Raw genomic sequence first — 57,671 nt, 5'->3', positions numbered from 1 at the left:
TAGTAAAGAAGATAAAAGAGAAAAATTCCTTACATTAACTGAGCAAGGTCAAAATCAATTCGATGAAATTCATCATAGAATTGGTGTATTTCAAGAAAAATGTCTGCAAGCAGTTGGTGTCGATGAAGCAGAACTTAATAAGGCACAAGAGATTTTAGAGAATTTGAGAACTTATTTAATAGAGGAGGAAACAGAGTAATGGACGACCAAATTAAGAAACCGATTTGGACAAAAGATTTTATATTTAATTTTGTTATTAGCTTTTTTATATTTTTATCAATGTACTTACTATTAGTAACAGTAGGTGGTTATAGTAAGGAAACATTTGGCGTTTCAGACAGTATGGCTGGTCTAGCATCAGGTTTATTCATAGTTGGATCATTAGTAGGTAGATTTTTAACAGGTAAATATATCAACATAGTAGGTAGTAAGAAAGTATTAGTCATCGGTGGGATTTTATTAGTTATCACAAACGGTTTATATCTCGTGACGGCATCATCATTCGCATTGTTATTAATCGTACGTATTCTAAATGGTGTTGCAAGTGGGGTAGCAAGTACATCTACAGGAACAATCGCAGCATTTATCACACCAGCACAACGTCGTAGTGAAGGTATTAGTATGTATAGTTTAAGTATGGTACTCGGTACAGCAATCGGACCATTTATAGGCTTATTACTATATCAACACATTCCAATGTCTGGACTTTTTACAATTTGTACGATACTTATTGTTGTAGCATTTGTTATGTCACTATTCATGAAAGTTGAAACACCTGTTATGGCGAGTGTCAAAACAGAAGAGAAAAAAGGATTTAAAATTACTGATTTCTTCTCAGTACATGCCTTACCAATTGCAATCGTAGTTGTGATTGTTAGTATTGCATACTCATCAGTATTGTCATTTATTCAATTCTTCGCACAAGAAAATCATTTAGTAGATGCAGCAAGTTTCTTCTTTGTTGTATATGCAGTAGCAGTCTTAATTACAAGACCATTTACAGGTAGAATTATGGACCAACGCGGTGAGAATATCGTTACAATACCAGCATTTATATGTTTAATTCTTGGTTTATTCCTAATTAGTATTGCAAGCAATGGTGCGATCTTATTAATCGCAGGTGCATTTATAGGATTAGGATTTGGTAACTTACAATCTATATTCCAAGCATTAGTCGTTAAAGTATCGCCAGTAGAAGCGATGGGATTAGCAACATCAACATATTTCATCGGTTTAGACTTCGGATTAGGATTCGGACCATATGTATTAGGTAACTTCACACATTCGATTGGATATTCAGGATTATATCTAGCAATGTCTATCGTAGCTTTATTAGGATTAGTCGCATTCTATTTCTTACACATGATTAAAGCTAAAAAAGTAAGTCAATTATAATAAGTGGAGGATATGAAGGGACAGAATTCCGAGAAATGTCCCTTACTGAGTACCCTCTAATTAACAGAATTCGAAATAATGGAAGTTAGCGATACTCAATTACTAAACTTCATAATAATGTAGTCTGAGACACTGAGATGTCTCAGACACTATATAAAAAAAATAGCGTATAGGACATTTGTTGTCCTATACGCTATTTATATATTATCCTTCTAAATCAACTGAGTTGATATCAATGCCTAATGCGTCTGCTACACCTTTACCATAGTCTGGATCTGCTTTGTAACAGTTACGGATGTGACGGTGTTTTACTTCGTCAGTAGTGCCTTGCATTTCGTTAGCTGTATTTTGGAAAATACGTTGTTGTTGTTCTGGTGATTGTAGACGGAATAATTTACCTGGTTGTTCATAGTAATTATCGTCATCTTCACGGAAGTCGTGTTCGTATAATTCACCTTCAAGTTCTAAACCTGGTTTTTTGTATTCTGGTTGTGATTGATGAGCTTCATAACTATTTGGATAGTAGTTAATGCCGCCACCAAGGTTACCATCTACTCTCATTTGTCCATCTCTTGAGAATGGGCAAACATTTGTTGCAGCTTTTGGTGAGTTTACTGGGATTTGCCAGTGGTTAACACCTAAGCGGTAACGTTGTGCATCTCCGTAAGAGAATAAACGACCTTGTAACATTTTATCTGGAGAGAAGTCTATACCAGGGATGATGTTTGTTGGTGCAAATGCAGCTTGTTCAACATCTTGGAAATAGTTCTCTGGGTTACGATTTAATTCGAATTCACCAACTGGAATTAATGGGTATTCGTCTTTAAACCAAACTTTAGTTAAGTCGAATGGGTTATCTTTATGATTTCTTGCTTGTTCTTCAGTCATAACTTGAATGTACATTTTCCATTTAGGGAAATTGCCTTCTTCAATCGCGTTGAATAAGTCTCTTTGACTTGATTCGCGGTCTTTAGCAATTACTTGTTCAGCTTCTTCTGCTGTGTAATTTTCGATACCTTGTTGAGTTCTGAAGTGGAATTTAACCCATACACGTTCACCTGCATCGTTGTACATTGAGTAAGTGTGTGAACCGAAACCGTGCATGTTACGGAATCCTTTTGGAATACCTCTGTCTGTCATTAAAATTGTAACTTGGTGTAAAGCTTCAGGTAATAATGTCCAGAAGTCCCAGTTTGATTGTGGGTTATGCATGTTTGTTTTAGGGTCACGTTTAACAACATGGTTTAAACTTGCAAATAATTTAGGATCACGGAAGAAGAATACAGGTGTGTTGTTACCAACTAAGTCCCAGTTACCTTCTTCAGTATAGAATTTAAGTGCGAAACCACGAATGTCACGTTCAGCTTCTGCAGCACCACGTTCACCAGCAACTGTAGAGAAACGTGCAAACATTTCAGTTTGTTTACCAATTTCAGAGAATATTTTAGCATTTGTATATTGTGTTATATCATGTGTAACAGTAAAAGTACCGAACGCACCAGAACCTTTAGCATGCATACGACGCTCTGGAATCACTTCTCTGTCGAAATGTGCCATTTGTTCTAAGAAATAAATATCTTGCATAGCAAGTGGTCCGCGTTTACCAGCAGTTAATGAATTTTCACGATCTGATACTGGTGCACCAAAAAGTCCTGTAAGTTTTGATTTATTACTCATATCATAATCCTCCTCAAGAATTCTTAATTATAATAATTCTAATTTCATACTAATTATAATTTAAAGTAAGCAAAGTGACAAGTAAAAGAATAAATAATACAGAAAGAATTACGGTACTACTTTGTTATATATTTAGATATAATAACCTAAAAGTGTAAAAACTAAACATTATATAGGGCTTTTTGACTAAATTTTACGGTTTGTACACAAATTGTTAATAGAATAAATTTTATTTAAAATGAGAATTGGACAGATTAATTGATTATAAGAACTAAAAAAAAAAGAACGCGCTTTTTCGCGTTCTTAATAGAAATAAATATTATTTAGGTAAATCCCTGTCTATAAATAGTGGCTGAACATCTACTCTTCTCAATATGATTTCTTTTGCTTTTTGAGGTAGAAGTTTAATTTCAGGAATTTCTGAGACTTTTAATGATACATATTTAATTTTTTGATCGAATGGAATGGTCAAGTCTTCTAAAGATTCATTAATTGTAACATGGTAAATAAATAATATTTCGTGATAAGACGTACTTTCATATTCAAAGAAGTTTTGAACAGTTGTTAAAAAGTAAATATCATCACATTCTATATTGAGTTCTTCTTTGATTTCACGTTTAATAGCAGAATCTGAGCTTTCGAAATATTTAACTCTCCCACCAATTAATGCATAATAATCATGTTTTTTATCATAGTGAAAACAATAACCATGCTTATCTTTGATGATTGCGCCAACTCTAATATTTAACATACCATCGCCTGATTTAAGTGAAAGATCCATCACAACGACCTCCTTAGTATTAAATTAGAATAATTTAAGAATGACAATGCCGACAAAGACTAATATCGCACCAATTAATCGTCTCGTTGTAATTTTAAATTTTGGTGTATTAAATAAACCAAAATGATCAATTAAAAGTCCCATTAACATTTGTCCAAATATAACGACCATTAATGTAAGTGCTGCACCGAGTTCAGGCATAAGTGATATGTTCGTCGTAACAAATACAACACCTAATGCACCACCAATAAAGTAAATCGGTTTAATCGTACCTTGTTCAGGTTGATGGAAGCTAAAACGAATTCTACGAACAAGAATAAGTGAAAGCATAAATAATGCGATTGTCCCAACAGCGAATGATATAAGTGCTGAAAAATAAAATGAATCTACTTCATATCTAAGTGCACTATTAATAGCTGTTTGTATTGGGGGAAGACAACCTGTCATAATACCGAGAATCATCCAATAATTTGTATGATTAGATTGTGTTGTAATGACACGTGATGATTTCTTTTTATAATTCATTAATAATATACCCAGTAACATCAGAATTACGCCAGAAATTCTTCCGATATTAATTGTATGAATGTCAGCATCAAATAATCCAAATTGGTCGATGATCAGTCCCATTATAATTTGACCAGAAACTGTCATCACGACTGTTAATGCTGCGCCAATTCTTGGAAGTAATAATAAATTTCCTGTTAAAAAGACGACGCCTAATAAACCACCTGTAAACCAAACGTAAGAAAAGTCTTGATTCATTATAAATGATGGTGTTAATTTTTGTGGATTCATAATAGTATTCACAATGATTAACACAATTGTTCCTATCAAGAATGAATAAAATGATGCAAGTATAGGTGATTTTGTGTAACTACCAAGTTTCGTATTAATAGATGTTTGTAGTGGTACACATAACCCTGCTAAAATGCCTAGAATAATTAATAAAATCAATCTTCATAACCCTTTTTTTCTATATCTACAGATTCTTGGTAATAAATCTTTTGTTCATTTTCTGGTACCATGTTACCGCCTGTTGACCAAACGAGGTGCGTGGCATTTTCGGAATCATAATTTAAGTCATGAATATATTTTAAACCTTGGAAACCTGAAGTAGCAGAAGGTTCTATAAAGATATTTTCATGATCTTTTAATGTTTTTAAATAAAGATAAAGTTGATGGTCATTTACTGTACATGAACCAAACAATAATGAAGTCATAATGTTGCCGACTAATTTCGAAGGACGACTGACTGCTAAACCATCTGCAATTGTTTTTCCTGATAAACCTATATCTTGAACGGAAATTTGATCATGTAGCTGTGTAATCATGCCTAAAGTCATACAAGGAGCTTCAGTAGGTTCGATAAAGATAGGATGTACATGATCACCATAAATGAGTTTTAATCCAAATGCGACACCACCAGGACCACCGCCTACGCCACATGGTAAATAGACGTATAACGGATGCGCTTTATCTACATGAATATTTAAGTCTTTCAATTGTTGTTTAAGTCTTAACGCGCTAACAGCATATCCTAAAAATAAATCTTTAGATGCTTCATCATCAATAAAGTGGCAATAAGGATCATCTGCTGCAGCTTTACGACCTTCTTTTACAGCATAACCGTAATCTTGAACATGCTCTACGACTTCGACTCCTTTAGAACGGAGAAGGTCCTTTTTCCATGCTTTAGCATCTTGAGACATATGAACCGTTACTTTGAAACCTAATTTGGCACTCATAATACCGATGCTTAATCCTAAATTACCAGTAGAACCAACAGCAATTCTGTATTTAGAGAAAATAGATTGATATTGTTCAGTAGCAAGTAGGCGATAATCACTATTAATCGTAAAATCAGTTTCTTTCATTGCCGTTTCTTCAGCAAACTTTAGCACTTCATAAATGCCACCACGTGCTTTAATAGAACCAGAAATAGGTAAAGCATGGTCACCTTTAAGTAATAAACGTCCCTTTAAATGACTGAATCGTGTATTTTTAAAATGATCTAATGTGAAAATTTGAGATTCAATTTTTCCATTGTTTAGTTTCGTTTCAGGAAAGACTTCTTCAATATACGGTGCAAAACGAGCTAATCGTTGTTCAGCATCTAATACATCATCCATTGAAAATGGTAAATCAGTAGTCACTAAATAGTCAGGATTTTTCCAAAATACTTCTTCTCCATTTTTAATATTAGAAATAATAGGATACTTATCTTCTAATGATTTTATGTCTATAGACATGAATAATCTCTCCTTTTTAAAATATAATGTAATACAATAGTACAACTGTTTGGATATTATAGATAGATTGTGAGAATAAAAAATATATGATTATTTGTAATCTTTAACAATAATAGAAGGTTTAGAAAGTATAGAAGTAATGAGTATTTCGAGATTGATATGTATGTAGTGGGTCTGTTAATTACAAAATCCTACAGAATTGTAACTAAGAACCCCGCTATCTTCACATAACACACAACATACTCATAAAAAAGACTTCCGATGTAATATCGGAAGTCTCCATTTTTATGATGTATATAAATCTCTTGTAGGTGTTGGGATTCTGCTTGGGTCTGCATGTTTAATAATTGCACGTACATATAGTGAAGCGACAATTAGAAATACGATTGAACCACCAATTACAGATGTTTGATATGGTAATGATAATCCTTCAGGTGCATATAATACATATACACTAATTGCAGCTGTCATGAATAATGCTGGTATTCCTGCTACTAAATGTTTCTTGCCATATCTTAATAAGTAACTTACACTAACCCACAACATAACGGTTGCGACGATTTGATTTGAGAATCCAACATATCTCCATAAGAATGAATAATCAATTGTTGATAGTAAGAAAGCAGGTAATCCTACAGCAAAGCTTGCTGCAATCATTAATACTTTTGGTTTAATTTTTACTTTATCTCTCATGAAATCTTCTATAATCATTCTTGAACTTCTAAGTGCAGTATCACCAGTTGTAATAGGTAGGATGATGACACCAAGTAGTGCAAGGATGCTACCGAATGGTCCTAATAATTCCATTGATATTTGGTCAACGACACCTGCTGGACCGATTGATTGTAATTTTGCTGCTAATCCTTCAGTACCACCGAAGAATGTCATACCAGCTGCTGCCCAAATTAATGCAATAATACCTTCTGAGATCATTGCGCCATAAAAAACTTTTCTACCTTCTGATTCATTTTTAACTGTTCTTGAAATGATTGGACTTTGCGTACAATGGAAACCTGAAATTGCACCGCAAGATATTGTCACCATAAGTAATGGCCAAACAGGTAGTTCTTTAGGATGCATATTATGAATTGTAATTTCAGGAATATGTTTACCACTGAATATTAAAGCAACGGCTACACTAACGGCCATAACGATTAAGATAACACCGAATATTGGATAAATACGTCCAATGATTTTATTGATAGGAAGAATAGCTGCTAGTATAAAGTATGTAAAAATGATAACTAATGCTACGAAGAATGAAATAGGTGTCTTGCTTGATAATAATTGAGCTGGCCCAGCAACAAATGCAGCTGCAACAAGCACCATCAAGACGACAGACACAACATCTGTGAACACTCTAATAATCTTACCTAAATAATGTTGTACAAGCATAGGGAACTGTGCACCACCATGTCTCAAACTTAGCATGCCTGAGAAGTAATCATGTACACCTCCAGCAACGATACACCCTACAACAATCCAGATAAATGCTACAGGTCCATATAAAGCACCAGCTACTGCACCAAATATCGGACCCAATCCAGCTATGTTAAGCAGCTGAATCATCCATCCTTTCCAAGCAGGCATAGGTACAAAATCCATATTATCTTGTTTACTATACGCTGGTGTTTGTTTATCCGGATGTATCTCGAATACGCGTTCAACGTATTTACCGTAAAAGATATACCCCAAAATTAAAATAATAATACTAGAAATAAATGTAACCATTGTAAAACCTTCTTTCAAACTAAGAATATTCATAGATTAGCAAAAATTTTACATTGTATCAATAATATTTTTGAAATTTCTGAAAATTTATCGATATAGTAAACATAACAATTATTTGCAATTGTAAAATTACAAAATTATAATCAAAAGTAAGCCTTTTCATTTGAAAATGATTATATTTGGCTTTTTTGGGCATAATTTCATAGAGGGGGTAATCAATATGCAAGAACATCAGGTTATAACAATTGATGGTAAAGATTTTCTTGTAGAAGAGGGCATGAGGCTATTGGACTTTATTAAAGCTGAAAAGTTAACCTTCGTTCCGTCTATATGCTACAACGAATCTTTAGGACCAATTGAAACGTGTGACTCATGTGTCGTCGAAGTTAATGGGCAACTTCAACGTGCATGTAGTACGATGATTGAGAATGGCATGGTTGTGAATACACAACTTGAATCCGTGAAATCAGCTCAGAAACAAGCATTGGACAGAGTGCTTGAACATCATGAATTATATTGTACAGTTTGTGATTATAATAATGGCAATTGCGAAATTCATAATACAATGGGTGAATTTGGTTTAGAACATCAATCTAATCCATTTCAATCTAAAGGTTATGAAAAAGATTTTGGGGCATTTTACAGATATGATCCGGATCAATGTATTCTATGTGGTAGATGTGTAGAAGTATGTCAAGATGTACAAGTGAACGAAACATTGACAATTGATTGGGAAAGAAAACAACCTAGAGTTATATGGGACAATGATCGTGCGATTGATGAATCAAGCTGTGTGAACTGTGGACAATGTGTAACAGTATGTCCTTGTAATGCTTTGATGGAAAATAACATGCTAGGTAACGCAGGGTATATGACTGATCAAGAACCTGGCTTATTACGTTCGATGATTGAACTCACTAAAAAAGCTGAAACTGGATATGGACCACTGTTTGCGATTTCTGATTCAGAAGCGGCGATGCGAGAAGATGTTATTAAGAAGACGAAGACAGTATGTACATACTGTGGAGTAGGTTGTTCATTTGATGTTTGGACAAAAGATAGAGAAATATTAAGAGTGTTACCGCATGAAGATTCTCCAGCAAATCATATTTCTACGTGTGTTAAAGGGAAATTTGCATGGGACTATGTGAATTCTGAAGATAGATTAACGAAACCTTTAGTTAGAAAAGAAGGCTATTTCCAAGAAGTTGAATGGGATGAAGCTTTAAGAGTGATCAGTACTCGATTTTCTCAAATTAAAAATCAATATGGTAAAGACGCATTAGCGTTTATTTCATCTTCTAAATGTACAAATGAAGAATCATATTTAATGCAGAAATTAGCGAGACAAGTTATCGGAACGCATAATGTCGATAATTGTTCTAGATATTGTCAATCACCCGCTACTCAAGGATTGTTTAGAACAGTAGGTTACGGTGGCGATTCCGGTTCAATTGAAGATTTAGAAAAAGCTAAAATGGTCATTACTATCGGTACAAACACAGCTGAAGCACATCCAGTTATTGCGAGTAGAATTAAACGTGCACATAAATTATTAGGACAAAAATTATATGTATTTGATATTAGAAAACATGAGATGGCTGAACGTGCAGATAAATTTTATCAACCAAATCCTGGTACAGATTTAGTTTGGCTATCAGCTGTTACAAAATATATTATCGACCAAAATTGGCACGATGAGGCTTTTATCAATAAATGGGTTAATGATTTTGATAGTTATTATGAAAGTCTTAATACATTTACGTTAGAGTATGCAGAAAGTCTCACGGGCATTAGTCAAACAGAACTTAAACATATTGCCAAACAAGTTGCAGAAACTGAATCTCTATCCATCTGTTGGGCAATGGGTGTAACGCAACATCGTATCGGTAGTGATACAAGTACAGCTATTTCTAACTTATTATTAGTAACAGGGAATTATATGAGACCTGGCACAGGTGCTTATCCTTTAAGAGGCCACAACAATGTTCAAGGATGTAGTGATATGGGCAGTATGCCTAACACATTCCCAGGATATCAAGATGTCTCTGATGATGAAGTGAGACATAAATTTGAACAAGCTTGGCAAGTTTCGCTCGATTCAGAAAGAGGTTTGGACAACCATCAAATGATAGATAGTATACATGAAGGGACATTACACTCACTTTATATTAAAGGTGAAGATACAGGTGTTGTAGACGCTAATATCAATTATGTCAGATCAGCATTTGAGAAAATTGATTTCTTAGTCGTTCAAGATTTATTTTTATCAAAAACAGCCGAATTTGCAGATGTTGTCTTACCAGCATCTCCTTCATTAGAAAAAGATGGTACATTTACAAACACTGAAAGACGTGTTCAAAGAATCAATAAAGCATTAGACACGCTTGGAGATTCTAAACCAGACTGGGAAATCATTCAATTAATTGCACAGTCACTAGGCGCAGATTGGGATTATCAACATCCTAGTGAAATATGGTATGAAGCACAATCACTCATGCCTTTAGTTAAAGGAATTACGTATGATCGTCTAGAAGGATTTGATAGTTTACAATGGCCAATGAATGATGATGGCACTGATACACCATTATTATATACAGAAAGATTTAATTTCCCTGATGGCAAAGCTAGACTTTATCCATTGTCATTTAATGTTGAATCTAAAAAGACAAAAGAAATGTCATTACACGTTAACAATGGTCGAGTGTTAGAACATTTCCATGAAGGTAATATGACTTATCAAGTACCTGGTTTAAAATATAAATTACCTAGAAACTTCTGTGAAATTTCTAAAGAACTCGCTGAAGAACACGGTATCGAAAATGGTGCGAGAGTTAAAATAACTTCTAAAGTAGGTACAGTAGAAGTGAATGTGCAAGTAACAGACAGAGTAGCAGGTAATAATATTTATATTCCATTAAATGATCAGAATGAAGGTGCACCTAACTTTGTAATAGATAGTGATGTTGATAAAGATACAAATACACCAGCATATAAAGATAATTATGCGAAGTTAGAAGTTGTCACTAAAAAAGGGCAATCACCTATACCTAAACATAATTCACGTTTTGGTAATAGACAGCCTCAGATTAGTGTGAGAGTACAAGATAAGTGGGCGAAATCAAGTTATACATTCCCTAGTAAAGGTGGCGATTTATAATGGGTGAAAGAGTTAAAGTGATTAAGAAAATTCATAAAAGTAGAGAATATATAATTGAAGAAAATATGAATGACATTAAATCACGATTATCAGATCGAAAAATTGCCATTGAAAAAGGGATTGATATACTCGATGCACTGGAAGAAGCGGAAGCGTTGGATGCTTTTCACGCAGCCATTGTGCAACGTAAAATCATTACGAAAAATATCGTCAATGAACTAAATAAAGAACAATATGAAGGTATTTTAGGAAATCTTGGACAAGTTCTATTTTTATTAGGAGAGCTAGATATAGAAGAAACATCGACTTTCGTGAGAAGAATTAATAACGGTATGAAAGTAGCAAATAGGGCTAATCCTTATAAGAAGACTTCTGTAACAGATTTATTAGGTGCACTTAAAGATCCAGAAATTAATCAAAGTGTAACGCTATTATTGAACTTTTTAAAAGGTATGAGTAGAGAAGAGTGAGACAGATTTCTGTCTCGCTCTTATTTTTTGAAAACATTTCGTTGAAATTTAAGAAAATATAAGATAAGTTAAAACAGTAACAATGCTTATACAAATAGAAGAGGTGTGAATATTATTAACTTTTTGAGAGAAAGGTTTTCTTTAATTTTAGGGCTCACAATTATTATTATATTTATTGTTTTATTATTTATTTTTGAGTCTCCTTTTTTTAAAAATCATCAAACGCATACTTATGAAGAAGCGCTTGAAATTCAAACGCAAAGTGATGCACCAGCTGTTACACAAAAGGACAATAAATTCGTGTATGCTGATAAAAAAGATATCGATAAATTTATGGATATCGACAAAAGTCAGACAGACTTTCAATTCATAGATATATCTAAAAAAGTAGATGTATCAGAAAAACAAGTTAAAGAAATTTTAAAAGATAAAGGCATATTAAAAGGTAAAGAAAAAGCTTTTATAGATGCTCAAGAAAAATATGATGTCAATGTCATATACTTGATGAGCCATGCTTTTATCGAAACTGGCAACGGTAATTCTGAATTGGCTAGTGGTGTCAAAATGTCCAACGGTAAAACATTCTATAATTTTTATGGAATCGGGGCATTTGATCAAGATGCTGTAGAAACAGGTAGTAGTTATGCGCGTAAAAAAGGTTGGACTTCTCCAGAAAAAGCTATAAATGGAGGCGCTGAATTTATTAAAAAGGATTATCTTAACAATGGGCAAGACACATTATATAAAATGAGATGGAACCCTTATAATCCTGGTCAACACCTATATGCAACAGATGTGAATTGGGCAACAAGTATCGGTAAAATTATGGAAGGTTATTATGATGACCATAATTTGAAAAAATCAAAAGTCCATAAAGACTATTACAAATAAAGGTTACCCCTAGTTCAATATGAACTGGGGGTAAAGATATGTAAGGATTCATGTTAAAATAAAGCTTATAATCAAATTTTTATTTCAAAGAAAGTAGTGAACAAAATGAAAATTGCTGTAATTGGGGCAGGCATCGGTGGGTTAACGACTGCTGGATTACTAACTCAAACGGGACATGAAGTTTATGTATATGAACAACGTGGAAATTTAGACCAAGATGGTGCCGGTTTAGGTATTGGAAGTAATGTCCTTAAAGCATTGAAACAATATAAAATGGCATATGCAATTGAGCAAGAAGGCCAGCCATTAAGAAAAATAGAAATTAGATCTGATTTAGATGAATTTTTAAATTCATTAATGATGAATCAAGATGAACATAAAAATATTACGATTCATAGAAAAGTGTTACATGAAATCTTAAAAACACATGTACCAACAGATAATATTTATTTAAATCATGAAGTCAAAACATTTAAGCAAACAGCTGACGATGTACGGCTTTATTTTACAAATGGTTTAGAAGAACAATTTGATTTAGTAATTGCAGCAGATGGTATACATTCAAAAGTAAGAACACAACTTTATCCGAAATCAGCACCTAAGTATGCTGGATACACTTGTTTCAGAGGTGTAGTAAACGAGAAGTTAAATATCGAACAAGATGTTACTTTAGAATATTGGGGACATAAAGGAAGATTTGGCATTGTACCTTTAAAAGACAACGAATTATACTGGTTCTGTACAATGAATGCTAAAGAAAATGATTTGCAATTTAAGTCATTTGAGAAACCACATCTTCAAGCATACTTCAATCAATTCCCTAATGAAGTAAGAACTGTATTAGATGCACAAGAAGAAACAGGCATATTACATCATGATATGTACGACCTCGTACCATTGAAATCTTTCGTTTCAAATAGAGTAGTTCTGTTGGGAGACGCAGCACATGCAACAACACCGAACATGGGACAAGGTGCAGGACAAGCAATAGAAGATGCCGTAACATTAGTGAATTTAATTAACGATCGAGATATAGAATCAGCCTTAAAACGATATGATAAATTAAGAACGAAACATACTAAAAAAGTCATCTTAAAATCAAGAAAAATCGGTAAAGCAGCACAATCATCAAGTACTTTAAAAATTAAAATAAGAAATAAAATGCTCAAACAAAAATCTTCAAAATCACTTAGCAAAAAAGTGAAGTTCTTACAAAAAGCAAAATTAAAATAGGGAAAAACCGCTTAGACACGATGGAAGTCTAAGCGGTTTTTGACATTTAATACGTTAGTAAGTTGTTCTAATTACCAGAATTCTGAGAAATGGAAGTTAGGATCGTCTAATTAAGGACATTATTTGGAATTGTGTCCCTAACACGGCCCGTTACGGACATTACTCAGAATTGTGTCCCTAAATACTTCCACAATACTATCGAATTTTTAATGTGTTATATCTGAAGTTGATATACCAGTTGCAGATTTAACTTGGACTTCTTGGAATTTATCATGTGATTCTGATTTACCTAGGAATGTTCCTAAAAATGCACCAATAAAGCCTGCTGGTACTGATATGATTGCAGGGTTTGATAATGGGAATATTGGCGACATTGTTATAAATGCTGTTCCTGCTGGATTCATGACATTTGGACTTAAAATAACGAGTATAAGTGACACCATTAAGCCGACAGCGATTCCTGTGATGGCACCGTGTGTGTTAAATCTCTTCCAAAATATCGTAAATACAATGACAGGTAAGTTAGCACTTGCTGCGACACAAAATGCTAATGATACTAAGAATGCTACGTTTAAATTTTGAGCAAATAAGGCTAATATAATGGATACAACTGAAACGGTTAATGAAGCTAATTTTGCTGCTTTCATCTGTTCACGTTCGCTTATTTTACCTTTTTTAATAACTTGCCCGTAAATATCATGTGCGAATGCAGACGCGCCTGTTAATACTAAACCTGCTACTACTGCTAAAATCGTCGCAAATGCTACGGCAGAAACGAATGACATTAAGAAATCTCCACCTAATTTTGCTGCTAATAATGGAGCTGCCATATTACCTGCAGGGTTAGCTGCAATAATTTCTTCACGTGTTAATAATGCTGCTGCACCAAATCCAAGGAAGATTGTTAAAATGTAGAAGATACCGATAATCCATGTTGCCCACATTACAGAAGATCTTGCTGTTTTAGCATCTTTAACTGTAAAGAATCGCATCAATATGTGTGGTAACCCAGCTGTACCAAACAGTAACGCAATAATTAATGAGATGTTATCTAACGGTGGTTTACCTTGTGAACCTGGATTAATAAATTCACCTTTGAAATCAGATGACTTAATGTTATGCATTTCACCAAACATCGTAGAAAGATTGAAGTCAAAATGTAATAACACTAAAAATGAAATAATTACAGTACCAATCATAAGTAATACAGCTTTAACCATTTGTACCCAGCTTGTTGCTGTCATACCACCAAATAATACGTAAATAGTCATCATTATACCAACTAGAATAACAGCGAGCGTATAAGGTATACCAAATAGTAATTGAATAAGTGCACCTGCACCAACGAGTTGTGCAAGCATATAGAATATAACTATTGTAATAGAAGAAACTGCAGCCATAGCTCTTACTTTTTTTAATTCAAATCGTGCTGCAATCATATCTGCTAAAGTATATTTACCAAGGTTTCTTAACGGCTCAGCTACGATGTATAACACAATAAGATAAGCTGTTAAATAACCAATACTATAGAAGAAACCATCAAACCCCCATAATGCGATGGCACCTGCTATACCTAAAAATGAAGCGGCTGATAAATAATCACCTGCAATTGCCAAACCATTTTGCCAACCTGTTAAGCCACCACCAGCAGTGTAGAAGTCATTTGCTGATTGTGTTCTTTTAGATGCAAAATATGTAATAAACAATGTGATCCCGACAAATATTAAAAACATAACGACGACGATGACATTCATAAGTTTTGCTCCTCTCTATATGCTTTTAATAGTTCCTCAGCATCTTTATCAAAAGATTTTGCTTTTCGCATGTACAAAGTGACAAGTGTCCAAACCATAATGAATAATAATAAAGCGTAAATCCATGCCCATGAGATATTCCAAAATGCAATATTATTCAAGATGTTTGTATAACCAGTCAACACTGGGAATAGGAGTGTTGCCAAAATAAAGAATATAGAGATAGGAAATATAAAATTATTTCTTTTTTTCAGAAGTTCTTTAAACTTTGGATCTGCTGCTAAACGCTTGAAATCATGCTCTGCCATACTCATAACCCCCTTATTTATAGATGTAAAAATACATCTTAATTCTCATTTTATTTGTTGTTCACAAAATTGTCAATAATTTATTGATAGCGCTTACATTAATAAAAATTCATTAAGAAAATGTTAATCAATCATTAAAGAGAAAAAATACAATCCAGATAAATGAATATTTAGAAAAATTTGATTATAAGTATTGACGATAAATGGAAACACCCATATAATTCTTATCGTATTAATAAGAATTCGGAAGGGATAAATAAGATGATTGAATTTAAAAATGTAAATAAAATTTTCCAGCAAAAGAATTCTAAAATCCAAGCTTTAAAAGATGTCAGTTTTAAAGTCGAAGAACAAGATATTTTTGGCGTAATTGGATATAGTGGTGCAGGAAAAAGTACGTTAATAAGACTTGTTAATGCTTTGGAAGAGAAAACAACGGGAGAGGTCATTGTTAATGGCCATGACATCAATCAATATTCAAAGAAAGAATTACAAAGTGTTAAGAAGAATATCGGTATGATATTTCAACATTTCAATCTATTAAATTCTAAGACAGTATTTAATAATGTTGCGATGCCGCTTATTTTGCAAGGTACAAGTAAAGAAAAAATTAAAGCCAAAGTAGATGAACTATTAAAGTTTGTTGGTCTAGAGGATAAAGGAAAGCAATATCCTAATGAACTATCTGGAGGACAAAAGCAAAGAGTGGCTATTGCACGAGCACTCGTGACAGATCCTAAAATATTATTATGTGACGAAGCAACAAGTGCACTTGACCCGGCAACGACAGATTCTATATTGAAATTATTAAAAAATGTCAATGAAGAATTTGGAGTCACAATTCTACTGATTACACATGAAATGAGTGTGATACAGAAGATTTGTAACAAAGTCGCAGTGATGGAAAATGGTAGAGTAATCGAAATTGGACCGGTATTAGATGTCTTCAGCCATCCTAAAACAGCAACAGCCAAGAATTTTGTATCTACAGTTATTACAACAGATATATCAGATAATTTAAGAAAATTAATACCAACTGATCATCATGCAACAGACATTAAATTATATATAGATGGAGAGAAAGTGACACAATCCATCATCAATGACTTAATTACAAAATATCAAGTTCAAATTAATATCTTGTTTGCTTCAATGTCAGATATTCAAGGCACACCAGTAGGGTACTTAACGTTACGTTTGAAAGGTGACGACAGTGCAATTAGAAGAAGCTTTGCCCATTTAGATTCATTAAATATAGAATTTGAGGAGGTTGGTGCATAATGTTCGGATCATCATTAGATTCTTCACTATTGTTAGATTCTATATATCAAACTTTATACATGGTAACTGTGTCACTTGTATTAGGTGCATTAATTGGTATTCCATTAGGCATTTTGTTAGTGATTACTAGAAAAAACGGTATATGGGAAAATGTCATCATTTATTATTTACTCAATCCAATTATTAATATATTCAGATCTTTACCTTTCATTATATTATTAATTGCGATCGTACCTTTTACGAAATTAATTGTAGGTACTTCTATAGGTACATCTGCAGCAATTGTACCACTGACTGTTTATGTTGCACCTTACATAGCAAGATTAGTTGAAAACTCATTATTAGAAGTTAATTCTGGTGTTATTGAAGCTGCACATTCAATGGGTGCTTCACCCATTCAAATTATTAGATATTTCTTATTACCAGAAGCACTAGGATCATTAATCTTAGCATTAACGACTTCAATTATTGGTTTAATTGGTGCTACTGCAATGGCCGGGGCAGTTGGTGGAGGCGGAATAGGTGACTTAGCACTTGCATACGGCTATCAAAGATTTGATACAATCGTCATCGTTATCACCGTTATTATACTTGTTATTATGGTACAAGTTATTCAATCTCTAGGTAATGTCTTATCTAGATTAGTACGCAGAAGTTAAATATTTTAATATAAAGGAGCAATTTAAATGAAGAAAGTCTTAACATTATTAGTAGCATTAGTATTATTACTCGCAGCATGTGGAGATAAGAAAGACGATAAGAAAGTCACAATTGGTATCGCATCAAATGACACAGCAGTTTGGGACAAAGTTAAAGAATTAGCTAAAAAAGATGGTATTGAAGTTGAAATCAAACAGTTTTCAGACTACAATGTTCCAAATAAAGCTTTATCAGACGGAGATATTGATTTAAATGCCTTCCAACATTTCGCATTTTTAGATCAATTTAAGAAAGCAAATAAAGGTACAGATATTACTCCTATTAGAACGACAGTGCTTGCGCCATTAGGCATATACTCTAAAGAATTGAAAGATGTTAAAGATTTAAAAAATGGTGCTAAAGTTGTAATTCCAAATGATGTTTCAAACCAAGCAAGAGCGTTAAAATTATTAGAAAAAGCAGGTTACATTAAATTAGATAAGAACTTCGGTTTAAGTGGTGGACCTAAAGACATAGTTGAAAATAAAAAGAATTTAAACATTAAAGCAGTAGATGCACAACAAACAGCGAGAGCATTAGATGAAGTGGATATTGCTGTTATCAATAATGGTGTAGCTTCAAAAGCTGGATTAGATCCTAAAAAAGATCCTATTTTCTTAGAAGATCCAGGTGCTAATGCAGCTAAACCTTATATCAACTTTATCGCAGCAAATACGAAAGACAAAGATAATAAAACATACAAGAAAATTGCGAAATTATATCATTCAGAAGAAGCTAAAGATGCTTTAAAAGAAGATACGAAAGATGGAGAAATTGTTGTTGATTTAAAACAAGATGAAATTAAAGAAATTGTGGATTCACTTAAATAAATTAAAAAAAGATTCGGCTCCCCTTAGCCGAATCTTTTTTTTATGCTTTTTTTAATGTTTTTAAATATTCTTGACCTTTTTCATGGTCATATTTGTTTTCCCATTTAGAGATAACAATTGTAGATAACGCGTTACCTACAACATTGACACATGTTCTAGTCATATCTAATAGTCTGTCTATACCGATAATTAATGCAAGTCCTTCTGGATTTAATCCCATAGACCCTAATGTTGTAATAAGAACAACTATAGAAGTACCAGGTACAGCTGCCATACCTTTAGATGTAATCATTAATGTAAACATTAATATTAACTGTTCAACAAGCGTTAAATGAACACCATACATCTGAGCAACAAATAATGCTGCGATTGATTGATATAAAGCTGATCCATCAAGGTTAAATGTATATCCTGTTGGTACAACAAATGAAACAACATCTTTTGGTGCACCGAACTTTTCCATTTTTTCCATTACTGATGGTAGAACCGTTTCTGAACTTGAAGTTGAGAACGCTAACAATAAGTCGTCTTTTAATATGCGAATAATAGAGAATACGCTGATACCACAAATTTTTGCGACAATCCCTAATACAACAATAATAAAGAATACCATTGCACCTACAACAACAGCTAATAACTTAACTAATGGAATTAAAGCAGATAATCCAAATGTCATAATCGTTACACAGATAAAAGCAAATACACCGTATGGCGCTAATCTTAATATTCTATGTATCATCCAGAATACAGCTTCTAATGTTCCGCTTAATACATCTTTAACTGGTTGACCTTTTTCACCAACAGCAGCGATTGCTAATCCGAAGAATACTGCAAAGAATATAATAGGTAGTAATTCTCCAGCTGTTAAAGCTTCAAATATATTTGTAGGTATGATGCCAACTATTGTATCTATCATGTGATTACCATAAGTAGATTTTTCTGCAGCATCAGCAGTTTGTTCATATTTAGAAATATCACCTTTAGGTAATTTGTTTGCGTCTATACCTAATCCAGGTTTGAATAAGTTTCCGAATATAATGCCCAACCCAATTGCAATTGTCGTGATGATTTCAAAGTATAAAATCGTTTTCCAACCATATCTACCAACGGTATGCATATCACCAACGTTTGAAATTGATAATGCTAATGAACAGAATACAATTGGAATAACAATCATTTTAATAAGGTTTAAAAAGATATCTCCAATAGGTCGAATGAATTTAATTAAATGGTCTTGTCCGTGTAAAAAGTATCCTACTACAACACCTAATACTAAAGCGATTAATATTTGTGTCGGTAAGCTTATATATCTTCTTCTCGGTTTTTTAATTTTTTGATCCAAAAAAACTCCTCCTTTAAAGCACTGTAGTGATAAAGTACAAAAAAATTATGCCTTTCCATAAAAATGGAACTGCACAAATAACGTTTAAAAAGGGGATTCATAAAATACGTCACTCTTAAGATTATAAGAGTATACGTCATTCTATCACGAAATTTAATTTTAGTATTTAATCAGTTTTACTATAAAAAAAGAAAATAACACTTTCAAAAATTGAAAGTGTTATTTGATCATACGAATTGATAATGGTGGTAAATAAGTTTCTCCATTGTATGCTTTGATAGCACCGATAACCGTAAAGATAAAAGCTAAAATAGCTAATATTGGTAATATAATAAAGCCTACTAATACTAAACATAATAGGGTACCAACGATTCCCCAAATCGTATATGAAATAAAGAAATTCAAATAATCTTTACCAATTCTATCAACGAATGGAGAGTTCTCTCTTTTAATTAACCAAATGATAAGTGGCGCAAAGAATGAAGCAAAGAAACTTGTTAAGTATATAAGCATACCGAATAATCTATCATCATCAGTTGTATCTAAGTGTTGTGATACATCTTCATATGTCGAATGTGTTGTAGTTTGTTGAAATGGATTTTGTTCGTTTTCACTCATGTATAATCCCTCCTAACTTAATTCAAGTATACATTTTTTTACCGATGCCGCCAATCAATAATATAAATTAATTATTTTATAAACAAAAAAGGAGATCTAGACAATGATATGTCCAGTCTCCTTTTTAAATGATATTCAATTAATCTTAGTGAATGTAGTTGTAAGAACCAGCTTCTGAAGCTGAGATTGTACGAGTTGATACAACACCTTCACCTTGGTAGTTCATTTCTGAAACTTCAACGCTACCGTCAGAGTTTACATTTTCAACGTATGCTACGTGACCGTAAGCACCAGCTGTTGATTGTAAGATTGAACCTTTTTTAGGTGTGTTATTTACAGTGTAACCATCTGCTGCTGCATTAGCTGCCCATTGGTTAGCATTTCCCCAAGTTGAGCTAATTGGTTCTCCAGCTGCTTGTCTTTTATCAAATACATAATAAGTACATTGTCCAGCAGTGTATAAGTTAGCTGATGAACTTGTAGTTTGAGTTGCTGTTTGTGTTACTGAAGAAGTAAATGATTGACTCATGTTTGAAGTGTTGTAATTTTGGCTATAGTTATTAGTATAGTTAAAGTTTTGAGTTTGAGTTTGGTTTTGAACTGGAGCTTGAGCGTTATCGAAAGTATCTGCTGAAGCTTCACCATTTCCAATTATTGTTGTTGCTAATCCCGTAGATAATACTGCGAATGCTGTTAATTTTTTCATTATAAATAATCCTCCGTAAATTTCGTATATGTTTTAAATTTAAATTTTAGTTTTGTTTGTGTCGTTTTCCGACGACAAATAATACTTTAACAGAAGTTTTTATGTTTGTGTGTGTTTTCATACAGTTGTTACTTAATCATAATCAGATACAATATTTTAGTAATATTTATGACCAATTATGACAAACAGTAATATAGAAAATATACCGATAATATAAGGTTTTACGGTGAATTTTTAGAAAATTAATGTCATTTTCTTGTAATATTTATGTTAAGGATTAAAACATTGAAAAAGAGTAGTTAGCAAATTATTTGCGACTACTTTTTTCATATATAAAATAATATGGTTAGTTTTCTAAGTATATTGAAGGGGGCATTATATGAAGAGATTACCAACTTTATTTGAAGCAATTTCTACGATTTTATTTATGGGGCTAGTCGTATTGATTGGTTTTGGGATTCTACATTATCCAATTCAACCTTTATTAATTATTGCAGCGGTTTATGCGAGCTTTATAGCTATTAGAGTAGGCTTAACTTGGGAAGACTTACAAGATGGTATTACAAAGAGGTTAGCAACTGCAATGCCAGCCATATACATAATATTTGCAGTCGGTATTTTAATAGGTACGTGGATGTATTCAGGCACTGTACCTGCTTTAATTTATTATGGTTTAGAAACGATCAATCCGACATACTTTTTAGTAACTGCATTTGTCATAACAGCCGTTACATCTGTCGCTACAGGTACTGCATGGGGATCAGTTGGGACTGCTGGCATAGCGTTAATGGCGATTGCCAATGAAATGAATATTCCGATAGGTATGGTTGCAGGTGTTGTAATAGCAGGTGGTGTGTTTGGAGATAAAATGTCACCACTTTCTGATACGACAAATTTAGCTGCATTAGTAACAAAAGTAAATATCTTTAAGCATATCCAACATATGATGTGGACGACAATACCTGCATCAATTATTGGGCTTATTGTATGGTTTATAGCAGGCTTACAATTTGATGCTAAAAATGTAGAAAGCAAAAGAATAAATGAATTGCTGAGTAATATTGATACAGCTTTTAATTTAAACTTTTGGGTATGGGTACCAGTCATTGTTATCGTCTTAGGTATTAGTATAGGAAAACCTACTGTACCGATGATGTTATTATCTAGTTTAGTCGCAATGTTTGTAGGTGTGTTTAATAATGGATTTGAAATTGTAGATGCATTTAATGTAACGATGCAAGGTTTTAATATCAATATGACAGGCTTATCTGAAAATGATGCATCAAGTTCAATGATAGAACTGTTAAAACGTGGTGGCATTATGAGTATGACTGAAATTGTTGTAACGATTTTCTGTGGTTATGCATTTGCGGGTATTGTAGAAGCATCCGGTAGTTTAAAAGTTATTTTAACGACAATATCTAGTAAAGTTTCTAAAGATTCACATTTGATATTAGTTACGATAGCTGGAAGTTTAATTCTTGTATTTGCAGCTGGTGTTGCATCTGTCGTGATTATTATGATAGGTGTATTGTTAATGGACATGTATAATGAACGTAATTTAGATCGTGTGAACTTATCAAGAACGCTAGAAGATTGTGGAACAATGGTGTTGCCATTTATCCCTTGGGGTACTTCAGGTATATACTATCGTGATTTATTGGGTGTTTCGTTAGGAGAATTCTTCTGGTGGACTGTACCATGTTATTTATGTGTGTTCTTTGCAGCATTTTATGGTATAACAGGTATCGGTATTAAAAAAGTAAAAACAAATGCATAAAAAAAGAGCAATCGCAATGATTGCTCTTTTTTATTTATATTCATCTTAGTGAATGTAGTTGTAAGAACCAGCTGCTGAAGCTGAGATAGTACGAGTTGAAACAACACCTACACCTTGGTAGTTCATTTCAGAAACTTGGATAGAACCGTCAGAGTTTACTTTATCAACGTAAGCTACGTGACCGTATCCACCAGCTGTAGTTTGTAATACTGAACCTGCAGATGGGTTGTTATTTACTGTGTAACCAGATTGTGCTGCTGCGTTAGCCCAGTTATTAGCATTTCCCCAAGTGCTACCTAAGTCAGGACGTTTGCTGAATGCATAGTAAGTACATTGTCCTGCAGTGTATAAGTTAGCTCCTCCACCAGTTGATGGGCGAGAAGTTGATGTAGTTGTAGTGCTTACATTTGAACTTGAGTTTGATGTAGTTGCTGTATGGTTGCTAGTTGATGGTGCTTGTGTAGTTGTTACACGAACATTGTTTTGGTTTGAAGATGTGTTATGAGAATCTCCTAAACCACCACCATTTGGCGCAGCATTGAATGCTGGTTGTGAATAATTTGTATTTGAAGCTGCTTCGTTATTTGAAGAAGCAGTGTTAGTTGCTACTTGTTGTTGAGCTTCGTAACCGTAATGAGAAGATGGATTCCAGTTACCTTCCCAAGTGTAGTGGTAGTTACCTTGTTGGTCAATTGTGTAATTGTAAGAATAAGAATATGGATCGTTTGGATTATATCCTTGTGTATTTTCTGCTGCATCTGCGTCATGTGCCATAAATGTTGCGATTCCTGCTGTTGCGATTGCTGCTGTTGCGATTTTCTTCATAATAAATAAATCCTCCTAGATAATTTAAAAATAATTTTTTCGTATATGTTTTATGTTTTTTTCTAATAAGTTTTTTTCTTCGCTGTTAATCAACAAAACCTACTTTATCAGAAATTATTTAGTTTGTGTTGAATGTTAAAGCTTTGTAATTTAATTTAAATATCTAAAGATTTCATGTAATAATTCCGAACATTTTACACTGAATAAAGAACGTTATAATATCAACGTTTTTAAGCACTTTTAAGTATTGAACTCGATTCTTTGTTACACGTTTGTAATATTTAAGACATAATAAAATAATTGACTTTGGATAATAATACGAAAAATTATATCAAATAAACAAAAGAATATTGCATCTAAAGGATTAAAATAAGTACAAAATTTCATAATAAAAAGTCAAGAATAAAGTATTTTTAGTAATATTTGTTGAATTATAATTATCATGAATAGTAAATAAAGATGTTTCATAAGGAATTGAGGTGTTTGACATGTTATATGATAGTAATTTAAAAATTTACCAACCTTTAAATATTCAATCTGATTTTAATATGGGGTTATTACTACTATTTATAATAGAAGGAAGTAGTAAGATTTATATCAATGGAAAAAGAAAAATATATCAAGCAAATGATATTGTAATCATTAATGATTTGGAACATTATCGTATTTATTCTAATGAAGATACCGTTATAGCCACTTTGTATTTATCCAGATGTGAACTTGATTATTTCTTTCAATTTGAGAAAAAGTACTATATTGATGTAGATAAACTTGATAACAGTGTTCTTAAGTATTTTATGAATAAGGTGCTCGCCAATTACATTAAATATAAAAATGACATGGATACAAATGTGTTTAATACAATCAAGCAATTTATGATGACATTACGATTATATAGAATTGTAGATGAAGATCATGATTATTATTTAAACAACGATATACATAAAGCTATCAATTATATGCATGACCATTATAAAGAAAAATTATATATTGCTGAAGTTGCGACGAATTGTATTTTATCAGTGAGATGGTTTTCAGAAAATCTAGAAGAAATAACAGATATAAAATTTAGAGAACTTAGAAAAAGTATTCGTTTATCATATGCGATATTTGACTTAATCTATTCAAAAAAATCTATTACACAAATTGCAGGGGATAATGGATTTGCGTATGAATCAAATTTTATAACGAGTTTTAGAGATAAGTATCATATAACACCAGCAAAATATCGAAAGCAACTCACGAATGATCAGTATTACCCATTTAATAATAAACGGACAAACCTTATTGAAAATTTAAATAAGATATCTCATCGACTGAAAGATTTAACAAATAATGTTGCAGATTATATTAGTTTAGATATTCATTTAGATGATCAATTAACATCAAAGCTCCCAACATCTAATTTACTAATATATATCAGAAATATCGAAACATTAACTAATAATTTTCAGCAATCAAAGTTATTAACGATGAGAAAAGAAATTGGGCAATACGGTTTAATGTTTTCGCATCACTTAATTAATGAACTTTTAAACGAATCAAATTTTGAAAGTAATAGATTGATGCATCAAATGTTTTCTTTCTCATTAGAACACCAATTTGAGATTTCATTTGAAATAAATTTATCTAGAAATGAAAATTTAGAAGTGTTTGCAGATAGATTTAAGCGACTATTAAATTATTTAATTGATTGCACGTACTATTATGGACAGAGGCAGTTTCATTTCTATTTAAATATGACATATTACCAATATAATCACGTTTATAAAATGATAAATGAAACATTGAAAGATTCAAAAGTAACATTAATTTTGAATGATTACGATAAATACTTAGCTAATCAAATGACACATATAATAGATGGAAATAACCAAATTGCATGCAAAGTTTACCATGAATTAGTCTCCGACAGAGAAATAACTACTATATTAAAGAATAATTCTTCGTTAAATATCTTATATCAACCGACAATCCCTAATCGAATCACTTATTGAAACATTTAAATGGTGTTTAGAGTATAAGCAAAGAATTTCAATTATTATAGATGATACTTGGATTGATAGTATGATACCTTCACAGAGCAGTCACCTTATGATCAAAGAATTACAATTAAATAAAGAAAGTCAGTATCAGTTATTTGAATTAATATTAACTTTAAAAAGATTAAGAGGAAATATCGTGTTTTTTAATGACAATATTCTAGTTACGCATTATTTAAATGAATATCAGCTATTAATCTTTCCAAATAATAAACTATTTAATAAGCTGCATCAAAAACTAAATATTACTGGATTGAACATTGAGGATATTGAGTATAGAATTCACGATATTCGTATTAAACGTAATAAGCCAATTAATCAGCAATTTAATGAGGAAACTGGTAATAAGATAAATACAATAAATTTTGATAAAGAATCAAGAAAATTAGTAATAGATTATGATTCTTCAGCTGATGTCATTAAGCATATCTATATAAAACAAAAAATAAAATAAGGTGGTATTGAGCTATGACTGAATATAAGAACGAATTATTGAAATTAAATTATTTAAATTTTCAAGTGAAGAAAATACTAAAGAAAAATTGCGCATTAAATATTTATCATTTAAAGATTTTGAAATTTATTAATGATAATCAAAAGAGAAGAAAATATACAGCTTTAGATTTTAAAGAAGTACTTCGTATTAATCAAACGATGTTAACACATGTCATATCCTATTTACATGATTTGAATTATTATAAAAAAGAACGATTAAAGCAAGATGAGAGAAAAATTATTATAATAGTAGAAACTCGTCACAAAACGAAAATATCTCAATTAATTAATCAAATAGAAATAGATTTTCAGCATAATTTAAATGAGATTTCTACAGATTTAAATACGGACTATTTCGTTGATTATGCGATAGAAATTAATCGTGTGATGAGTGATATACATTTTAATATCAATCATCAATATAAAATGAATATCGATCAATTTATGATTTTATTATTTATAGAGATGTCTCATAACGGGTGTCGAACACTAGAAGATATTAAAGATCAGTTTGGATGGGATTTAGTAAAAATCAATAAATCCATAAAAGTACTTGTAAAATTAAACTATCTTGATAAAGAAAGGTCTAAAACTGATGAAAGAATTGCATTAGTTTCCATTAAGAAGGATAAAGAAAAGTTAATTAAATTAATGATAGAAAATGTACTGAAATTACAAAATGTTAAAGATGGTGAACAAAATTTAGCTATGGTAGAATGAGCATAATAACAGCTCATTCAGGAGGTTAATATGTCACATTATCATTTCAAAGAAAACTTTTTCGGTGCATCAACAAAACCAATAGAAGTCTATGATGAACACAATAATCCTGCATTTATTCTAAGCTTATATTATACATCCACTAGACAAGAAACATTTGCGTTATTAGGGAGAAAGAAACATAATTTTATGATTGAATTTGAAGGTGGCACTTTTAAAGTGTTACAAGAAAGATCGATAGAAGGAAAGTTAAAGACACCTTTTAAAACTGTTTGGGAAGTATTTAAGAACGATACTAAAATAGGTACATTCGAAACAAAAATTGGATTTAAACCGAGAATAATATTTAATGGTGAGAAAAACGATACTTTATTGTTTGAATCAGGGTTTATATCTAGATCTGTAAAAGTCACAGATGAAGCAAATAATTTAGTCATGGAGACTAAGTCTGAAAGATTTAAAATTGCATCCAATCATAATATTGATATTGTTAATTCAAAATATCATCCTGCAATGTTAATCATGCTATTCCAAGTATTTTTTGAGTATCAGGAATATCAAAGAAGTAAATCTAATTAATTGATAAATGAAGGGGATCGTTTACGTTGTTTAAATTTTTTAAGAAAGAACAACTGAGTCAAAATATCACGCATGAAATATCTGAAGTGAAAGGCATGACCATTGTTGATGCGTATTATATACAAGATGATCAAGTTGAATTATATAAACAAGACCGTGAAAGATATAGTGATGCATTAATTTATATTTTAAGTCAATATTTTTCAGACGTCGATAGAATGTTTGAAGGTAGTGATGATGGTGAAGCAATTGTTGCATTTCAAAATGGAGAACCTAAAAAGTGTATTTATTTAAATCCAGAAACAATCGATCAGTTAAGGATTTATGAACAAGAGATGCCTTTAAAACAGTCTATTATCAAGTTATGCAATTTAGAACATAATCATTAAAAAGAAAAATAGCACATAAACTTCTGCAGAAGTTTATGTGCTATTTTTTATTTTGATTAATATTATTGACAAATGGAGAATTAGTACTATAATTATATCTAGTATAATAATTATATCGAGGTGAGAGCATGAAATTTGAATTAGGATTATCATCATTTGCTGAAATCTCTCCAATTAATGGTGTGGACAAACCTTTCCCTGCACACGAAAGAATTAATCAAATTGTTGAAGAAATTAAGCTAGCTGATCAAGTAGGATTAGATGTTTATGGATTAGGGGAGCATCATAGAGAAGATTATGCAGTATCAGATCCAGTTACAGTGTTAGCAGCTGCGGCTAGTCAAACTAAAAATATTAGATTGTCATCAGCTGTAACAGTATTATCATCTGACGATCCTGTTAGGGTCTATCAAAGATTCGCTACATTAGATGCGATTAGTAATGGTAGAGCAGAAATTATGGCAGGTAGAGGTTCATTTATTGAGTCATTTCCACTCTTCGGATACGACTTAAAAGATTACGATTTACTATATAAAGAAAAATTAGATTTATTAATGCAAATTAATGAAAATGAAACCGTAACTTGGCAAGGACAAACAAGAGCGGCAATTGATCATTTAAAAGTATTTCCAAGAGCAGTTCAAGATAAATTGCCTATTTGGTTAGCAACTGGAGGAAATCCAGAATCTTCTATGAGAGCAGGAAAATTGGGATTACCTATCACTTATGCTATTATAGGAGGGGCGCCAAGTCGTTTTAAACGTAATGTGGCAATGTACAAAGCTGTTGCTGAATCAAATGGTTTTGATACATCTAAATTACCTGTAGCGACACACTCATGGGGTTACATTGCTGAAACTGATGAAAAAGCTATGGAAGAATATTATCCATCAAGTGCATATGTTATAAATCAATTAGGCCGAGAACGTGGATGGCCACCATATTCAATGGGAAAATTCGAACAAGAAATTGTTCATGGTGCATTGTTTGTTGGAAGTCCTGAAACAGTTGCAGCTAAAATTATTAAACTGCATGAAGATTTAGGTATTAATCGATTTATGTTACATTTACCAGTAGGCTCTATGCCGCATGAAAAAGTATTAAAATCTATTCAACTATTAGGTGAACAAGTTAAACCGATTGTAGATGAATATATGAAAAATAAGGAGGAAATTAAGTAATGTTAAGATATTTATTAAATGTATATGTAGGTAAACAAATTTTTGATTCAAGTCAACCAAAAGTGAAAGATGACGACGGTATGGCTCAACAATTCGAAGAAGGATTCGGCCTTTCAAGAAATGCTATGAAATTAGCTGGTGGACTTGAACTAGTAGGTTCAATCTTCTTATTCTTAAGTGCTTGCAACAAATCTTTATCAAGATTAGGTTCAGTACTTGTAGGTTCTGTTATGACAGTTGCAGCATATAAACACTATGAAGCTGGACATGGCTTTAAAGGTGCTAAACATGCTTTAACACTTTTAGGTTTATCTGCATTAAGTTTCGTTGATACATTAGGTAAGAAAAAATAATATACAATCTTTAAATCTGGTACATTTTGATGTGCCAGATTTTTTTGTTTATTTCAAAATGATGTAAATACAAAAGAAAAATCATAATCTTTAATATTATATATTATTCAATTTATGACAGGAATTCTTTATATTTAAAAAGTAATAAACTTTTAAAAATTCTTAAATACAAACTATGTACATGGGTGATTTTTTTGTAAATTGAACGCTGTAGAGATTGATATAAAAGGGTTTATATGAAAAACAAAAATGTTGAAAAGTCAATATTTGAAAATTTATTAAATGTTTTTAAAAGTCATTATAAAATAATAAATATTATTAAATCATTGTGTTGAAAGGGAAAATGCTATAGATACTAAAGATTGCACAATATACCAATTCAACAATTTATTAAATTATTTTGAGGAGTTGATTTGCAATGGAATCAGTATCGGTACCAATCAGAAATATCGTTGAATTAGTTGTTACAACTAAGAAGTCTAAAGATTATGTCGCAAATATCAAAAGTCAATTTGCACTCTCGTTCGAAGAAATATATATTTTAGTTTATATATAGAGGCGAGAAAGATTGTTACAACGTTAAAGATATCATTAAACAATCTAAATTTAAGCCGTACTATATTTCAAAAGCCGTACAAAACTTAAAAGAAAAAGGGCTTATTTCTAAGAAAAGAAATGATCAGGATGAGAGAACTGTCGCTATTCAAGTATCTAAAATTCAACATAAAAAGATAAAAAAATTATTAATGGAAATTGAAGCTGAAATACTATAATAATATCGAGAAGCGGGATAAAGAAATCTTTTTAGTAAAAGATGCTCTGTCCCGCTTTCTTATACTATGTAGTTAAATGTTAAATGATATATTATATGTATAAACAAATGTATTTATTTAAGAAGATATCGTAAAAGGAGAACCTTTATGGGCATAATTTTAAATGTTAAACCGAAAAGTCAATTATTTCCTATACCAATGGTTATGGGGTGTGAAGGTACGGCAAGTTCGATGATGCTTAATTACTATAATAAAGATATTAATGCAACGACTATTATGAGAAAGTGGCCAACACATTCAGATAACCCAGAAAAGGGATATGTAGGCAATCATTTTCTAATCAAATTTGGCCATCATCAAACTATTTTTCCGAATGTACTTGCAGAATTTCTAAATAGATATGATTCAGAAATTATTGATGGTACGGGTACTGAACTTGAAGATCTAGAGAAGATAATTGATAAAAGTCATCCGGTTGTAATATATCATACGACATTAGGAGCTAAACCGATTCGCAAAATTTTTAAAATCGGTGATAAAGGTAAATCCTATGTTACTAATATCCATGTAACTTTATTAATTGGATATGATGATGAGTATTACTATTATATAGATCCTTTATGGAAGCAAATATTGGGGTATGCATATATACCAGCATTATGGCCATCCAAATATCAAATTATCAAAATGAAAAAAAATAAAATGAATATGAGTTATAATACGCCAGGAAAAATGTGTATTTACAAAAAAATATAATTATTTTTAAAATATTATGTCATAATGTTGTAACATTTGTTATGATATGGTTATAAATTTTAAAAAGAGGTGTTTAAATGTCTACTAAATTAAAGTTACTAATTATAGGAATTGTAGTAGCCTTTCTTGCAATAGTAGGAATTGGTGGCGCAGCAACATATTATTTTCTAACAAATACGCCAAAGAATACATATTTATTAAGTGAACAAGAATCAGCAAAATCTTGGAAAGAATACTTTAACGACAGATTTGAAAACGAAACTGAATTCCAAGATAAAATGAAAGATGAATCTTATAAAACATCATTCAAATTTGGAGCAGAAGTATCAGATTCATTAGTTTCTCAATTAGGCATACCAAAGTCAGTTATCGACTCAACGAATATTGTCTTTAATGTTGGGCATGATCCTAAAGCGAAAAACTCTAAATTAGGTATTGAACCTACAATTGCAGACAACAAGATTGGTAACTTCCAATGGAGTGCAGACAAAAATAATCAATATTTAGAAACACCATTATTTAAAGACATATATAAAGTAAAAAATAATGAAATTAAAAAAGGAATCGAAAAAGCTACTGGTGAATCATTAGATTCAACAGATGGACAAGAAATCACAAATGATTCTTTAAATTTAAATACGATCTTATCAAGCTCTCAAATCTCTCAAGATCAAATCGACAAAATCTCAAAAAGATATAGTGACTTATTTGTTGATCAATTAGATGATGATAACTTTGAAAAAGACAAAGAAAAAGTTAAGATTTTTGATGATGAAAAAGAATTGAAAAAAGTAACAATGAACTTAAGTGAAAAAGATACTAAGAAAATCGTTGTAGCAATTCTTGAAGAAGCTAAAAAAGATGAAGATATTAAAAACATTGTAGAAAAACAAGGTAATGTAAAAGAGTACGATAAAGAAATTAAAGATTTATTGAAAAAAGCTAAAGATGAAGATGTAAAGAATTATCCTAAAGTGAAATCTATCATTTACGTAGACGGTAAAGAAATCTTGAAACGTGACTTAACAATTACAAATAAAGATAATGAAAAAGTTAGAATACAAGGTACAAATGTGATCGATGATGGCGTTCAATTAGATTATAAAGTATCAGCACCAGGTGAAGACGGTGGACTTACACTTAAAGGTAAATCAACTGGTAAAGATGAAATTAGCGATAAGTATGATTTAGAAATCAATGAAAATTCATACTCTACAACAACATTAAAATTAGATAATAAATCTAAAGTTGATGGAGACAAACGTACAGATAAAGGTAAAGTGACGATTGCACCATCTAGCGGTCAAAGCTTCGATTTAAATTACGACCATAATTTAACAACAGACACTAAAAACAATCAACAAAAACAAAAATTAAATGTTGATTTCGATGTGAATGGTGAAAATATTAAATTAATTATGGATGGTAAAACTGAACTGAAAAAAGACATTAAATTCAAGAAAGATGGCGCGATTGACTTTAATACATTATCAGATTCAGAAGTTGATGATTTAACAAAAGAAATAGAAGATAAGCTACAAGATTTAGGAGAAGATCTTGCAAAAGATATTCAATAATTAGAGAGGAGTGGTTATATGTCGACAATAAAATTGTTCAACATATACCACTCTTTTTTAATTAAAAAGTGGTATTTGATTGCATATATTTTATTATTATTTTTAGCTGTGTTGGCCGTTATGATTGGGGTTAACCAAGTAAACGAAAAAGATCAGGCGTTTACGATTGGAATCGTAGATAAAGACCAATCTAAAGAAACAAAGTTAATTTTAAATGCGATAGGCGATGGGCAATCACTCGGAAATGATTTGTCTATTAAACATTATAATGAAGAGAAAGCACGACAACTATTATCAAAAAAGAAAATAGATGGCTACTTTGTCTTTAAAGATGGCATGACAAAAGCATTTTATAAAAATGGTGAGTTACCAATAGTTGTGAATACAAATGATAAACAATCAGTTGAAAGTATTATTATTTTACAGCTAACAGATTCGGTCTATAGCCGTTTAATGTTGTCGATGGGGGGGGCTATGTCATATACATCTCTTTATCCTAGTGCATCCGAAAATGAATTGTTAACGATGATGACGGATATGTTATTTACTGGGTTAAATAGAAGCGGATCCTTTAATGATGAGCCTATCAAAGTATTTGATACGTTCGGCTATTACACAATTTCAATTTATTTTGTATCTATCTTTTTCTTTTTCTTTTCAATTTTTAGCATTTTAAAAATGAATCAAAAAGATGCATTAAAAGAACGATTAAGTATGTATCATTTCTCTTATGAAAAGTTAACAATTGTAAGAGGTGTGTTTAGTCTTTTCTATACAACGCTTTGGAGCATACTTGGTTTATGGGTCATCATACATTTTCTTAAACCAGAATTCGAAATGTATAATATTTGGCAAATTAGCTTAGATATTGCTTATTATTTAGTCATGATATTTTTAGTTTTTCTCTTTATTGATATTGCGTTTAGAAATATATTAAATTATTTGTTCAAAGTTTTATTAACGTTAGTAATATTATTGTTATCTGGTACTGTGATTCCAATCATTTATTTGAAAAGTTTGAGTGCAGGAATGATTGAGGCATTACCGTTTTCAATTGTTTTTAATCAACTAGTAGAATTGCTTTTAAATAATTACATCATTGACACGCATCCAATGTATTATTGGCATTTAGGTATAATGTTTGTATTAGTGATCTCTGCTTTGTATTGGAGGTATCGCCGATGAAATCAATCTTTCATTTAGTTGTTAAAAAGCAATGGAAACAATATGTAACTTTAGTGGCATTGCTGTTAATAACAATATTGATCATTGTAGGTGTTCAAGCATCTAGCAATCAATTATTTAAAATGCCAATAGCTGTTCAAGATTTGGATGAATCTCAATCTTCAAAAGAGCTAGTGCACACTTTAGAGCAAACAAAATATTTAGAAGTTATACATTTATCAAAGAATGAGGCATATATTGATGATGTCATTCAAAAAAAGCAAGCAATCGTAAGCTTACAAATACCTGATGATTTTAGTGAACGGTTAAAAGAAAATCGTTTGCGTGATAGCATTCCGTTATATTACAAAGATGATTTCATTGGAGAAATTGCTTTAGAAGTGACGAGTAAAGCTTTATACAAACAACAAATACCCGTCATTATTGAAGATCATTTAAAGAAATCTAAACAAGATGTATCGATGCAAAAAATTAAAAAAGCGTATATTAAAAATACACCTCACTCTAAAATGGAACACCATGCAGTTCAAAAACATTCAGATGTTTCGATTGGTGCAGCAGTATATGTTGCATTACTATTAATTGTAAGTTGTAGTCAAATTGTATTGCATCAACGACTGAAACAAAATGCTGCACTAGAGCGACTCATGATGTTTAGTGGAACCAAATTAAAATTATATACGTATTATATATTGAGTCATGTCATATTATTATTCGCGATTGTAGTTATCACGAGCTTACTATTATCATGGTCATTAAGCATCGTATTTTATTTAGTCTTATTGATGACATTGATTATATATGAAAGTGTCTTAAGCATATTCTTATTTAAAATAAATACGCTTAGTCATAAATTATTTATGTCTATCATATGGTCTATCGCAATAAGTTGTCTTTATTTGTTTTTTCAAGTTTAGGAGGTGTATACATGATTACAATAGAGCATTTATCAAAGAAGTATAAAGATAAAAAAATTTTCCATGACTTTAATACAACATTTAAAGATAAAACACTTACTGTATTATTAGGGGAAAATGGTGCAGGTAAGTCGACATTACTAAGAATGATTACAGCATTAGAAAATCCAGATAGCGGGGATATCCGTTATTTTGGAAAAAAGTTAAACAATAAAAAAATCAAAGAAATCATAGGTTATATACCTCAAGACATTGCATTATTTGAACATATGACAGTAAATGAAAATATAGAATTTTTTAAAGCATTAAATAAACAACCTATATCTTCAGAACTAATAGAAGATTATTGTAATCAGTTAAATTTATATGAAAGAAAAGCAAAAATCTCTTCTCTTTCTGGTGGTACAAAACGTAAAGTTAATTTATTAATCGGACTGCTCGGAAATCCAAGTATATTAATTTTAGATGAACCAACAGTAGGCATTGATTTGAAATCCAGATTTGATATTCATAAATTGTTAAACCATTTAAAAACAACAAGACTCATTATATTAACAACTCACCATTTAGATGAAGTCGAAAGCTTAGCAGATGAAATTAAGTTAATCGGTAAAGATCCATTCTATAGAAATATCTTAACCGATAAATCTTGGACATTTGAAGACAGTCTTGTATTGTGAAGAAGCCAACCGTAATTCAAAAAATCATCATAATTTAAAACATACTAAGATTATTGTAACAATGATCTTAGTATGTTTTTTCGATTATATTTATCTGAAATTTTAGAATAAGAAAAACGTATTGCAAAACATATTTTTAAAGTGTATTCTTATTTAATGTATCGGAATTAAATGTTTTTGGGAGGTCCTTTAATGGAAACACTTTGGGTAGTCATTAATATTATTGTTTTCTTATTATTTATTGGTTTATTAGGTTATTTAAATAAGAAACATGTAAAGTTCTCTAAACGTGTTCTTATTGGTTTAGGAATAGGGATTGTGTTTGGTTTAGCTTTACATCTTATTTACGGTGTAGATTCTAAAGTAACAGAGTCGACAGCTTCATGGTTTGATATTGTAGGTACTGGTTATGTAAAACTATTACAAATGATCGTTATGCCACTTATCTTTATATCAATTGTTTCAGCATTTACTAAAATAACAATTGGTCAAAACTTTGCTAAAGCTGGTGCTTGGATATTTACATTCTTATTAGGAACGGTTGCTGTTGCAGCTTTAGTTGGTATTATTTATGCGATGCTATTCAATTTAGATGCATCACAAATAGATTTAGGTAGTGTGGAAAATAGTCGTGGTCAAGAAATAGAACAAACTTCTAAAGATATGGCGGCTAATAATTTACCATCACAAATTCTTGAATTGTTACCTGCAAATCCATTCTTAGATTTCACAGGTGCTAGAGGTACTTCAACAATTGCGATTGTTATATTTGCCGGATTTGTTGGATTTAGTTTCTTACGTGTGATGAGAAAAGAACCAGAAAAAGGTAACTTAATCAAAAGAGGTATTGATGCAATTTATGCCTTAGTTATGGGAATTGTTACTTTTGTATTAAGATTAACACCTTACGGGATTTTAGCGATTATGACTAAAACGGTGATGACAAGTAACTTTGAAGCAGTTTGGACATTAGGTAAGTTTGTTGTCGCATCTTATGCAGCATTAATTACAATGTTCATCATCCATTTAATCTTAGTATCTGTTGTTGGTTTAAACCCAGCTACTTATGTTAAAAAAGCTAGTGAAACGTTACTATTCGCGTTTACGTCTAGATCAAGTGCAGGAACGTTACCTTTAAATGTTCAAACACAAACAACTAGACTAGGTGTTCCAGAAGGTATTGCTAACTTTGCAGGTTCATTTGGTTTATCAATCGGACAAAATGGCTGTGCGGGCATATATCCAGCGATGTTAGCTATGATGATTGCACCAAGTGCAGGTATTGATATTGATTTACCGTTTATCTTATCTGTAATCGGCGTTGTAGTCATCAGTTCATTTGGTGTAGCAGGTGTAGGTGGCGGTGCGACATTTGCCGCTATACTCGTACTTTCAACATTGAATTTACCTATTGCTTTAGCAGGGGTATTAATTTCAGTTGAACCATTAATCGATATGGGTAGAACAGCATTGAATGTTAATGATTCAATGTTAGCAGGTACAGCTACTGCTAAAATTACAGGACAATTGGATGAAGAAAAATACAATGACCAAGACTTCAATGAACTTGGAGAGTCATATTAATTATTAATTTTATACAGGCACATACTGATACCAATCGTGAATTTCAGTATTGCCTGTTTTTTATAAAAACTTATTGGTATGCTCGGATATATATTGAAAGCAAATAAATACAATGATAAAGTGATATTAAGGAGTGTGGACACGATGAGTAGAGATTTATTTATTAAGAATGAATTCCAACAAAAATGGGTTAATAAAATAGAAAATCATAAAGCGTCATTACAAAAACACGCTGAAAAAAATGACTTAAATTCAGAATTTCCATATGAAAATATTAATTGGTTAATAGATGAAGGCTATACGAAAATTGTACTTCCTAAATCATATGGTGGTGAAGATGCAACACCAGAAGATATCATTTTATTCCAAGAAACACTAGGTAGAATTGATGGTGCGACGGCATTAGCCATTGGTTGGCATATGGGTGTAGTTGGTCAAATTTATCAAGAAAAATTATGGACGCAAGATTTATTAGATGAATTTGCTGAAGAAGTATTAAATGGTGCGATTGTTAATAGAGCTGTAAGTGAAGCGGAAACTGGCAGCCCAACTCGAGGCGCACGTCCAAGTACACATGCTGATCGTGATGGAGACCATTACATTATAAATGGTGTTAAGACATTTACAACAATGAGTCAAAGGTTAACGCATTTTCTTGTTGGTGCATATGTACCTGAAAAAGAAGCACTCGGTTTCTTTTTAATACCAAGAGAATCTGAAGGTTTATCAATAGCAGAGAACTGGAATATGGTAGGTATGCGTGCTACTGAAAGTCATGATTTAGTGTTAGATGATGTTAAAGTTCATGAGAAATACTTAGTAGAAGTTGTGAATGGTCCAAGAGGCAATAATATCAATCCATGGAATTTACATATTCCAGCAGTATACTTAGGTATTGGGCAAGCAGCACGAGATTATGCTGTTGATTTTGCGAATGAATATAGTCCAGGAAGTATCGATGGCGTGATTGCTGATATTCCAGCTGTTCAACAAAACATTGGTCAGATGGAATTAGAATTAACGACTGCAAGACATTATATATATAGTGTAATCAATAAATATTTAAATCCTTCTATAACAGATGCAGTTATAGATGTTGAACTAGGTGCAGCTAAACATGTTGTTGTTAATCACTCTATTAAAATTATTGATATAGCAATGAGAATTGTAGGTGCGAAAAGTCTACAAATGGAAAGACCGTTACAACGCTATTATAGAGATATAAGAGCTGGCTTACACAATCCACCGATGGATGATGTAACCATTACAAAATTAGCTAAAAAAGCTAGAGAAGAAAGAAGTAAACATCAATAAAAAGATTGGGATGGGACATAACATCATGTCTCAACCCAATTTTTTTATTATAATTGATCTGTTTGTATGACTTTTTTACGTTTTTTACGTCTTGGTTTCATGCCTACTGACATATATAATACGACAACCAAGATGACAATCATGCCGATAAGTTGCCACAATCCAAATGGTACTTTTAACCATAGAACTGAAGATATAACTGCTGTTACGGGTTCAAGCACACCAAATAATGCAGTTGTTTGAGGGCTAATATATTTCACGCTTTCTAAATACATCCAAAAAGCAAACATCGTTCCGAAAGTGATCACAAAGATGAAATAAATCACACCTTGAACATCTAATAAATGCCAAGGAAATGAGAAGTCTAAGTTGATAATTGAAAGTGCAATACCGCCGATAAACATTGACCAACCGATAACAACAAGAGATGGCCAATTTAAAAATAATTTAACAGCATATACAGTATAAAAAGCAGCTGCACAAGCTGTTAATAATCCCCATACGATAGCATTTGGGGGGACTGATAATGTGGCATAATCACCATTTGTTAGTAATAAGTTCGTTCCAAATAGTGAACACACAATAATGATGATATCTGTTATTCTAAATTTACTTTTTCTAGTGATCAGTAAATAAAGTAATATGACGACTGGTGCTAAAAATTGTAACAAAGTAGCGATGGCAACATTACCTTTATCAATGGTCGCCATAAAAGTGTATTGCACACCTAACATGCCGAATAAAGCATAGATGATCAATTGAAATAATGAATGTTTGACTCTAAATATATTTGTTAAAGGATGTTTCTGAATTAATTTTGCAATGAGCAAAAGAAAAAATCCACTTAATATTAATCTTTCTGCTACAAATAATGAAACGGGTAAATGATATTCTGTAAATAACTTTTCAGTAACCGTTCCACCTAATCCCCAAAAAGTAGCGCCAAGCATCACTAATAAAGTACCTTTTAGTTGTTTGTTTTGCACTTATAAGCCCCTCGATTCTAAAAGATGTTAATTAATTAATTAATTTTAGCATTTGATAAATTATTAAACAATAAGTTGAAATGTTTTACTTGCAATTTTATAATATGCGTTCTTATAATGAACATAATGAGTTAAAAGTGAGGTTTCCGCATGAAATTTGTATTAATATCAGTTGGTATACTTGCTACTATATTAGGATTTGCTGGCGCTGTATTGCCGTTATTACCTACAACACCCTTTATTTTATTAGCAGTATTTTGTTTTGCTAAAAGTTCAGATAAATTCCATAGTTGGTTAGTAAGCACAAAAGTTTATAAAGAATATGTAGAAGATTTTCAAAAATATAGAGGGTACACTTTAAAGAAAAAATTCGAAATGCTTATAAGTGTATATATCGTAGTAGGCTTTTCAATTTGGATGGTTGATCATTTCTATATTCGCATTGGTCTTTGCATCATGTTATTCTTCCAAACTGTTGTATTATTCACTTTTGTTAAAACTTTACCAAGTAAAAATAAATCATAATATTAAAATATCGATAAAATGACGTAACGTCTTTTATCGGTATTTTTTTGTTGTATTTGCATACATCATTATTATTGTAAAATAGAATAAAAAAGTTATATAAATTTAAAAATTCTATTGCTATATACATTGAAGGGTTATATAATAGACAAAGATGAAAATGAGAGTCATTATCAATTGGGAGGATAATTATGAAGAAACTTTTAGTGCTTATTATGGCTTTAGCATTAGTTGTTGCTGCTTGTGTCAATAAATCTGATGAGAAAGAGAGCAACAGTAAAACAAAATCAAGTAAAGATACAGTAAGTTATAAATTAGACGACGGTAAAAAAATAGATATCCCGAAAAACCCTAAACGTATTGTTGTATTAGCACCATCTTACGTTGGTGGCTTATTACACTTAGGTGTTAAACCTGTGGGTGTACCAGCTTCTACAGATCAAACACCAATACTTAAAGATAGAATTAAAGGTATTGAAAAAGTTAGTGAAGACAACGTTGAACAAGTAGCTAAATTAAAACCAGACTTAATCATTACATATAACGCAGATAAAAACTTAAAGAAATATGAGAAAATCGCTCCAACAATTCCTTACGACTATGCAAAACACAATTACTTAGACATGCAAGTAGAATTAGGTAAATTAGTTGGTAAAGAAGATAAAGCAAAAAAATGGGTAGAAAAATGGAAGAAAGAAACTTCTAAAGACGGGAAAGAAATTAGAGATAAAATCGGCGAAGATACTACAGTATCAGTTATTGAAGCATTCCAAAAAGACATCTATACTTACGGTGAAAACTGGGGTAGAGGAACAGAAGTATTATACCAAGCATTCGGTTTAGCAATGCCAGAAAGCATTGAAAAAGATGTTAAAAAAGACGGTTGGAAAAAAATCTCTCAAGAAGAAATTGAAAAATATTCAGGAGATTACTTATTCTTACCAGTAACAAAAGGACAAGCAAAACCAGAATTCACTAAAACTGAATCATGGAAATCAATTCCAGCAGTTAAAAATGACAAAGTCATCGAAATTGATGCACAAACATTCTGGTATAACGATCCATATTCATTAGAAATGCAACGTAAATACTTAAAAGATGAAATTCTTAAAAAAGCTGAATAATCAATAGCAAATGCTATAACACCGATTCTCATTATCAGAATATAAAAAGCAGGGACGTAAGTCTCTGCTTTTTTATTGTCTTAAAAATTTACATATGTTTAAACATATGTTTTAGTGGTGATGTAATATAAGTAAAAATGAGATAACAATAGAAGTAATATAATAGGAGTGGATGATATGAAATACCATTTTTATGCCTTAATAGAAAAAGAAGATAAATTTTACAATGTTTCATTTCCTGATTTGCCTGGAGCTAATACTTTTGGTGAAAATATAGAGGATGCTATTGATATGGCTTCTGATGCTCTAGGAGGTCATTTATTAGTAATGGAGGATGACCATGATTATATTCCTAATCCTACTAACTATCATGATCTTGCAAGAAATTTAAAAAGTCAGCAACAACTTCAGCTAGTTAAAGTAGACACAAATATTGTGAGGTTACGTGAAGAGAATAAGACGGTCAATAAAATGGTAACTCTCCCAAAATATATGGTAGAGTTAGGCAAAAAAAGAAAATTAACTTTAGTCAGACTTTACAACGTGCACTTAGAAAGGAATTAGAATTAGGGGAAGTTCATAAAGAAGATTAACAAAGATTATACATTATGCAACAAAAATAAAAAGCAGGGACGCCGATGTCCCTGCTTTTTATATAGTTCATTATTTTGTTTCTTTCACGTATTGATCGTTAATTGTATGAATGGTTAAGCCTACGATATTCTTGTTGTGTTTCGCGAATGGTAAGCTTGCTAAGTAACCTACAATAAATGCGATAAAGAAACCGATAACGGATACTGTAAATGGTGTGATATCTGTTTTTCCTACAAAGTAAGAAACGATTGCTGCGACGATTAGTCCGATGATAACACCATAAGTATTGGCTTTTTTAGTAAATATACCTACTGCAAACACGCCGGCAATTGGTACACCGAATAGTCCTGTTACAAGTAAGAATAAATCCCATGTTTCGTTTGTTTTTTGATTAATTAAGTATAATGATGCCAACGTACTGAAGACACCTGCAAGAATAATGATGATTCTTGCTAATAATACATCATTTTTCGTGTTATTTGTTTTAGAAAATCTTTGTTTTAAATCGACAACCACACATGCTGAAATTGAGTTCAAGCTTGAAGAAATTGTTGATTGTGCTGCTGCAAATATAGCAGCGATTAATAATCCGCCAACAAATGGTGGAATTTGTGTCAGTATGAAATAAGGTACGATAGCTGAAGTATTAAATCCTTCTGGTAAAGATGTAACATTATTATAGAAGGAATACAACACAGTTCCCATTCCGTAGAAGATAGGGATTGTAATAAATGCTAATAAACCGTTAGTCCATAATGATTTGTTTGTTGATGATATTGAACCAGTTGTTTGATAACGTTGAACGATATCTTGGCTGGCAGTGTATTGATGTAAGTTATTAAAGATAGAACCAATAAATATAATTGGAATTGCAGCGGCAGCAGTACCGAATTTCCAGTTATCCATTTAGACAAACTTTTTATCTTGTACAGCTTCATTTAACACTGTACCGAAGTTCCCATCAATTTGGAAAGCACCTAAGAAGATAACGGCAACAGCACCACCTAATAAGATAATACCTTGAATAACGTCGCTCCAAATAACCCCTTCTATACCGCCCATAAACGTATAGATAACACATAATAATCCAACTAATGCTGCGATTAAATATGGGTTAATATCTGAAACGGAAGTGATTGCTAATGTTGGTAAATAAATAACAATCGCGACACGACCAATATGGAATAATGTAAATGCTAGAGATCCAATAACACGCATTGTGATACCAAATCGTTCTTCCAAATATTCATAAGCAGTTGTTACATCAAGCTTTCTGAAGAATGGAATATAGAAATAAATCAGTAATGGAATAATCGCGATATTTCCTGCTGCATAAGACCAGTCTGTATTAAATGCTCTTTCTGGTGTTCCCATATAAGTAATCGCACTTAAAGTTGTCGCATAGATTGAGAATCCAACCGCCCATGCAGGGACTCTACCTTTTGCTTTGAAGAACGCGTCTGTATCTTGACCAGCTCTTTTTGTAAAATATACACCTACTAATAACGTTGCAATTAAATATAAAATTAATGCAATCCAGTTTCCTGTACCAAATCCTACTTCATTCATAATATGACATCCCCTTTGTACATCAAATAATTATAAATTGTATTTAGAAACAAGTTCTTTAACTTTTTGGAGTGATGCTTCATCTAATGGCGCGAGTGGTCGTTTAGTTGTACCACCCTCAATACCATTTTCATTTAGTACAGCTTTCAAAGTAGGGTAAATACCTAAAGCTAATACTTGCTCAATAATATCGTTTGTTTCATGTTGAATTTCATATGCTTGTTCAATATTGCCTTCTTTAGCTAAATTAAAGATTTGTCTAGCGCGTTGTCCATTGATGTTATAAGTTGAACCAATCGCACCATCTACACCTGACACAGCAGCTTGAATAAGCATTTCATCAAAGCCAGAAAGTATTAATTTGTCTGGGAATGCTTTTCTAATTCTTTCTAATAAGTAGAAGTCAGCAGCAGTATATTTAATACCGATGATTTTTTCATTTTCGAAAAGTTCTTCAAATTGTTGTATAGATAAGTTAACACCAGTTAATGCTGGAATTGAATAAATGATCATTTCATTTCCAGTAGCTTCAATGATGGCATTGTAGTAATACTTAATCTCTTCGAATTTGAATGGGTAATAAAATGGTGTTACAGCTGATAACGCGTCATAACCTAATTCTGTAGCAAATTTACCTAATTCAATTGATTCGTTTAAATCTAATGCACCAACTTGTGCGATTAATTTAGCGTCTGATCCTACTTCGTCTTTAACAATTTCAAAGACTTTCTTCTTCTGTTCAGTATTCATTAAGAAATTTTCACCAGAACTACCATTTACATATAAACCATCTACTTGTTGTTTATCGATATTTTGGCGAATGATTTGTCTTAAACCTGATTCTAAAATATTGCCTTCCTCATCAAATGGTACGAGTAATGCAGAATATAATCCTTTCATTTAAAAAACTCCTTTATATTTATTAATTGATAATATTGTCAGACCAATTTATAATCATATTGTAAGCGAATACATATTCTTCTGTCAATCGTTTTATTATTTGATACATCACTTATGATAAAATAAATAATTAAGAGGAGGTAGGTAAAATGATGAAACGAACATCACTCGTTGATGTGGCTGTTGAAAAATTAAAAGAATATATAGCAGAACATCAATTTGATAATGGAGATAAACTACCTTCAGAGAAAATGCTTGTGGAACAATTGGGGGTGAGTCGCACTGTTGTGAGAGAAGCGATTAGTCGCTTGCAGCAAAGTGGTCTCATTCAAGTTAAATCAGGAAGTGGCATGTTTATTACAGAGAAGAATAAACATTTATCAATGCTTTTTGAGTCACATATGAAAGTGCATGGTTTTAAAATTAAAGAATTACTGGAAGTGCGTAAAATATTAGAACTTGGTGCGATACGTCTTTTAATAGAAAATAAAATCGTGATTGATGCAAAAAAACTAAGAGATTTGAATGATATTTATTATGAGTCTTTCAACAAATCTCAAAAATTCGCGCACTATGATTCAGCCTTTCATGAAACGATTATTATCTTTACTGAAAATCAAACATTAATCACGATGAGTAAAGTTATTAAAGAGTATTTTGATAAGAACCAGTTTAATCAAATTGTTGATAAAGAAGATATAGAAAAATCTTACAAAGAACATGCTGATTTAATAGAAGCAATTGAGAAACAAAATTTAACTTTAGCACATGACATTATTAATAAACATCTGTCTAGAGTCGTTGAGTGGATAGAAGAATTGGAGCAAAAATGATGGGTAAATTAGATAAGATTGAAGTCCAAAGTTTGAAGTCGCAAGTATTACAAGAAATTAAACAATATATTTTGGATAAAGGCATGACAGAAGGGGATCGCTTACCGACAGAACGTGCTTTTACTGAAATGTATGGCGTGAGTCGTTCAGTTGTAAGAGAAACTTTGAGTTATCTCGAACATACAGGTGTGATCGAAACGGTTCAAGGAAGAGGAACGGTAATCAAAGCACCGGATATCTCTAGTTTAGTTGAAGGATTTCTATTTAGTTTTCAAGTCGCAAATGGTTCGAAAAATGATTTACTGTCATTGAGAATTATTTTTGAATGTGCAGCTATTGAAGAAATCGTTAAATTGGATAAGGATATCAGTGATTTAAAAGCAATTGTAAATGAAGATGTTATCAATCATTATGAGAATGATAAAGCATTTCATCAAACGTTATTAAGTACTACAGGAAATGTATTATTTGAACAATTAAGCTCTGTTATTCAGTCTTACTTCTATCATATTGAAGAAGAGGGGAAAGAAATTAATTATATTCAAACGAATGAAATGCATAAGAAAATTATCGAAGCAATTGCCAACAAAGATGTGCAATTAGCTAAAGAACTTATGACCACACATTTGTCTATTTAGGAGGATATTATGAAAATTGCAATTGATATAGGTGGCACATTTATTAAAGCTGGCGCAATTGATGACCACCACACAATACATAGTTATCAAAAAATTGAAACACCACATAATAAAGATGGTGGTATTGTTGAAGCGGTTAAAGGCATCGTTGAATCATATACAAAAGAATTTAACTTAAATAAACCTGAAGTTGGTATTTCTACAGCAGGTGTCGTTGATTCACATAAAGGTGAAATTACATATGCTGGCCCTACCATACCATATTATAATGGTACAAATTTTAAGCAATCATTAGCACATATTGCTGGTAAAGTAGCGGTTAATAATGATGTATCATGCGCGTTACTTGGGGAATTGTTAACGTTTGATAGAGAAGTTCAATCGATATTTTTAATGACGATTGGTACGGGTATTGGTGGCGCATATTATGAAAATCAATTATTAGAAGGTAAAAAGTATAGAGCATGTGAAATAGGCTATTTACTTTATGACAAAGAAACGAATACAACATATGAAGATAGAGGATCTACGACAGCTTTAAAAAGACTAATTAGTGCCAATTATAAAGAAGATATGCAAGTTGAGAAATTATTTGATTTGGCGTATCAAAATGATGAAAAAGCTCAAGACATCCTTAATCAATGGGCTAATCATGTTGCAGAAGGTATTGCGCAGGTTCAAATTATGTTTGATCCAGAAATAATACTTATTGGCGGAGGTATTTCTAAACAAGAAGAAAGACTCCTATCATTGATTGAACCATTTATCGATGATTATTTACCAACTGATTATGGTCATGCCAAAATTGAAGTCACTTCAAAGGGAAATGATTCAGCTCTATATGGTGCTATTTCATGTTTATAAAATAATTGTTAACCTACAATTTACATTGGTTAACAATGTGGTATAATATCGTTATCTTATATTAGGAGTGAAAAATTTGAAAACTAAAGATATCGTTATTATAGCAATGTTTACTGCTTTTATTTCTGTATTAGCATTTATACCACCAATTCCATTACCGTTTATGCCGGTGCCAATCGTTCTACAAAATATTGGTATCATATTAGCGGGATGTTTATTAGGATATAAAAGAGGTACATTAAGTGTAATTATCTTCTTATTACTTGTTGCAACAGGATTGCCATTATTATCAGGTGGTAGAGGCGGATTAGGTGTATTCTTTGGTCCATCTGCTGGTTATTTATTCGGCTACCCAGTTGTTGCATTTTTAATTGGATTCTTTATAGATAGAAAGTGGAAAGATCTCTCGTTTACATATGCGTTAACAATTAATATTGTCATTGGGGTTCTATTCCTTAATTTAATTGGCGGATTTGTGATGGGTGAGTTTATGAATATTTCAATCGCTAAAAGATACATATTAGCAGCAACGTTTTTACCAGGTGATATTGTTAAAGCAATATTAGCAACTATGTTATTATTTAGCTTGAAGAACATACCCGAAATAAAACGATTAAGAAATACTTAACGAGGTGAATAACGATGGTTTCATTTAAAGATATAGAAACAGATGGAAAGGTTTTGACTGAAACAAATAGGTTTATACATTATCAAACATTGGATAAACGTATTCAGTATGATTCTAACAAAATTGTGTATAAAGAAATGCCAGACATAGATACGTTTAAAGCAGATGAAGCAATGTTGAAAGAAATCCATGAAAAAAATAATCAGCCTTTTCTTAAATTTGTCTTTCCTGAAAATGAAACAATCGATATTGAATTAAGAGAATATTTAAAATTTCAAGGTTATGAAACAGGTTGGTTAGAATTATATATCAATGCTGAGAAGAACTTTGAAAGTGAAGCCAATCAAGACATTGAAGTTGTTCTAACGAATGAGGATAATATTGTTGATTTCTTGAACGTATCATATGAACAAGATGAAGCATATGGCAAAGATTATGCAGACCTTAAAGTTGAATTAAATAAAAAACAATTACATAGTGATAATCCGATTCAAGTATTATCTTATTATAAAGGTAAGCCTGCAGGTATGTTGCTTATATGGATGAATGAGAAATATGTAGAATTAGATAGCTTTGGTGTTCGAAAAATATATAGAAGGTTAGGTATAGGAACGAAAATGCAAGCCTTTGTAGCAGAAATCGCTAAAGATAAACCGATAATACTTGTAGCAGACGGTGAAGATACAGCTAAAGATATGTATAAAAGACAAGGTTATATTTACAGTGGATTTCAATTTGAAACGTTAAAAGAATACAAATAAAAACAGGTTGAGACAGCAATGCTGTCTCAACCTGTTTATTTATTATTATGATTGGTTTTGTATTCTATAAGCGTGGCTATATACATTAAAGCTGCCATCTCTTATAAAGCCAACTGCCGTTATATTTAAATCATGTGCTAATCCGATTGCTAAGTTAGTTGGTGCTGATTTAGACAAGATGATGCCGACACCAATTTTAGATGCTTTGATTAATATTTCCGAGGAAATTCTTCCACTGAAGATGAGTGCTTTATTTCTGATTGTAATGTCATGTTCTATACAATAGCCATATAATTTGTCTAGTGCGTTATGTCTACCTATATCGGATCGATGTAAATAGAAGCCATCTCCATCACTTATGGCAGCATTATGCAAACCGCCTGTTTCTTTGAAAATTTTACTTTCTTCATGTAGTTTATCCATCATAGTTATGATTTGTTGAGGTGTAATGTTTATTCTAGATTGTGACACTTTAGCTGTTACGGCATCGTTATTAAAATAGAAAGCTCTACTTTTACCACAACACGAAGAAATCATGCGTTGTGTATTCTTTTTGAAATTGACATCAATCTCTTTAGTGAGTTCTACATGTGCAAAACCTTTAGAATCGTCTATTGAAATAGATTTAATTTCAGGTTTCTTCTTAATAACACCTTCAGATGCAATAAAGCCGAGCACGAGTTCTTCTAAATCTTTAGGTGAACAAACGATTGTTGCAAACTCTTCTCCGTTTATAATAATCGTAATAGGAAATTCTGTTACGTAGCTATCCGTTGTCTCAATAAATTGATCATTTTTGTATTTTAATATTGGCAGATTGTAAGTCATATTTTGCTTCATAATGATTCCCCATTTAAATAATTGTTTAATAGTTTTATTTTACTTTGTAAACTACCAATAATAAAGTGAAAGCACTTTCAAAATATATTGTGATTTCATATAATAAATGTAAGTGAAATCATGGAGGGGTAAATATGGGTAAGACTAAACATCAAGGTCCTATGAAGAAAGATTTAAAGCCAGCACCAGAATTTTGGGTAAGTCCAATACCTTTTGGACTAGGTAAGGTAAAGCCTAAACATATAAGAGATACAATGAAAATTGTTTGGGATAATAAAGATAATTTAAATTACGCTAAAAATATTATCACTAAAGGTGTCTGTGATGGGTGTGCATTAGGTGTATCTGGATTAAGCGATCAAACTTTAACCGGTCCTCACATGTGTACAACACGATTTAATGTTTTAAGACTCAATACAATGCCAGAAATAAAACCAGAAATTTTACATCAAGATATAGATGAATTGAGAAAATATAATAGCACAGAATTAAGGCAATTAGGTCGTATTCCTTATCCAATGATGAGACGAAAAGGTGATCGTAAGTTTATACGTATTTCATGGGAAGAAGCGATGCAAACAATAGCACAAAAAATGAAATCATTGAATCCGAGAAATTATGCATTTTATTTAACTTCAAGAGGGATTACGAATGAATCATACTATGTTGCAAGTAAAGTCGCGAGATATTTAGGTGCTAACAATATCGATAATGCTTCTAGAATATGTCATTCACCTAGTAAAACAGCGATGAAACGTTCAGTAGGTGTTGGTGCTTCAACGGCGAATTACCAAGACTGGATAGGTACGAATGTGTTGCTTTTTTGGGGAAGTGTAGCTTCTAATGCTTCGCCTGTTTCAACTAAATATATGCTTGAAGCAAAGAAAAAAGGAACAAAAATCATCGTTATCAATCCATATAAAGAACCGGCAATGGATAAATATTGGATTCCATCTGTGGCAGAATCAGCATTATTTGGTACGAATGTTGCAGACGAATTCTACCAAGTTAATATCGGTGGTGACATTGCATTTATGCACGGTATTATGAAACACTGGTTTGAAATGGAAGAACAAGCATACGGTTCTGCAATTAACCATAAGTTTGTTGAGGAACATGTTACAAACTATGAAGAACTTAAAGAAACAGTCGAGAAGCAGTCTTGGGAAGAGATTGAACAATCAAGTGGTATTTCTAAAGATCAAATTTACAAATTAGCACTAGAACTTGCCAATGCCCAAAATGCTGTATTTGCCTGGGCGCTAGGACTAACGATGCATGAGTTTGCGACGGATAATATTTCTCAAGTATGTAATTTAGCATTATTAAGAGGTTTCTTAGGTAGAAAGCATAGTGGTCTAATGCCGTTTAGAGGACATTCTAGTGTGCAAGGTACTGGAGAAATGGGCTGTGATCCATTTGTATTACCAGGCGGTGCTTTTGATGGAGAAAATAAAAAGCGTATTGAGAAGTTATGGGGATTTGATATTGCGGATTGGCAAGGTGATACGGTTGGTGTAACGTTAGAAAATATTATGTTACCAGATGATCATGAGCGTAAAATTAAATGCTATTACATGTCCGGTGGGAATTTCTTAGAAACAATGCCTGACCCAACATTTATACAAAAAGCTTTAGAAAATCTAGAACTTAGAGTACATCAAGATATTATTTTGAATACGTCTACTTTAGTTGATGCGAAAGAAACGGTTATTGTTTTACCTGCGAAGACACGATATGAGCAAGATGGTGGTGGCACGTCTACTTCGACAGAACGCATGGTTTACTATTCACCAGTAATTGAAGGAAATCAAAATAGAATAAAAGAAGCAAGATCAGAGTGGCAAATATATATTGATTTAGCTAAGCGTGTTAAACCTGAACAAGCACATTTAATTGACTTTAAAGATGGTCAGTCTATAAGAGAAGAGATTGCTAAAGCAAATCCGGATTATGATGGTATCCAACATTTAAGAAATCAAGGAGATGTCTTCCAGTGGGGTGGTGCTTGGCTATGTGAAGATGGTATTTGTCCAACTGAAGATGGTAAAGGTCATTTAATCAGTGTAGACATTCCAGACTTAAACAGACAACCTGATGATTTCATGTTGACGACAAGAAGAGGTAAACAATTTAACTCAATGGTATATGGCGATTATGAATCCTTTAACCATGGTGGAAGATATGATGTATTAATGAACAAAGAAGATGCTGATAGATTAAGCATTGCTGAAGGTGAAGGTGTTGTATTGCATAATGGTTTCGGCGTATTCCAAGGTGTCGCTAAATATGTAGATATTTTAAAAGGAAACATTGAAGTCTATTTCCCTGAAGGCAACTATTTATTACCTAGAGGTAGATACGAGAAGTACGCTAAGATTCCTGATTACAACATAACAGTCAAAGTAGAAAAAGCGGACAGATTTAACGCTAAAAAAGATAGAGACTATTATGAAAAACCAATTAAAGATTTAGAAGAAATACCGATGCAATAATAGATAGGGAGTATCCTCAACTAAATAAGGATATTCCCTATCATTACATATTTCACTATACTTTAAGAATAATTTGTGAAAAATGTACTTGAGCCTTACAATAGTATAAATAAAGGTGTAAATTAAGTTTGTACATATCTAAAAAGGAAGGAAAGAAGTCATGAAAAGATTTTTAACATTAGTCTTTGCTTTGTTACTTGTATTAGCTGGTTGTAGCACAGAATCTAACCAAGATAAAGCTAAAAAAGAAAGTGAAAGTAAGACGTTAACAGTATCAGCAGCAGCGAGTTTGACAGATGTTTCTAAAGCACTAGAAAAAGAATTTAAGAAGAAGCATCCGAATACGAATATTAAATTCAATTACGGTGGTTCAGGTAGTTTACGTAAACAAGTAGAAGCTGGTGCAGATGTAGACGTATTAATGTCTGCAAACACTTCTGATGTTGATAAATTACAAGATAGTAAAAAAGTTAAAGAAGTTTATGATTACGCTAAAAATAAATTAATTATCATTAAATACGAAAACTCTAGCATCAAAAATATTAAAGATGTTAGTTCGCCTAACAAAGTCGCAATTGGTGAAGAAAAAAGTGTACCAGCAGGTCGTTACGCTGTAGAATATTTGAAAAAAGAAAATCTATATAACGGCATGACAAGTACATTTGTTTTCGCAAAAGATGTTAAACAAGTATTAAACTATGTTCAAAAAGAAAATGCAGAAGCAGGATTTGTATACGCAACAGATATGTATAAAGGTAAAGATAAAAAAGTCGATAACGTCGTTAAATTAGCGGATGCACCTTTAGATCATCCAATTACTTATAGAGCTGGTCTTGTTACTGACAAGAAAGAAGCTAAAGAATGGTTTGAATTCTTAAAATCAAAAGAAGCTAAAGAAATTCTTAAAGAATATCACTTTGAAGGATAGGAGATAAAGCTATGCCAGACATAACACCACTATGGATATCAATTAAAGTAACAACTATCAGTACTATCATTGTTTGTATCCTAGGTATTATTCTGGCAAAGCTGATGCTCAATTATAAAGGCAAATTAAGACCTGTAGTTGAGAGCATTATTATGATACCGATTGTATTACCACCGACAGTTATGGGTTTTATACTCCTTATTGTCTTTGGTAAGAATAAGTTTTTCGGTCAATTTTTATCGGATGTATTGCATATCAATGTGATTTTTACGTGGGTAGGTGCAGTAATAGCAGCGATTATTGTAAGTTTACCGCTTATGTATCAACATGTAATGAATGGATTTCAATCTATTAATCCAAAGATGCTTAACTCAGCAAGAACGATGGGCGCTAGTGAAGGTAAAATTTTTAGAACTATTATTTTACCGTTATCTAAACGTTCCATTTTCTCTGGTGTTGTAATGAGTTTTGCTAGAGGATTAGGAGAATTTGGTGCAACGCTCATGATTGCTGGCTATATTCCTGGTTTAACGAACACATTGCCATTAGAAATTTATTTCTTAGTGCAAGCAGGTGAGGAACACAAAGCGTGGTTATGGGTTATTGTACTCATCGCATTTGCAATTTGTGTGATAAGCTCGCTTAATATATTAAATCAAAAGAATCATAAATGGGAGTAGATATGGATGATTGATATATCAATTAAAAAGTTAATTAAAGACAGAATGATATCATTAAATATCCAAGCTGACACTCCGAAAATTTATGCCATCGTTGGGCGATCAGGTATAGGTAAATCCACATTATTAAACATTATTGCAGGTCTTATTGAAGCGGAAACTTGCAGAATAGAAATTAATCAAAAAGTGCTCAGTGATCAAAAGCATGTGATTAAAGTGCAAGATAGAAATATTGGCTATCTGTTTCAAGATTATCAACTTTTTCCGCATAAGACAGTTCATGAAAATATTCATTACATGATTGAGCCTAATAAAGAGACAGAGCAATTGATTAAACATTTACGTATAGAAAATTGTTTAAATCAATATCCATCTACGTTATCTGGTGGAGAGTCACAAAGAGTTGCATTATGTAGAGTATTAAGTGTTAAACCTAACTTATTACTTTTAGATGAACCATTTTCAAGTTTAGATGATGAAACAAAAGACGAAGGTATGGCATTAGTAAAGTCCATTTTCAAGACTTGGCAAATACCGATCATACTTGTCTCTCATTCTAAAAAAGAAGTTCAAATTTTAGCAGATGAAGTTATCGAAATTAGTTAACAGTTCATTGTAAGGTGAAAAATAAATAATATGTCTGAAGCCTCAAACAAAGATAAACACTTTGTTTGAGGCTTTTTTGTGCAAATAAAAGAATGTAGGGAATTCGTCATGTTGTATAGGTAATCCCCTAATACATAAACATTGTGAAAAAAATTACAATTGATATAGATAATTAAGGGCAAATAATAGGAGGTTCTAACTATGTCTAAGTTAGGTTTGAAATTCTTTAAGCCAACCGAAAAATTTAATGGAAATTGGTCTATATTAGAAGAAAAAAGTAGAGAATGGGAGAAAATGTACAGAGAAAGATGGAGTCACGATAAAGTTGTCAGAACGACTCATGGTGTGAACTGTACAGGTTCTTGTTCATGGAAAGTATTCGTGAAAAATGGTGTGATTACATGGGAAAATCAACAAATTGATTATCCTTCTTGTGGACCTGATATGCCTGAGTTTGAACCTAGAGGATGTCCGCGTGGTGCTTCATTTTCATGGTATGAATATAGTCCATTACGTGTGAAATTCCCTTATGTTAGAGGTAAGTTATGGAAACTTTGGAAAGCTGCATTAAGCGAATTTGGAGATCCTGTTGTCGCTTGGGCATCTATTGTTGAAGATGAGCAGAAAGCTGAAATTTATAAAAGTGCGCGCGGTAAAGGTGGACACGTTCGCGTAAATTGGAGAGATGTGACACAACTCATCGCAGCACAAATTATATATACTGTGAAAAAATATGGTCCAGATAGAATTGCTGGATTTACACCTATACCGGCTATGTCCATGATTAGCTATGCTTCAGGTGCGCGTTTTATATCGTTATTAGGTGGGGAAATGCTTAGTTTTTATGATTGGTATGCTGACTTACCACCGGCTTCACCACAAATTTGGGGTGAACAAACGGATGTTCCTGAATCAAGTGATTGGTATAACGCCGGTTATATTATTATGTGGGGATCAAATGTACCTTTAACACGTACACCAGATGCGCATTTTATGACAGAAGTTAGATACAAAGGTACTAAAGTTGTTTCTGTCGCACCAGACTATGCTGAAAATGTGAAATTTGCTGATAACTGGTTAGCACCAAATCCTGGTACTGATGCAGCATTAGCACAAGCTATGACACATGTCATTCTTCAAGAATATTATGAAGATAAGCAAGAAGAGATGTTTATCAACTATGCAAAACAATACACGGATATGCCTTTTATCATACAACTTGATAAACATGGAGAAGGCTATAAAGCAGGTCGTTTCTTAAGATCTAGTGATTTAGGTATGGAGACAGAACGTGCAGAGTGGAAGCCTGTTGTATTCGATCAAAATAGTAAACAACTTGTCATACCTAATGGAACAATGGGACAAAGATATGAAGAAGGCGTTAAATGGAATTTAAATTTAGTTGGTGAAGATGGGAAAGAAATAGATCCAGCTCTATCTTTTAAAGACCATGAATCAAAAGTGATAACAATTCAATTTCCGTATTTTGATAATGATGGAAATGGTATTTTTGAAAGACCTATTATCGTTAAAGAAATCGAAAATAAAGACGGAGAAACAATTTATATCGTGACAATATATGACTTAATGACAAGTCAATATGGCGTAAGAAGATTAAATCATCCACTTGAAGCATCAAGTTATGAAGATGAAAATTCAATGTATTCGCCTAAATGGCAAGAAAAAGTAACAGGTGTTAAATCTTCTATTGTGACGCAAGTGGCAAGAGAATTTGCTCAAAATGCAGTTGATACAAATGGTCGCTCAATGATTATTATGGGGGCAGGTATCAATCACTGGTTTAACTCTGATACAATTTACCGCTCTATATTAAACCTTGTTATATTATGCGGATGCCAAGGTGTAAATGGTGGCGGATGGGCGCATTACGTTGGTCAAGAAAAATGTCGTCCGATAGAAGGTTGGTCAACGATTGCTTTTGCGAAGGATTGGCAAGGACCACCTCGACTTCAAAATGCTACAAGTTGGTTCTACTTTGCAACGGATCAGTGGAAATATGAAGAGTCTGGTGTTGATAAATTACAGTCACCATTATCTAATGAATTAAAACATCAACATCCAGCTGATTATAACGTATTAGCTGCTCGATTAGGATGGCTACCATCATATCCGCAATTTGATTGTAATAGCTTATTGTTTGGTGAAGAAGCAAAAGATGCAGGGGATGACTCAAATGAAGCGATTCTTAAAAGGGCAATTGAATCTGTAAAATCTAAAAAGACTAAATTTGCTATAGAAGATCCAGATGCAAAGAAAAATCATCCAAAAACATTGTTCGTATGGCGTTCAAATTTAATCTCTAGTTCAGCAAAAGGACAAGAGTACTTTATGAAACATTTATTAGGAACTAAATCAGGTCTATTAGCAAACCCTAATGAAACAGATAAACCAGAAGAGATTGTATGGCGAGAAGAAACAACCGGTAAACTAGATTTATTAGTTGCGTTAGATTTTAGAATGACAGCAACACCGTTGTATGCAGATGTCGTATTACCAGCAGCAACGTGGTATGAAAAACATGATATTTCTTCTACTGATATGCATCCATTCATACATCCATTTAACCCTGCAGTTGACCCATTATGGGAATCAAAATCAGACTGGGATATTTATAAAACGTTAGCAAAATCTGTTTCGGATTTAGCGAAGACACATATGAAAGGGACATTTAAAGATGTTGTGACAACGCCTTTAGCACATGATTCTAAACAAGAAATTTCAACACCTTACGGAATTGTTAAAGATTGGTCTAAAGGTGAAATTGAAGCAATACCTGGTAAAACAATGCCTGGTTTCGCAGTTGTAGAAAGGGATTATACAGCTATATACGATAAATATGTATCAGTTGGACCATTATTAGAAAAAGGTAAAGTCGGTGCTCATGGGGTAAGTTTCTCAGTTAAAGAGCAATACGATGAATTGAAGATTATGTTAGATACGTGGGAAGATGACACTGTTAAAAATGGTCTCCCTAGAATGGATACAGCACGTAAAGTAGCAGATGTCATATTGAATGTTTCATCAGCTTCAAATGGTAAAGTCTCACAAAAATCATACGATGACTTAGAAGAACAAACGGGGATGACATTGAAAGATATTTCTGCTGAACGTGCATCAGAAAAAATAACGTTCCAAAATATAACAGCACAACCGAGAGAAGTTATACCGACAGCAGTATTCCCTGGTTCGAATAAATTAGGCAGAAGATATTCGCCATTTACGACAAATATCGAACGTCTTGTACCTTTTAGAACGTTAACAGGTAGACAAAGTTATTATATTGATCATGAAGTATTCTTACAGTTTGGTGAGAACTTACCTATCTATAAACCAACATTGCCGCCAATGGTATTTGGTACGAAAGATAAAAACATAAAAGGCGGCGTAGATACATTAGTATTAAGATATTTAACGCCACATGGTAAGTGGAATATTCATTCAACATACCAAGATAATTTGCATATGTTGACGTTATTTAGAGGTGGTCCAACTGTTTGGATTGCGAAAGAAGACGCAATGGCGAACGACATTAAAGATAATGATTGGTTAGAAGTATATAACAGAAATGGTGTCGTTACAGCAAGAGCAGTTGTATCACATAGAATGCCTAGAGGTACGATGTTTATGTATCACGCACAAGATAAACATATTGAGACACCTGGATCAGAAATTACAGATACTCGTGGTGGTTCACATAACGCACCTACACGTATCCACTTGAAGCCTACACAATTAGTAGGCGGTTATGCACAAATAAGTTATGGCTTTAATTACTATGGGCCAATTGGAAACCAAAGAGATGTATATGTTGCAATAAGAAAAATGAAGGAGGTAGATTGGCTTGAAGATTAAAGCGCAAGTAGCTATGGTTATGAATTTAGATAAATGTATAGGATGCCATACATGTAGTGTCACATGTAAAAGTACATGGACAAATAGACCAGGCGCTGAATATATATGGTTTAATAATGTTGAAACAAAACCTGGTATCGGTTATCCGAAACGTTGGGAAGACCAAGAAACTTATAAAGGTGGTTGGGTACTCAACAAAAAAGGAAAATTAGAATTAAAGTCAGGTAGTAAACTATCTAAAATTGCATTAGGTAAAATTTTCTATAATCCTGATATGCCAGAAATGAAAGATTATTATGAACCGTGGACATATAATTATAAACATTTAACAACAGCTAAAGAAGGTAACCATTCTCCAGTAGCAAAAGCAGAATCTGTTATTTCAGGTAGAAAATTAGATATTAAATGGGGACCGAACTGGGAAGATGATTTAGCGGGTGCTCATGTTACAGGACCTACTGATCCAAACATTCAAAAAATCGAAGAAGAAATTAAATTTAACTTCGACCAAACATTTATGATGTATTTACCAAGACTGTGTGAACATTG

At 32.2% G+C, this 57,671-nt stretch carries 54 protein-coding genes and 1 pseudogene (2 of these 55 cut by a window edge); 40 read left to right on the top strand and 15 right to left on the bottom strand.

Annotated elements, in window-relative coordinates:
• Positions 1-199, top strand: partial view of a MarR family winged helix-turn-helix transcriptional regulator gene (locus LQ611_RS01970; protein ID WP_025906877.1) — the 3' portion only. Its footprint begins 233 nt before the window's first position; 199 of the gene's 432 nt are visible here — the last part of the coding sequence; its start codon lies off the left edge, out of view; the stop codon is at positions 197-199.
• Positions 199-1,395, top strand: a complete 1,197-nt coding sequence (locus LQ611_RS01965; protein ID WP_025906876.1) for an MFS transporter — start codon at positions 199-201, stop codon at positions 1,393-1,395. Before LQ611_RS01970 ends, LQ611_RS01965 begins: the two co-directional genes overlap by 1 nt.
• A 204-nt stretch (positions 1,396-1,599) precedes the next feature.
• Here the strand turns inward: LQ611_RS01965 and LQ611_RS01960 are convergent, their stop codons facing one another.
• The 5 genes from LQ611_RS01960 to LQ611_RS01940 form a co-directional block, all read right to left on the bottom strand.
• Positions 1,600-3,072 carry a catalase gene (locus tag LQ611_RS01960; RefSeq protein WP_025906875.1) on the bottom strand — a complete coding sequence of 491 codons (1,473 nt, stop codon included), beginning with the start codon at positions 3,070-3,072 and terminating at the stop codon, positions 1,600-1,602.
• Positions 3,073-3,391: 319 nt separating this feature from the next.
• Complete coding sequence (locus LQ611_RS01955; RefSeq protein ID WP_103361992.1) at positions 3,392-3,853, bottom strand: NUDIX domain-containing protein; 462 nt, start codon at positions 3,851-3,853, stop codon at positions 3,392-3,394.
• A gap of 24 nt (positions 3,854-3,877) precedes the next feature.
• Entirely contained in the window at positions 3,878-4,810 is a 933-nt protein-coding gene (locus LQ611_RS01950) for a DMT family transporter (protein WP_210141868.1), read from the bottom strand.
• Positions 4,807-6,105, bottom strand: a complete 1,299-nt coding sequence (locus tag LQ611_RS01945) for a D-serine ammonia-lyase (protein WP_210141867.1) — start codon at positions 6,103-6,105, stop codon at positions 4,807-4,809. Before LQ611_RS01945 ends, LQ611_RS01950 begins: the two co-directional genes overlap by 4 nt.
• Before the next feature lie 285 nt (positions 6,106-6,390).
• The gene (locus LQ611_RS01940; protein ID WP_025906871.1) at positions 6,391-7,836 is read right to left on the bottom strand and encodes a carbon starvation CstA family protein; all 1,446 of its coding nucleotides are present in this window, start codon (positions 7,834-7,836) and stop codon (positions 6,391-6,393) included.
• A gap of 220 nt (positions 7,837-8,056) precedes the next feature.
• Here LQ611_RS01940 and fdhF point away from each other — a divergent pair, with 220 nt between their 5' ends.
• The 4 genes from fdhF to LQ611_RS01920 all read left to right on the top strand — a co-directional run bounded on the left by fdhF (position 8,057) and on the right by LQ611_RS01920 (position 13,590).
• Positions 8,057-10,996 (top strand): formate dehydrogenase subunit alpha, encoded by a 2,940-nt coding sequence (gene fdhF / locus LQ611_RS01935; protein ID WP_239709307.1) that lies wholly within the window; start codon positions 8,057-8,059, stop codon positions 10,994-10,996.
• Complete coding sequence (locus LQ611_RS01930) at positions 10,996-11,466, top strand: helical membrane plugin domain-containing protein (RefSeq protein WP_037589089.1); 471 nt, start codon at positions 10,996-10,998, stop codon at positions 11,464-11,466. Before fdhF ends, LQ611_RS01930 begins: the two co-directional genes overlap by 1 nt.
• Before the next feature lie 123 nt (positions 11,467-11,589).
• A complete protein-coding gene (locus LQ611_RS01925) occupies positions 11,590-12,357 on the top strand; it encodes an N-acetylglucosaminidase (protein WP_103361996.1) in 768 nt (255 codons plus the stop codon).
• 105 nt (positions 12,358-12,462) lie between these two features.
• On the top strand, positions 12,463-13,590 hold the full coding sequence (locus LQ611_RS01920; protein WP_025906867.1) for an FAD-dependent monooxygenase: 1,128 nt from the start codon (positions 12,463-12,465) through the stop codon (positions 13,588-13,590).
• Between the two features lie 206 nt (positions 13,591-13,796).
• Here the strand turns inward: LQ611_RS01920 and LQ611_RS01915 are convergent, their stop codons facing one another.
• Positions 13,797-15,344 (bottom strand): solute symporter family protein, encoded by a 1,548-nt coding sequence (locus LQ611_RS01915; RefSeq protein ID WP_103361997.1) that lies wholly within the window; start codon positions 15,342-15,344, stop codon positions 13,797-13,799.
• Positions 15,341-15,652 (bottom strand): DUF485 domain-containing protein, encoded by a 312-nt coding sequence (locus LQ611_RS01910; RefSeq protein WP_025906865.1) that lies wholly within the window; start codon positions 15,650-15,652, stop codon positions 15,341-15,343. The genes LQ611_RS01915 and LQ611_RS01910 overlap by 4 nt, the downstream gene beginning before the upstream one ends.
• Positions 15,653-15,913: 261 nt before the next feature.
• Between LQ611_RS01910 and LQ611_RS01905 the strand changes: the two genes are divergently transcribed.
• From LQ611_RS01905 to gmpC, 3 genes are read left to right on the top strand one after another with little or no spacing between them, the layout of a single operon-like run.
• A complete protein-coding gene (locus LQ611_RS01905; protein ID WP_025906864.1) occupies positions 15,914-16,933 on the top strand; it encodes a methionine ABC transporter ATP-binding protein in 1,020 nt (339 codons plus the stop codon).
• Entirely contained in the window at positions 16,933-17,592 is a 660-nt protein-coding gene (locus LQ611_RS01900; protein ID WP_025906863.1) for a methionine ABC transporter permease, read from the top strand. The genes LQ611_RS01905 and LQ611_RS01900 overlap by 1 nt, the downstream gene beginning before the upstream one ends.
• A gap of 27 nt (positions 17,593-17,619) precedes the next feature.
• Positions 17,620-18,462, top strand: coding sequence for a dipeptide ABC transporter glycylmethionine-binding lipoprotein (gene gmpC, locus LQ611_RS01895; RefSeq protein WP_107596672.1), 843 nt, complete (start codon positions 17,620-17,622; stop codon positions 18,460-18,462).
• A gap of 40 nt (positions 18,463-18,502) precedes the next feature.
• Here gmpC and LQ611_RS01890 read toward each other — a convergent pair whose 3' ends face one another.
• The 3 genes from LQ611_RS01890 to LQ611_RS01880 all read right to left on the bottom strand — a co-directional run bounded on the left by LQ611_RS01890 (position 18,503) and on the right by LQ611_RS01880 (position 21,128).
• The gene (locus tag LQ611_RS01890; protein ID WP_103362014.1) at positions 18,503-19,792 is read right to left on the bottom strand and encodes a cation:dicarboxylate symporter family transporter; all 1,290 of its coding nucleotides are present in this window, start codon (positions 19,790-19,792) and stop codon (positions 18,503-18,505) included.
• Between the two features lie 231 nt (positions 19,793-20,023).
• Positions 20,024-20,422, bottom strand: coding sequence for a DUF4870 domain-containing protein (locus LQ611_RS01885; RefSeq protein WP_103361998.1), 399 nt, complete (start codon positions 20,420-20,422; stop codon positions 20,024-20,026).
• A 145-nt stretch (positions 20,423-20,567) separates the two neighbouring features.
• Positions 20,568-21,128: a CHAP domain-containing protein gene (locus LQ611_RS01880; RefSeq protein ID WP_025906859.1), complete on the bottom strand. Its 561-nt coding sequence runs from the start codon at positions 21,126-21,128 to the stop codon at positions 20,568-20,570.
• Positions 21,129-21,507: 379 nt separating this feature from the next.
• Here LQ611_RS01880 and nhaC point away from each other — a divergent pair, with 379 nt between their 5' ends.
• Entirely contained in the window at positions 21,508-22,908 is a 1,401-nt protein-coding gene (gene nhaC, locus LQ611_RS01875; RefSeq protein ID WP_103361999.1) for a Na+/H+ antiporter NhaC, read from the top strand.
• A 45-nt stretch (positions 22,909-22,953) separates the two neighbouring features.
• Here the strand turns inward: nhaC and LQ611_RS01870 are convergent, their stop codons facing one another.
• Positions 22,954-23,733: a CHAP domain-containing protein gene (locus LQ611_RS01870; RefSeq protein ID WP_025906857.1), complete on the bottom strand. Its 780-nt coding sequence runs from the start codon at positions 23,731-23,733 to the stop codon at positions 22,954-22,956.
• A 488-nt stretch (positions 23,734-24,221) separates the two neighbouring features.
• Between LQ611_RS01870 and LQ611_RS01865 the strand changes: the two genes are divergently transcribed.
• The 16 genes from LQ611_RS01865 to LQ611_RS01790 all read left to right on the top strand — a co-directional run bounded on the left by LQ611_RS01865 (position 24,222) and on the right by LQ611_RS01790 (position 38,278).
• Positions 24,222-25,730, top strand: coding sequence for a helix-turn-helix domain-containing protein (locus tag LQ611_RS01865; RefSeq protein ID WP_210141864.1), 1,509 nt, complete (start codon positions 24,222-24,224; stop codon positions 25,728-25,730).
• 97 nt (positions 25,731-25,827) lie between these two features.
• Complete coding sequence (locus tag LQ611_RS01860) at positions 25,828-26,229, top strand: hypothetical protein (RefSeq protein ID WP_107590389.1); 402 nt, start codon at positions 25,828-25,830, stop codon at positions 26,227-26,229.
• A gap of 14 nt (positions 26,230-26,243) precedes the next feature.
• Complete coding sequence (locus tag LQ611_RS01855) at positions 26,244-26,990, top strand: transcriptional regulator, SarA/Rot family (protein ID WP_103362002.1); 747 nt, start codon at positions 26,244-26,246, stop codon at positions 26,988-26,990.
• A 30-nt stretch (positions 26,991-27,020) separates the two neighbouring features.
• Entirely contained in the window at positions 27,021-27,569 is a 549-nt protein-coding gene (locus LQ611_RS01850) for a tubby C-terminal domain-like protein (RefSeq protein ID WP_103362003.1), read from the top strand.
• Between the two features lie 26 nt (positions 27,570-27,595).
• A complete protein-coding gene (locus LQ611_RS01845) occupies positions 27,596-27,958 on the top strand; it encodes a hypothetical protein (RefSeq protein ID WP_103362004.1) in 363 nt (120 codons plus the stop codon).
• Between the two features lie 128 nt (positions 27,959-28,086).
• Positions 28,087-29,139: an LLM class flavin-dependent oxidoreductase gene (locus tag LQ611_RS01840; RefSeq protein WP_107596667.1), complete on the top strand. Its 1,053-nt coding sequence runs from the start codon at positions 28,087-28,089 to the stop codon at positions 29,137-29,139.
• Positions 29,139-29,492 (top strand): DoxX family protein, encoded by a 354-nt coding sequence (locus LQ611_RS01835; RefSeq protein ID WP_025906850.1) that lies wholly within the window; start codon positions 29,139-29,141, stop codon positions 29,490-29,492. The genes LQ611_RS01840 and LQ611_RS01835 overlap by 1 nt, the downstream gene beginning before the upstream one ends.
• A 418-nt stretch (positions 29,493-29,910) precedes the next feature.
• On the top strand, positions 29,911-30,048 hold the full coding sequence (locus tag LQ611_RS01830) for a hypothetical protein (protein ID WP_232151781.1): 138 nt from the start codon (positions 29,911-29,913) through the stop codon (positions 30,046-30,048).
• On the top strand, positions 30,041-30,265 hold the full coding sequence (locus LQ611_RS01825) for a transcriptional regulator, SarA/Rot family (protein ID WP_311405042.1): 225 nt from the start codon (positions 30,041-30,043) through the stop codon (positions 30,263-30,265). The genes LQ611_RS01830 and LQ611_RS01825 overlap by 8 nt, the downstream gene beginning before the upstream one ends.
• Before the next feature lie 147 nt (positions 30,266-30,412).
• A complete protein-coding gene (locus LQ611_RS01820; RefSeq protein WP_204172229.1) occupies positions 30,413-31,021 on the top strand; it encodes a C39 family peptidase in 609 nt (202 codons plus the stop codon).
• Positions 31,022-31,098: 77 nt separating this feature from the next.
• Positions 31,099-32,598 (top strand): DUF6583 family protein, encoded by a 1,500-nt coding sequence (locus tag LQ611_RS01815; protein WP_198052276.1) that lies wholly within the window; start codon positions 31,099-31,101, stop codon positions 32,596-32,598.
• Positions 32,599-32,616: 18 nt separating this feature from the next.
• Positions 32,617-33,783 carry an ABC transporter permease gene (locus LQ611_RS01810; protein ID WP_204172230.1) on the top strand — a complete coding sequence of 389 codons (1,167 nt, stop codon included), beginning with the start codon at positions 32,617-32,619 and terminating at the stop codon, positions 33,781-33,783.
• Positions 33,780-34,700 carry an ABC transporter permease gene (locus LQ611_RS01805; protein WP_103362008.1) on the top strand — a complete coding sequence of 307 codons (921 nt, stop codon included), beginning with the start codon at positions 33,780-33,782 and terminating at the stop codon, positions 34,698-34,700. Before LQ611_RS01810 ends, LQ611_RS01805 begins: the two co-directional genes overlap by 4 nt.
• A gap of 11 nt (positions 34,701-34,711) precedes the next feature.
• A complete protein-coding gene (locus LQ611_RS01800) occupies positions 34,712-35,380 on the top strand; it encodes an ABC transporter ATP-binding protein (RefSeq protein WP_103362009.1) in 669 nt (222 codons plus the stop codon).
• 192 nt (positions 35,381-35,572) lie between these two features.
• Positions 35,573-36,964 carry an L-cystine transporter gene (locus LQ611_RS01795; RefSeq protein ID WP_107565179.1) on the top strand — a complete coding sequence of 464 codons (1,392 nt, stop codon included), beginning with the start codon at positions 35,573-35,575 and terminating at the stop codon, positions 36,962-36,964.
• A gap of 144 nt (positions 36,965-37,108) precedes the next feature.
• On the top strand, positions 37,109-38,278 hold the full coding sequence (locus tag LQ611_RS01790) for an acyl-CoA dehydrogenase family protein (RefSeq protein WP_103362011.1): 1,170 nt from the start codon (positions 37,109-37,111) through the stop codon (positions 38,276-38,278).
• 47 nt (positions 38,279-38,325) lie between these two features.
• Here LQ611_RS01790 and LQ611_RS01785 read toward each other — a convergent pair whose 3' ends face one another.
• The gene (locus LQ611_RS01785) at positions 38,326-39,264 is read right to left on the bottom strand and encodes an EamA family transporter (protein WP_103362012.1); all 939 of its coding nucleotides are present in this window, start codon (positions 39,262-39,264) and stop codon (positions 38,326-38,328) included.
• Between the two features lie 150 nt (positions 39,265-39,414).
• Here LQ611_RS01785 and LQ611_RS01780 point away from each other — a divergent pair, with 150 nt between their 5' ends.
• The 3 genes from LQ611_RS01780 to LQ611_RS01770 all read left to right on the top strand — a co-directional run bounded on the left by LQ611_RS01780 (position 39,415) and on the right by LQ611_RS01770 (position 41,477).
• Entirely contained in the window at positions 39,415-39,789 is a 375-nt protein-coding gene (locus tag LQ611_RS01780) for a YbaN family protein (protein WP_107565180.1), read from the top strand.
• 191 nt (positions 39,790-39,980) lie between these two features.
• Positions 39,981-40,913, top strand: a complete 933-nt coding sequence (locus tag LQ611_RS01775; protein WP_103361111.1) for an ABC transporter substrate-binding protein — start codon at positions 39,981-39,983, stop codon at positions 40,911-40,913.
• Between the two features lie 177 nt (positions 40,914-41,090).
• Entirely contained in the window at positions 41,091-41,477 is a 387-nt protein-coding gene (locus LQ611_RS01770; protein ID WP_232339604.1) for a type II toxin-antitoxin system HicB family antitoxin, read from the top strand.
• Between the two features lie 99 nt (positions 41,478-41,576).
• Here LQ611_RS01770 and LQ611_RS01765 read toward each other — a convergent pair.
• A pseudogene (locus LQ611_RS01765) lies at positions 41,577-43,076 on the bottom strand (sodium:solute symporter family protein).
• A gap of 30 nt (positions 43,077-43,106) precedes the next feature.
• The gene (locus tag LQ611_RS01760; protein ID WP_107596420.1) at positions 43,107-43,976 is read right to left on the bottom strand and encodes an N-acetylneuraminate lyase; all 870 of its coding nucleotides are present in this window, start codon (positions 43,974-43,976) and stop codon (positions 43,107-43,109) included.
• A gap of 149 nt (positions 43,977-44,125) precedes the next feature.
• Here LQ611_RS01760 and LQ611_RS01755 point away from each other — a divergent pair, with 149 nt between their 5' ends.
• From LQ611_RS01755 to LQ611_RS01735, 5 genes are all read left to right on the top strand, one after another.
• Positions 44,126-44,809, top strand: a complete 684-nt coding sequence (locus LQ611_RS01755; protein ID WP_103361113.1) for a FadR/GntR family transcriptional regulator — start codon at positions 44,126-44,128, stop codon at positions 44,807-44,809.
• Positions 44,809-45,447: a FadR/GntR family transcriptional regulator gene (locus LQ611_RS01750; RefSeq protein ID WP_239709305.1), complete on the top strand. Its 639-nt coding sequence runs from the start codon at positions 44,809-44,811 to the stop codon at positions 45,445-45,447. The genes LQ611_RS01755 and LQ611_RS01750 overlap by 1 nt, the downstream gene beginning before the upstream one ends.
• A 9-nt stretch (positions 45,448-45,456) precedes the next feature.
• Positions 45,457-46,311, top strand: coding sequence for an ROK family protein (locus LQ611_RS01745; protein ID WP_103361114.1), 855 nt, complete (start codon positions 45,457-45,459; stop codon positions 46,309-46,311).
• A 76-nt stretch (positions 46,312-46,387) separates the two neighbouring features.
• Entirely contained in the window at positions 46,388-46,939 is a 552-nt protein-coding gene (locus tag LQ611_RS01740; RefSeq protein ID WP_025906833.1) for a biotin transporter BioY, read from the top strand.
• A gap of 14 nt (positions 46,940-46,953) precedes the next feature.
• Complete coding sequence (locus LQ611_RS01735) at positions 46,954-47,700, top strand: GNAT family N-acetyltransferase (protein ID WP_103361116.1); 747 nt, start codon at positions 46,954-46,956, stop codon at positions 47,698-47,700.
• Between the two features lie 45 nt (positions 47,701-47,745).
• Here the strand turns inward: LQ611_RS01735 and fdhD are convergent, their stop codons facing one another.
• Positions 47,746-48,540, bottom strand: a complete 795-nt coding sequence (fdhD, locus tag LQ611_RS01730; protein ID WP_103360731.1) for a formate dehydrogenase accessory sulfurtransferase FdhD — start codon at positions 48,538-48,540, stop codon at positions 47,746-47,748.
• Between the two features lie 134 nt (positions 48,541-48,674).
• On the opposite strand from fdhD, the gene LQ611_RS01725 reads away from it, so the two are divergent.
• The 6 genes from LQ611_RS01725 to narH all read left to right on the top strand — a co-directional run.
• On the top strand, positions 48,675-51,035 hold the full coding sequence (locus tag LQ611_RS01725; RefSeq protein ID WP_103360730.1) for an FdhF/YdeP family oxidoreductase: 2,361 nt from the start codon (positions 48,675-48,677) through the stop codon (positions 51,033-51,035).
• Between the two features lie 160 nt (positions 51,036-51,195).
• Positions 51,196-51,963 carry a molybdate ABC transporter substrate-binding protein gene (gene modA, locus LQ611_RS01720; RefSeq protein ID WP_107596418.1) on the top strand — a complete coding sequence of 256 codons (768 nt, stop codon included), beginning with the start codon at positions 51,196-51,198 and terminating at the stop codon, positions 51,961-51,963.
• An 11-nt stretch (positions 51,964-51,974) separates the two neighbouring features.
• Positions 51,975-52,643, top strand: a complete 669-nt coding sequence (gene modB, locus LQ611_RS01715) for a molybdate ABC transporter permease subunit (protein ID WP_103360729.1) — start codon at positions 51,975-51,977, stop codon at positions 52,641-52,643.
• A gap of 6 nt (positions 52,644-52,649) precedes the next feature.
• Complete coding sequence (locus LQ611_RS01710; protein WP_103360728.1) at positions 52,650-53,249, top strand: ATP-binding cassette domain-containing protein; 600 nt, start codon at positions 52,650-52,652, stop codon at positions 53,247-53,249.
• A gap of 201 nt (positions 53,250-53,450) precedes the next feature.
• Positions 53,451-57,122 (top strand): nitrate reductase subunit alpha, encoded by a 3,672-nt coding sequence (locus tag LQ611_RS01705; protein WP_103360727.1) that lies wholly within the window; start codon positions 53,451-53,453, stop codon positions 57,120-57,122.
• Positions 57,112-57,671 carry the 5' portion of a nitrate reductase subunit beta gene (gene narH / locus LQ611_RS01700; RefSeq protein ID WP_103360726.1) on the top strand. It continues 997 nt past the right edge of the window, so only the first 560 of its 1,557 coding nucleotides appear in the window; the start codon lies at positions 57,112-57,114; its stop codon lies beyond the right edge, outside the window. The genes LQ611_RS01705 and narH overlap by 11 nt, the downstream gene beginning before the upstream one ends.

Source organism: Mammaliicoccus sp. L-M44, from assembly GCF_022386355.1.
GTDB classification, from domain to species: Bacteria; Bacillota; Bacilli; order Staphylococcales; family Staphylococcaceae; genus Mammaliicoccus; species Mammaliicoccus sciuri_A.
This window is presented reverse-complemented; position numbering and strand designations above follow the sequence as displayed.

Bases quoted from the DNA above. Each gene is read 5' to 3' on its own strand.
- LQ611_RS01945 (WP_210141867.1), bottom strand. From the start codon at position 6,105: ATGTCTATAGACATAAAATCATTAGAAGATAAGTATCCTATTATTTCT.
- LQ611_RS01855 (WP_103362002.1), top strand. From the start codon at position 26,244: ATGACTGAATATAAGAACGAATTATTGAAATTAAATTATTTAAATTTT.
- LQ611_RS01880 (WP_025906859.1), bottom strand. From the start codon at position 21,128: ATGAAAAAATTAACAGCATTCGCAGTATTATCTACGGGATTAGCAACA.
- LQ611_RS01870 (WP_025906857.1), bottom strand. From the start codon at position 23,733: ATGAAGAAAATCGCAACAGCAGCAATCGCAACAGCAGGAATCGCAACA.
- nhaC (WP_103361999.1), top strand. From the start codon at position 21,508: ATGAAGAGATTACCAACTTTATTTGAAGCAATTTCTACGATTTTATTT.
- LQ611_RS01800 (WP_103362009.1), top strand. From the start codon at position 34,712: ATGATTACAATAGAGCATTTATCAAAGAAGTATAAAGATAAAAAAATT.
- LQ611_RS01775 (WP_103361111.1), top strand. From the start codon at position 39,981: ATGAAGAAACTTTTAGTGCTTATTATGGCTTTAGCATTAGTTGTTGCT.
- LQ611_RS01955 (WP_103361992.1), bottom strand. From the start codon at position 3,853: ATGGATCTTTCACTTAAATCAGGCGATGGTATGTTAAATATTAGAGTT.
- LQ611_RS01795 (WP_107565179.1), top strand. From the start codon at position 35,573: ATGGAAACACTTTGGGTAGTCATTAATATTATTGTTTTCTTATTATTT.
- LQ611_RS01835 (WP_025906850.1), top strand. From the start codon at position 29,139: ATGTTAAGATATTTATTAAATGTATATGTAGGTAAACAAATTTTTGAT.
- LQ611_RS01915 (WP_103361997.1), bottom strand. From the start codon at position 15,344: ATGAATGTCATCGTCGTCGTTATGTTTTTAATATTTGTCGGGATCACA.
- LQ611_RS01705 (WP_103360727.1), top strand. From the start codon at position 53,451: ATGTCTAAGTTAGGTTTGAAATTCTTTAAGCCAACCGAAAAATTTAAT.
- LQ611_RS01960 (WP_025906875.1), bottom strand. From the start codon at position 3,072: ATGAGTAATAAATCAAAACTTACAGGACTTTTTGGTGCACCAGTATCA.
- LQ611_RS01810 (WP_204172230.1), top strand. From the start codon at position 32,617: ATGTCGACAATAAAATTGTTCAACATATACCACTCTTTTTTAATTAAA.
- gmpC (WP_107596672.1), top strand. From the start codon at position 17,620: ATGAAGAAAGTCTTAACATTATTAGTAGCATTAGTATTATTACTCGCA.
- LQ611_RS01850 (WP_103362003.1), top strand. From the start codon at position 27,021: ATGTCACATTATCATTTCAAAGAAAACTTTTTCGGTGCATCAACAAAA.
- LQ611_RS01965 (WP_025906876.1), top strand. From the start codon at position 199: ATGGACGACCAAATTAAGAAACCGATTTGGACAAAAGATTTTATATTT.
- LQ611_RS01900 (WP_025906863.1), top strand. From the start codon at position 16,933: ATGTTCGGATCATCATTAGATTCTTCACTATTGTTAGATTCTATATAT.
- LQ611_RS01790 (WP_103362011.1), top strand. From the start codon at position 37,109: ATGAGTAGAGATTTATTTATTAAGAATGAATTCCAACAAAAATGGGTT.
- LQ611_RS01760 (WP_107596420.1), bottom strand. From the start codon at position 43,976: ATGAAAGGATTATATTCTGCATTACTCGTACCATTTGATGAGGAAGGC.
- LQ611_RS01930 (WP_037589089.1), top strand. From the start codon at position 10,996: ATGGGTGAAAGAGTTAAAGTGATTAAGAAAATTCATAAAAGTAGAGAA.
- LQ611_RS01840 (WP_107596667.1), top strand. From the start codon at position 28,087: ATGAAATTTGAATTAGGATTATCATCATTTGCTGAAATCTCTCCAATT.
- LQ611_RS01820 (WP_204172229.1), top strand. From the start codon at position 30,413: ATGGGCATAATTTTAAATGTTAAACCGAAAAGTCAATTATTTCCTATA.
- modB (WP_103360729.1), top strand. From the start codon at position 51,975: ATGCCAGACATAACACCACTATGGATATCAATTAAAGTAACAACTATC.
- modA (WP_107596418.1), top strand. From the start codon at position 51,196: ATGAAAAGATTTTTAACATTAGTCTTTGCTTTGTTACTTGTATTAGCT.
- fdhD (WP_103360731.1), bottom strand. From the start codon at position 48,540: ATGAAGCAAAATATGACTTACAATCTGCCAATATTAAAATACAAAAAT.
- LQ611_RS01770 (WP_232339604.1), top strand. From the start codon at position 41,091: ATGAAATACCATTTTTATGCCTTAATAGAAAAAGAAGATAAATTTTAC.
- LQ611_RS01805 (WP_103362008.1), top strand. From the start codon at position 33,780: ATGAAATCAATCTTTCATTTAGTTGTTAAAAAGCAATGGAAACAATAT.
- LQ611_RS01815 (WP_198052276.1), top strand. From the start codon at position 31,099: ATGTCTACTAAATTAAAGTTACTAATTATAGGAATTGTAGTAGCCTTT.
- LQ611_RS01920 (WP_025906867.1), top strand. From the start codon at position 12,463: ATGAAAATTGCTGTAATTGGGGCAGGCATCGGTGGGTTAACGACTGCT.
- LQ611_RS01725 (WP_103360730.1), top strand. From the start codon at position 48,675: ATGGGTAAGACTAAACATCAAGGTCCTATGAAGAAAGATTTAAAGCCA.
- LQ611_RS01905 (WP_025906864.1), top strand. From the start codon at position 15,914: ATGATTGAATTTAAAAATGTAAATAAAATTTTCCAGCAAAAGAATTCT.
- LQ611_RS01745 (WP_103361114.1), top strand. From the start codon at position 45,457: ATGAAAATTGCAATTGATATAGGTGGCACATTTATTAAAGCTGGCGCA.
- LQ611_RS01755 (WP_103361113.1), top strand. From the start codon at position 44,126: ATGATGAAACGAACATCACTCGTTGATGTGGCTGTTGAAAAATTAAAA.
- LQ611_RS01885 (WP_103361998.1), bottom strand. From the start codon at position 20,422: ATGAGTGAAAACGAACAAAATCCATTTCAACAAACTACAACACATTCG.
- LQ611_RS01780 (WP_107565180.1), top strand. From the start codon at position 39,415: ATGAAATTTGTATTAATATCAGTTGGTATACTTGCTACTATATTAGGA.
- LQ611_RS01940 (WP_025906871.1), bottom strand. From the start codon at position 7,836: ATGGTTACATTTATTTCTAGTATTATTATTTTAATTTTGGGGTATATC.
- LQ611_RS01865 (WP_210141864.1), top strand. From the start codon at position 24,222: ATGTTATATGATAGTAATTTAAAAATTTACCAACCTTTAAATATTCAA.
- LQ611_RS01750 (WP_239709305.1), top strand. From the start codon at position 44,809: ATGGGTAAATTAGATAAGATTGAAGTCCAAAGTTTGAAGTCGCAAGTA.
- fdhF (WP_239709307.1), top strand. From the start codon at position 8,057: ATGCAAGAACATCAGGTTATAACAATTGATGGTAAAGATTTTCTTGTA.
- LQ611_RS01830 (WP_232151781.1), top strand. From the start codon at position 29,911: ATGGAATCAGTATCGGTACCAATCAGAAATATCGTTGAATTAGTTGTT.
- LQ611_RS01910 (WP_025906865.1), bottom strand. From the start codon at position 15,652: ATGGCAGAGCATGATTTCAAGCGTTTAGCAGCAGATCCAAAGTTTAAA.
- LQ611_RS01860 (WP_107590389.1), top strand. From the start codon at position 25,828: ATGATCAAAGAATTACAATTAAATAAAGAAAGTCAGTATCAGTTATTT.
- LQ611_RS01710 (WP_103360728.1), top strand. From the start codon at position 52,650: ATGATTGATATATCAATTAAAAAGTTAATTAAAGACAGAATGATATCA.
- LQ611_RS01735 (WP_103361116.1), top strand. From the start codon at position 46,954: ATGGTTTCATTTAAAGATATAGAAACAGATGGAAAGGTTTTGACTGAA.